54 protein-coding genes (2 of these 54 cut by a window edge) are annotated in these 55,795 nt (G+C 66.0%); 34 read left to right on the plus strand and 20 right to left on the minus strand.

Going from position 1 to position 55,795, the window contains the following annotated elements:
• The 3 genes from ACQR1X_RS08960 to tyrS form a co-directional block, all read right to left on the minus strand.
• On the minus strand, nt 1-62 hold the 5' end (the start) of the coding sequence (locus ACQR1X_RS08960; RefSeq protein ID WP_434883134.1) for a methyl-accepting chemotaxis protein. Its footprint begins 1,636 nt before the window's first position; 62 of the gene's 1,698 nt are visible here — the first part of the coding sequence; the start codon lies at nt 60-62; its stop codon lies off the left edge, out of view.
• Between the two features lie 143 nt (nt 63-205).
• The gene (locus ACQR1X_RS08965) at nt 206-1,465 is read right to left on the minus strand and encodes an MFS transporter (RefSeq protein WP_434898677.1); all 1,260 of its coding nucleotides are present in this window, start codon (nt 1,463-1,465) and stop codon (nt 206-208) included.
• Between the two features lie 56 nt (nt 1,466-1,521).
• Entirely contained in the window at nt 1,522-2,775 is a 1,254-nt protein-coding gene (tyrS, locus tag ACQR1X_RS08970) for a tyrosine--tRNA ligase (protein ID WP_316215725.1), read from the minus strand.
• Between the two features lie 194 nt (nt 2,776-2,969).
• On the opposite strand from tyrS, the gene ACQR1X_RS08975 reads away from it, so the two are divergent.
• Both ACQR1X_RS08975 and ACQR1X_RS08980 read left to right on the plus strand, forming a co-directional pair.
• Nucleotides 2,970-4,073, plus strand: coding sequence for an anhydro-N-acetylmuramic acid kinase (locus ACQR1X_RS08975; protein ID WP_434895171.1), 1,104 nt, complete (start codon nt 2,970-2,972; stop codon nt 4,071-4,073).
• 81 nt (nt 4,074-4,154) lie between these two features.
• A complete protein-coding gene (locus tag ACQR1X_RS08980; RefSeq protein WP_434898678.1) occupies nt 4,155-4,832 on the plus strand; it encodes a glutathione S-transferase family protein in 678 nt (225 codons plus the stop codon).
• A 188-nt stretch (nt 4,833-5,020) separates the two neighbouring features.
• Here the strand turns inward: ACQR1X_RS08980 and ACQR1X_RS08985 are convergent, their stop codons facing one another.
• Nucleotides 5,021-5,668, minus strand: a complete 648-nt coding sequence (locus tag ACQR1X_RS08985) for an alpha/beta hydrolase (RefSeq protein WP_008971476.1) — start codon at nt 5,666-5,668, stop codon at nt 5,021-5,023.
• A gap of 333 nt (nt 5,669-6,001) precedes the next feature.
• Nucleotides 6,002-6,853, minus strand: coding sequence for a LytTR family DNA-binding domain-containing protein (locus tag ACQR1X_RS08990; protein WP_434898679.1), 852 nt, complete (start codon nt 6,851-6,853; stop codon nt 6,002-6,004).
• A 116-nt stretch (nt 6,854-6,969) separates the two neighbouring features.
• Between ACQR1X_RS08990 and ACQR1X_RS08995 the strand changes: the two genes are divergently transcribed.
• The 8 genes from ACQR1X_RS08995 (at nt 6,970) to ACQR1X_RS09030 (ending at nt 14,652) form a co-directional block, all read left to right on the plus strand.
• The gene (locus ACQR1X_RS08995) at nt 6,970-8,133 is read left to right on the plus strand and encodes a cysteine desulfurase family protein (protein WP_434898680.1); all 1,164 of its coding nucleotides are present in this window, start codon (nt 6,970-6,972) and stop codon (nt 8,131-8,133) included.
• A gap of 84 nt (nt 8,134-8,217) precedes the next feature.
• Entirely contained in the window at nt 8,218-9,714 is a 1,497-nt protein-coding gene (gene sufB / locus ACQR1X_RS09000; RefSeq protein ID WP_434898681.1) for a Fe-S cluster assembly protein SufB, read from the plus strand.
• A gap of 114 nt (nt 9,715-9,828) precedes the next feature.
• Complete coding sequence (gene sufC, locus ACQR1X_RS09005) at nt 9,829-10,581, plus strand: Fe-S cluster assembly ATPase SufC (RefSeq protein ID WP_315712154.1); 753 nt, start codon at nt 9,829-9,831, stop codon at nt 10,579-10,581.
• A 19-nt stretch (nt 10,582-10,600) separates the two neighbouring features.
• On the plus strand, nt 10,601-11,914 hold the full coding sequence (sufD, locus tag ACQR1X_RS09010) for a Fe-S cluster assembly protein SufD (protein WP_434885634.1): 1,314 nt from the start codon (nt 10,601-10,603) through the stop codon (nt 11,912-11,914).
• On the plus strand, nt 11,911-13,158 hold the full coding sequence (locus tag ACQR1X_RS09015; RefSeq protein ID WP_434883127.1) for a cysteine desulfurase: 1,248 nt from the start codon (nt 11,911-11,913) through the stop codon (nt 13,156-13,158). The genes sufD and ACQR1X_RS09015 overlap by 4 nt, the downstream gene beginning before the upstream one ends.
• A complete protein-coding gene (locus ACQR1X_RS09020) occupies nt 13,155-13,526 on the plus strand; it encodes an SUF system Fe-S cluster assembly protein (protein ID WP_315800129.1) in 372 nt (123 codons plus the stop codon). The genes ACQR1X_RS09015 and ACQR1X_RS09020 overlap by 4 nt, the downstream gene beginning before the upstream one ends.
• Nucleotides 13,527-13,587: 61 nt before the next feature.
• Nucleotides 13,588-13,977, plus strand: a complete 390-nt coding sequence (locus ACQR1X_RS09025) for a HesB/IscA family protein (protein WP_434845987.1) — start codon at nt 13,588-13,590, stop codon at nt 13,975-13,977.
• Nucleotides 13,978-14,094: 117 nt separating this feature from the next.
• Complete coding sequence (locus tag ACQR1X_RS09030; RefSeq protein WP_434880922.1) at nt 14,095-14,652, plus strand: TfoX/Sxy family protein; 558 nt, start codon at nt 14,095-14,097, stop codon at nt 14,650-14,652.
• Between the two features lie 31 nt (nt 14,653-14,683).
• On the opposite strand, the gene ACQR1X_RS09035 is transcribed toward ACQR1X_RS09030, so the two are convergent.
• Both ACQR1X_RS09035 and ACQR1X_RS09040 read right to left on the minus strand, forming a co-directional pair.
• A complete protein-coding gene (locus tag ACQR1X_RS09035; protein ID WP_434880923.1) occupies nt 14,684-15,751 on the minus strand; it encodes a GGDEF domain-containing protein in 1,068 nt (355 codons plus the stop codon).
• Nucleotides 15,752-16,098: 347 nt separating this feature from the next.
• Nucleotides 16,099-17,565 (minus strand): DEAD/DEAH box helicase, encoded by a 1,467-nt coding sequence (locus ACQR1X_RS09040; RefSeq protein ID WP_315800126.1) that lies wholly within the window; start codon nt 17,563-17,565, stop codon nt 16,099-16,101.
• A gap of 494 nt (nt 17,566-18,059) precedes the next feature.
• Between ACQR1X_RS09040 and ACQR1X_RS09045 the strand changes: the two genes are divergently transcribed.
• Nucleotides 18,060-19,541, plus strand: coding sequence for a caspase family protein (locus tag ACQR1X_RS09045; RefSeq protein WP_434898682.1), 1,482 nt, complete (start codon nt 18,060-18,062; stop codon nt 19,539-19,541).
• 9 nt (nt 19,542-19,550) lie between these two features.
• Here the strand turns inward: ACQR1X_RS09045 and ACQR1X_RS09050 are convergent, their stop codons facing one another.
• From ACQR1X_RS09050 to parE, 4 genes are all read right to left on the minus strand, one after another.
• Nucleotides 19,551-20,330 (minus strand): SDR family NAD(P)-dependent oxidoreductase, encoded by a 780-nt coding sequence (locus ACQR1X_RS09050; protein WP_434880925.1) that lies wholly within the window; start codon nt 20,328-20,330, stop codon nt 19,551-19,553.
• A gap of 14 nt (nt 20,331-20,344) precedes the next feature.
• On the minus strand, nt 20,345-20,530 hold the full coding sequence (locus ACQR1X_RS09055; RefSeq protein ID WP_009027935.1) for a hypothetical protein: 186 nt from the start codon (nt 20,528-20,530) through the stop codon (nt 20,345-20,347).
• A gap of 202 nt (nt 20,531-20,732) precedes the next feature.
• Entirely contained in the window at nt 20,733-21,506 is a 774-nt protein-coding gene (locus tag ACQR1X_RS09060) for an outer membrane protein (protein WP_316236562.1), read from the minus strand.
• A 238-nt stretch (nt 21,507-21,744) separates the two neighbouring features.
• On the minus strand, nt 21,745-23,808 hold the full coding sequence (gene parE, locus ACQR1X_RS09065; protein ID WP_316215734.1) for a DNA topoisomerase IV subunit B: 2,064 nt from the start codon (nt 23,806-23,808) through the stop codon (nt 21,745-21,747).
• Between the two features lie 271 nt (nt 23,809-24,079).
• On the opposite strand from parE, the gene ACQR1X_RS09070 reads away from it, so the two are divergent.
• From ACQR1X_RS09070 to ACQR1X_RS09115, 10 genes are all read left to right on the plus strand, one after another.
• Complete coding sequence (locus tag ACQR1X_RS09070; RefSeq protein WP_315800121.1) at nt 24,080-24,610, plus strand: DedA family protein; 531 nt, start codon at nt 24,080-24,082, stop codon at nt 24,608-24,610.
• Between the two features lie 245 nt (nt 24,611-24,855).
• Nucleotides 24,856-25,506: an FMN-binding negative transcriptional regulator gene (locus ACQR1X_RS09075; protein WP_315800120.1), complete on the plus strand. Its 651-nt coding sequence runs from the start codon at nt 24,856-24,858 to the stop codon at nt 25,504-25,506.
• A 10-nt stretch (nt 25,507-25,516) separates the two neighbouring features.
• Nucleotides 25,517-26,509, plus strand: a complete 993-nt coding sequence (gene argC / locus ACQR1X_RS09080) for an N-acetyl-gamma-glutamyl-phosphate reductase (protein WP_434898683.1) — start codon at nt 25,517-25,519, stop codon at nt 26,507-26,509.
• A 117-nt stretch (nt 26,510-26,626) separates the two neighbouring features.
• The gene (locus ACQR1X_RS09085) at nt 26,627-27,853 is read left to right on the plus strand and encodes a threonine ammonia-lyase (RefSeq protein WP_315800118.1); all 1,227 of its coding nucleotides are present in this window, start codon (nt 26,627-26,629) and stop codon (nt 27,851-27,853) included.
• Nucleotides 27,854-28,074: 221 nt separating this feature from the next.
• Nucleotides 28,075-29,334 carry an extracellular solute-binding protein gene (locus ACQR1X_RS09090; RefSeq protein WP_315800117.1) on the plus strand — a complete coding sequence of 420 codons (1,260 nt, stop codon included), beginning with the start codon at nt 28,075-28,077 and terminating at the stop codon, nt 29,332-29,334.
• Nucleotide 29,335: 1 nt separating this feature from the next.
• Complete coding sequence (locus ACQR1X_RS09095; RefSeq protein ID WP_315800116.1) at nt 29,336-30,274, plus strand: carbohydrate ABC transporter permease; 939 nt, start codon at nt 29,336-29,338, stop codon at nt 30,272-30,274.
• Complete coding sequence (locus ACQR1X_RS09100) at nt 30,267-31,115, plus strand: carbohydrate ABC transporter permease (RefSeq protein ID WP_315800115.1); 849 nt, start codon at nt 30,267-30,269, stop codon at nt 31,113-31,115. Before ACQR1X_RS09095 ends, ACQR1X_RS09100 begins: the two co-directional genes overlap by 8 nt.
• A 22-nt stretch (nt 31,116-31,137) precedes the next feature.
• Nucleotides 31,138-32,235 (plus strand): Gfo/Idh/MocA family protein, encoded by a 1,098-nt coding sequence (locus tag ACQR1X_RS09105; RefSeq protein ID WP_315800114.1) that lies wholly within the window; start codon nt 31,138-31,140, stop codon nt 32,233-32,235.
• 10 nt (nt 32,236-32,245) lie between these two features.
• Nucleotides 32,246-32,890, plus strand: coding sequence for a ThuA domain-containing protein (locus ACQR1X_RS09110; protein WP_315712128.1), 645 nt, complete (start codon nt 32,246-32,248; stop codon nt 32,888-32,890).
• Nucleotides 32,887-33,936, plus strand: a complete 1,050-nt coding sequence (locus tag ACQR1X_RS09115; protein ID WP_315800113.1) for a LacI family DNA-binding transcriptional regulator — start codon at nt 32,887-32,889, stop codon at nt 33,934-33,936. The genes ACQR1X_RS09110 and ACQR1X_RS09115 overlap by 4 nt, the downstream gene beginning before the upstream one ends.
• Before the next feature lie 7 nt (nt 33,937-33,943).
• Here the strand turns inward: ACQR1X_RS09115 and ACQR1X_RS09120 are convergent, their stop codons facing one another.
• Together ACQR1X_RS09120 and ACQR1X_RS09125 are read right to left on the minus strand one after the other, a co-directional pair.
• On the minus strand, nt 33,944-34,342 hold the full coding sequence (locus ACQR1X_RS09120) for an MAPEG family protein (protein ID WP_315800112.1): 399 nt from the start codon (nt 34,340-34,342) through the stop codon (nt 33,944-33,946).
• Between the two features lie 73 nt (nt 34,343-34,415).
• Nucleotides 34,416-36,221, minus strand: coding sequence for a PHA/PHB synthase family protein (locus tag ACQR1X_RS09125; protein WP_315800111.1), 1,806 nt, complete (start codon nt 36,219-36,221; stop codon nt 34,416-34,418).
• Nucleotides 36,222-36,359: 138 nt separating this feature from the next.
• Between ACQR1X_RS09125 and ACQR1X_RS09130 the strand changes: the two genes are divergently transcribed.
• The 5 genes from ACQR1X_RS09130 (at nt 36,360) to ACQR1X_RS09150 (ending at nt 41,674) form a co-directional block, all read left to right on the plus strand.
• Nucleotides 36,360-36,779, plus strand: a complete 420-nt coding sequence (locus tag ACQR1X_RS09130) for a hypothetical protein (RefSeq protein WP_316236556.1) — start codon at nt 36,360-36,362, stop codon at nt 36,777-36,779.
• Between the two features lie 233 nt (nt 36,780-37,012).
• Entirely contained in the window at nt 37,013-38,233 is a 1,221-nt protein-coding gene (locus ACQR1X_RS09135; RefSeq protein ID WP_315800109.1) for an LL-diaminopimelate aminotransferase, read from the plus strand.
• A gap of 39 nt (nt 38,234-38,272) precedes the next feature.
• A complete protein-coding gene (locus ACQR1X_RS09140) occupies nt 38,273-39,592 on the plus strand; it encodes a homoserine dehydrogenase (RefSeq protein ID WP_315800108.1) in 1,320 nt (439 codons plus the stop codon).
• A 204-nt stretch (nt 39,593-39,796) separates the two neighbouring features.
• The gene (gene glpX, locus ACQR1X_RS09145; protein WP_315712118.1) at nt 39,797-40,798 is read left to right on the plus strand and encodes a class II fructose-bisphosphatase; all 1,002 of its coding nucleotides are present in this window, start codon (nt 39,797-39,799) and stop codon (nt 40,796-40,798) included.
• Between the two features lie 156 nt (nt 40,799-40,954).
• Nucleotides 40,955-41,674, plus strand: a complete 720-nt coding sequence (locus ACQR1X_RS09150) for a haloacid dehalogenase type II (RefSeq protein ID WP_434880930.1) — start codon at nt 40,955-40,957, stop codon at nt 41,672-41,674.
• Nucleotides 41,675-41,684: 10 nt separating this feature from the next.
• Here the strand turns inward: ACQR1X_RS09150 and ACQR1X_RS09155 are convergent, their stop codons facing one another.
• Nucleotides 41,685-42,773, minus strand: a complete 1,089-nt coding sequence (locus tag ACQR1X_RS09155; protein WP_434883115.1) for a methyl-accepting chemotaxis protein — start codon at nt 42,771-42,773, stop codon at nt 41,685-41,687.
• A gap of 308 nt (nt 42,774-43,081) precedes the next feature.
• On the opposite strand from ACQR1X_RS09155, the gene recJ reads away from it, so the two are divergent.
• Together recJ and ACQR1X_RS09165 are read left to right on the plus strand one after the other, a co-directional pair.
• Entirely contained in the window at nt 43,082-44,923 is a 1,842-nt protein-coding gene (recJ, locus tag ACQR1X_RS09160) for a single-stranded-DNA-specific exonuclease RecJ (protein ID WP_316178895.1), read from the plus strand.
• 926 nt (nt 44,924-45,849) lie between these two features.
• Nucleotides 45,850-46,236, plus strand: a complete 387-nt coding sequence (locus tag ACQR1X_RS09165) for a hypothetical protein (RefSeq protein ID WP_434892154.1) — start codon at nt 45,850-45,852, stop codon at nt 46,234-46,236.
• A gap of 24 nt (nt 46,237-46,260) precedes the next feature.
• Here ACQR1X_RS09165 and ACQR1X_RS09170 read toward each other — a convergent pair whose 3' ends face one another.
• Nucleotides 46,261-46,662, minus strand: coding sequence for a hypothetical protein (locus ACQR1X_RS09170; protein ID WP_434886077.1), 402 nt, complete (start codon nt 46,660-46,662; stop codon nt 46,261-46,263).
• A gap of 267 nt (nt 46,663-46,929) precedes the next feature.
• On the opposite strand from ACQR1X_RS09170, the gene ACQR1X_RS09175 reads away from it, so the two are divergent.
• Nucleotides 46,930-47,727 carry an NYN domain-containing protein gene (locus ACQR1X_RS09175; protein WP_434880934.1) on the plus strand — a complete coding sequence of 266 codons (798 nt, stop codon included), beginning with the start codon at nt 46,930-46,932 and terminating at the stop codon, nt 47,725-47,727.
• Between the two features lie 229 nt (nt 47,728-47,956).
• Here the strand turns inward: ACQR1X_RS09175 and ACQR1X_RS09180 are convergent, their stop codons facing one another.
• Both ACQR1X_RS09180 and ACQR1X_RS09185 read right to left on the minus strand, forming a co-directional pair.
• Nucleotides 47,957-49,189 carry a lytic murein transglycosylase gene (locus ACQR1X_RS09180; protein WP_434892153.1) on the minus strand — a complete coding sequence of 411 codons (1,233 nt, stop codon included), beginning with the start codon at nt 49,187-49,189 and terminating at the stop codon, nt 47,957-47,959.
• 61 nt (nt 49,190-49,250) lie between these two features.
• Nucleotides 49,251-49,841 carry a MarR family winged helix-turn-helix transcriptional regulator gene (locus tag ACQR1X_RS09185; protein WP_434892152.1) on the minus strand — a complete coding sequence of 197 codons (591 nt, stop codon included), beginning with the start codon at nt 49,839-49,841 and terminating at the stop codon, nt 49,251-49,253.
• Nucleotides 49,842-49,894: 53 nt separating this feature from the next.
• Between ACQR1X_RS09185 and ACQR1X_RS09190 the strand changes: the two genes are divergently transcribed.
• Complete coding sequence (locus ACQR1X_RS09190; protein ID WP_316178886.1) at nt 49,895-50,365, plus strand: carboxymuconolactone decarboxylase family protein; 471 nt, start codon at nt 49,895-49,897, stop codon at nt 50,363-50,365.
• A gap of 59 nt (nt 50,366-50,424) precedes the next feature.
• Complete coding sequence (locus ACQR1X_RS09195) at nt 50,425-50,607, plus strand: hypothetical protein (protein WP_316178884.1); 183 nt, start codon at nt 50,425-50,427, stop codon at nt 50,605-50,607.
• A 273-nt stretch (nt 50,608-50,880) separates the two neighbouring features.
• On the opposite strand, the gene ACQR1X_RS09200 is transcribed toward ACQR1X_RS09195, so the two are convergent.
• Genes ACQR1X_RS09200 through efp form a run of 3 tightly spaced genes read right to left on the minus strand, consistent with a single transcriptional unit; the run spans nt 50,881 to nt 53,430 of the window.
• Entirely contained in the window at nt 50,881-51,144 is a 264-nt protein-coding gene (locus ACQR1X_RS09200) for a hypothetical protein (protein WP_316236549.1), read from the minus strand.
• A 60-nt stretch (nt 51,145-51,204) separates the two neighbouring features.
• A complete protein-coding gene (locus tag ACQR1X_RS09205; protein WP_434892151.1) occupies nt 51,205-52,824 on the minus strand; it encodes a M23 family peptidase in 1,620 nt (539 codons plus the stop codon).
• A gap of 39 nt (nt 52,825-52,863) precedes the next feature.
• The gene (gene efp, locus ACQR1X_RS09210) at nt 52,864-53,430 is read right to left on the minus strand and encodes an elongation factor P (RefSeq protein WP_006614774.1); all 567 of its coding nucleotides are present in this window, start codon (nt 53,428-53,430) and stop codon (nt 52,864-52,866) included.
• 138 nt (nt 53,431-53,568) lie between these two features.
• On the opposite strand from efp, the gene epmA reads away from it, so the two are divergent.
• The 3 genes in view from epmA to ACQR1X_RS09225 are tightly spaced (at most 36 nt apart) and all read left to right on the plus strand, a layout consistent with a single transcriptional unit that may run on beyond the window.
• On the plus strand, nt 53,569-54,618 hold the full coding sequence (gene epmA, locus ACQR1X_RS09215; RefSeq protein ID WP_434892150.1) for an EF-P lysine aminoacylase EpmA: 1,050 nt from the start codon (nt 53,569-53,571) through the stop codon (nt 54,616-54,618).
• The gene (locus tag ACQR1X_RS09220; RefSeq protein WP_434898684.1) at nt 54,615-55,709 is read left to right on the plus strand and encodes a lysine-2,3-aminomutase-like protein; all 1,095 of its coding nucleotides are present in this window, start codon (nt 54,615-54,617) and stop codon (nt 55,707-55,709) included. Before epmA ends, ACQR1X_RS09220 begins: the two co-directional genes overlap by 4 nt.
• Nucleotides 55,710-55,745: 36 nt before the next feature.
• Nucleotides 55,746-55,795, plus strand: the start of a protein-coding gene (locus ACQR1X_RS09225; RefSeq protein WP_315800091.1) for a hypothetical protein. It continues 208 nt past the right edge of the window; the window shows 50 of its 258 coding nt (coding positions 1-50); the start codon lies at nt 55,746-55,748; its stop codon lies beyond the right edge, outside the window.

The following is a 55,795-nucleotide window of genomic DNA, read 5'->3' on the forward strand; positions in this document are numbered from 1 at the left end:
ATCGCAAGGATCACCATGCTCGCGAGCTTGGTGCGGAACTTCATGCGGCTGAGCAGTGTCACGGCGTCCTCGTCGTTCTTGTTGCCGAAACAACTATCATCAAGCTGCTTACTAATCATGAATGCGTGGTCGTTGCGCGCCGTCCACTATGTGGACGGGCGGCACTCGGCGCGCGCAAGCACATCGTATTTGGACCGTGCGCCAACTACGTGCGAAGGGCTGGAACGACCAGGAACGGGACCATGCCGATGACGACGCTGACGAGCGCGAGCAGAATGACGGCATCATAGCCGTGGGTGAGATCGTGGATGACGCCGCCGCTCCATGAGCCCAGCGCCGAGCCGAGCCCGCTGCCGATCGTGATCGTGCCGTAGATGGTGCCGAGCCGCCTGCCGCGGAAGATCTTCATCGCGGTGGCCGACAACAGCGGCCCGCGCGAGCCGATCATGCTGCCGAAGCAGACGACGAAGCCGCCGAGCAGGAAGATGTTCGGCGCAAATTGCAGCGCCCACAGCATCAGGATTCCTGCGATCGATACGGCGTAGGAGAACAGCACCGACGGCCGCCGGCCGATCAGCCCGTCGAGCGCGGAGACGCCGAGCATGCCGAACAGCAGCACTACGCCCGAGAAGCCCCAGGCGGTGGCGGCCTGCAGCGGCGCAAAGCCCGCATCGATCAGATAGGCGACGACCTGCGGCGCGATCGCATACATGCCGATGGCGGTGAAGAAGAAGGTCGAGAACAGCGCCCAGAAGGCGTGGTGGCGCAGCGCGCGCGACAAGGTCCAGGCGTCCTCGGCGAACTCATCGGCGATCGGCCTGGTGATGTGGGGCGCGCCGGCGGCGAACAGCCGCCACGGCAGCAGCGCCAGCGGCACTAGCAGAATGAAGGCTGCAGCGCCGAACGCCTGATAGGTGCTGCGCCAGCCGATCGCGTCGATCAGCAGTTGCGAGCCCGGCAGCAGGATCAGCACGCCGGCTCCGGTCGCCGAATAGATCACCGCCATCGCGGTCGGCAGCTTCTTGCCGAACCAGCGGCCGAGCAGGATCGAGTTGGGGACGTTGCCGATCAGCGCGATGCCGATGCCGACGCACAGGCCGATGCTGATCTGGAACTGCCACAGCGCCCGCGCCTGCGCCGCGGCCGTGAAGGCTGTGCCGAGCAGCAGGAGGCCGAGCGCATAGACGGCGCGTGGTCCGGAGTGGTCGAACAGCCGTCCGATCAGCGGCGCGGCGAGGCCGCCGGCGAGCGCCGTCAGCGAATAGATCGAGACCACCTCGGAGCGGTCCCAGCCAAAGCCGTCGGAGATCGGCTTGAGGAAGACGGTAAAGCTTTCTCCCAGCCCGCGGCCGAGCACCGACAGCGCGAAGCACAGGCCCAGCACCACGAACGCCAGGTGCGTTCGTGGTCGAGCTGTCGGGCTTTCCTCGGCTTGCGCAGGCTCTTGCGGCGCGCTGATCGTCATGCCGTCATGGGAGCGCCTTTCGGCGTTCCCTGACAAGCAGGCAAAAGCGAATGCGGCTATGCAGGCTTCACCAGCACATGGCGCTTCTTGCCCAACGACAGCTTGATCACGCCCTCGCTGGTGAGCTCCGCCTGTGTCAGCGCCATCTTCTCGTCGGTGACCGCGACGTCGTTGACGCGCAGGCCGCCCCCCTTGATCTGCCGCCGCGCCTCGCCATTGGAAGCGACGAGCCCGGCCTTGACGAAGGCGCTGAGCACGCCGAGCCCGGCATCGAGCTCGCTCCTGGCGACCTCGACCGTCGGCAGATTCTCGGCGATCGCACCTTCCTCGAAGGTGCGGCGCGCGGTCTCGGCCGCGGTGTCGGCCGCTTCTTTGCCGTGCAGCAAGGTGGTCGCCGCATCCGCCAGCGCCTTCTTGGCCTCGTTGATCTCGGCGCCCTGGAGCGCGCCGAGCTTTTCGATCTCCGACAGCGGCAGCGTCGTGAACAGCTTGAGGAACTTGACGACGTCGGCGTCCTCGGTGTTGCGCCAGTACTGCCAGAAATCATACGGGCTGCACTGGTCGGCGTTGAGCCAGATCGCACCCTGCGCGGTCTTGCCCATCTTGGCGCCCGAGGCGGTGGTCAGCAGCGGTGTCGTCAGCGCGAAGAGCTGTTCGGTGCCCATGCGGCGGCCGAGCTCGACACCGTTGACGATGTTGCCCCACTGGTCCGAGCCGCCCATCTGCAGCCGGCAGCCGGTGCGGCGCGCCAGCTCGACGAAGTCGTAGGCCTGGCAGACCATGTAGTTGAACTCGATGAAGCTCATCTCCTGCTCGCGCTCGAGCCGCAGCTTCACCGAGTCCATGGTCAGCATGCGGTTGACCGAGAAGTGCCGGCCGATGTCGCGCAGCATCTCGATCCACTTGAGCTGGGTCAGCCATTCGGCGTTGTCGAGCATGATGGCATCTGTCGCGCCGTCGCCGTAGCGCAGCACCTTGGCGAACACGCCGCGGATCGAGGCCTTGTTGGCCTCGATCTCCTCGACGGTGCGCATCGCGCGGGTCTCGTCCTTGCCGGAGGGATCGCCGACCATGGTGGTGCCGCCGCCCATCAGGGTGATCGGCTTGTTTCCGGTCTGCTGCAGCCAGTACAGCATCATCATGGTCAGGAAGTTGCCGATGTGCAGCGAGCGTGCGGTGCAGTCATAGCCGACATAGGCGGTCGCCTGACCCTTGGCGGCGAGCGCATCCAGGCCCTCGAAATCCGAGCACTGATGGATGAATCCGCGGCTCTGCAGCACGTTCAGGAAATCAGACTTGAAGCCAGTCATTGTCGGCGACTCTGAGCATTTGTTTACGGTATTGACCGCTTGTCGCGGCGGGGTGCGGTAGGGCACATGCCGCGGATACGGGCGTTGTGGCATTATAAGATGCGCCGGGCTTGTACAAGCATGGGCGCGGCCCGGGCGGGACCTCAAATCGGCCGTACTTGGCAAGCAGGGCAGGGTTTTCGGGTTCGACTGCAATGATTCTGACCGCACTTGGCCTCATGAGTGGCACCTCGCTCGACGGGGTGGACGTGGCCCTGATCGAGACCGACGGGCGGCAGATCAAGAGGCTCGGCCCCACGGGCTACCGGGCCTATGGCGCCGCCGAGCGCAGCCTGCTGCGCGAGGCGCTCGCCGATGCGGTGCAGATCGAGCGGCGCGAGGCGCGTCCCGGGCGGGTACGCGATGCCGAGCGCGCCGTGACGGTGGCGCACGCCGAGGCGATCGCCGCGTTCCTGGCGCAGCACCGGCTCAAGCCCGAGGATATCGACATCATCGGCTTCCATGGGCAGACCGTGCTGCACCGCCCGGAACGCCGCCTGACGGTGCAGATCGGCGATGCCGCCGCGCTCGCCAAGTCCGTCCATATCCCGGTGATGCACGATTTCCGCGCCGCCGACGTCGATTTCGGCGGGCAGGGCGCGCCGTTCGTGCCGGTCTATCACCGTGCCCTGGCGCAATCGCTGTCACGCCCCGGGCCGATCGCCGTGGTCAATATCGGCGGCGTCTCCAACATCACCTATATCGATGGCGACGACGTGCTGATCGCCTGCGACACCGGTCCGGGCAATGCGCTGCTCGACGACTTCATGCACCGCACGACCGGCCAGGCGTTCGATCAGGATGGCCGCGTGGCGGAGCAGGGCAGGCCGGACGAGGCCTGGATCGCCCGCGCGCTTGACATGCCCTTCTTCGCGCTGCCGCCGCCGAAATCGCTCGACCGCAACGATTTCGCCGCGCTGAAGCTCGGCGATGTGACGCCGGCGGACGGGGCCGCGACCCTGACGGCGTTCACGGCGGCTGCGATCGCCCGCATCGTCCCGCTGCTGCCGAAGCCGCCGGCGAGCTGGATCGTGTGCGGCGGCGGGGCCCGCAACCATACCATGATGCGGATGCTGCGGGAGCGCGTCGCGCCGGCGAGCGTCGAATCGGCCGATGCGCTGGGCTGGTCGGCTGACGCCATCGAGGCCCAGGCATTCGGCTTCCTGGCGGTGCGCGGCATGAAGGGCCTGCCGCTGAGCTATCCCACCACCACCGGGGTGCCGTTTCCGATGACCGGCGGAGTGATCGCGCGTCCGTGATCCATGCAATTGCATGAATCTTGACAGTTCCATGCGTGTGCATCTAGTTTGATGCATCTGCATCAAACTGCCGAGGATGTCATGTCGCCCTCCCTGAAACTGATCAGCCACAAGCTCTGCCCCTATGTGCAACGCGCCGTCATCGCGCTCACCGAGAAGGGTGTCGCGTTCGAGCGGATCGACATCGATCTTGCCGACAAGCCCGACTGGTTCCTGAAGATCGCGCCGCTCGGCAAGGTGCCGGTGCTGGTGGTGCCGACGGCGCAGGGCGAGGTGGCGGTGTTCGAGAGCAACGTGATCTGCGAGTACATCGAGGACGCGCAGCCCGGAGCTAGGCTGCATCCCGATGACGCGCTCCAGCGCGCGCAGCATCGCGCCTGGATGGAGTTCGGCTCGGCGATCCTCGGCGATCTCTGGGGCCTGGAGACGACGCAGGATGCTGCCGTGTTCGGCGCGAAGCGCGAGGCGCTGACGGCGAAGTTCGCCCGCGTCGAGGACGCGCTGGGCGAGGGACCGTATTTCGATGGCGTGCGCTTCAGCCTGGTCGACGCGGTGTTCGCGCCGATCTTTCGCTATTTCGATGTGTTCGATGGTTACGGCGATCTCGGCATCTTTGCGTCAACGCCGAAGGTTCGGGCCTGGCGTGATCAGCTCGCGCAGCGGCCGAGCGTGACGACGGCGGTCAGCGCCGACTATCCGCAACTGCTCCGCGCATTCCTCGCGCGACACCAAGCGTATTTGTTGAAGCAGGCGGCGTGAGGAAGTACGCGAGCGTAGGGTGGGCAAAGCGATCAGATCGGCGCAACGCGCTGATCTGATCGCGTGCCCACCATTGGCTCAGCATGCTCACATGAAGTCGGTGGGCACGGCGCGTTGGCGATCATCCATGTTGACGAAGCGTCGATCGCGCCTTTGCCCACCCTACAGATCGTCGCTTTCAGCCGGCCTCACCTCACATTGGCGAGGCGCATGTCCAGATAGGCCGTGATCGTCTCCATGAGCGGCTCGAGCTTGCCGTCGAAGAAGTGGTTGGCACCGGGGATGACCTGCTGGTCGATCACGATGCCCTTCTGCGTCTTCAGCTTCTCGACCAGCGTGTTGACGTCCTTGGGCGGCACCACCGCATCGCGCTCGCCGTGCACGATCAGGCCGGAGGACGGGCAGGGCGCCAGGAACGAGAAGTCGTAGAGGTTGGCGGGCGGCGCGATCGAGATGAAGCCCTCGACTTCCGGGCGGCGCATCAGGAGCTGCATGCCGATCCAGGCGCCGAACGAGAAGCCGGCAACCCAGCAGGCGCGCGCCTCGGGGTTGATGGTCTGCGCCCAATCGAGCGCGGAGGCCGCATCGGACAGCTCGCCGGTGCCGTGGTCGAACGAGCCTTGGCTGCGGCCGACGCCGCGGAAATTGAAGCGCAGCACCGAGAAGCCGCGATGCGCGAAGGCGTAGTAGCACTGGTACACGATCTGATGGTTCATCGTGCCGTGGAACTGCGGATGCGGATGCAGGATCATCGCGATCGGCGCGTTCTTCTGCTTCGCCGGATGGTAACGGCCTTCGAGGCGGCCGGCCGGACCGTTGAAGATGACTTCAGGCATCAGAGAATCCTTGGCAGAGCGTCGACCGACTTCGTCCATGCTTCATCTGGCGCCTCGCCGACGAGTTCAGCAGGGGACATCAGCAGGAAAAGTGGTGATCGAGCGCCATCCGTTCGCTTGGACGGAGCGGCGCTGGCGTGACTGGAAGTTGGCCTTCTAGCATGGAGCGCAGGGCAAAAAGCAAGGATTTTCAACGCCCGGCAAGGCGGCTGCGGCAGGGATGCCGAGCGCGCCCTCGAAGCGGCTGCGGGCCGAGGCGGCCGCGGAGCGTGCCCCGAATGCGCCTGCAATCTGATGAAAATACAGGCGTTTTCGTCACCAGCCGCGGCCGCTTCAGCGCGCCGCCACCACCGTCTGCTCCCATGGCGCAACCGCGCTGCGATAGCGGCGGCTGCCCTGGACGGATTGGCCGCCGTCGAAGGTCAGGTCGAACTCGCCTGATGGCAGAACCGAAAGCGCGGTGACCCTGGTCATGTTGACGAGCCGGCCGCGATGGATGCGCACCAGCGCGAAGCGGGCGAGTTCGGCCTCGGCGGCCGACAAGGTACCGCGGATCAGATGTCGCCTGCCGTCGGCCATGGCGTATTCCACGTAGTTGCCGGCCGCAGCGACCCACAGGATGTCGGCCGGCGCGACGCGGATGCGGCTCGCGCCGTCGCGCAGCCAGAGCGTGGCAGGGGCAGGAGGCTCGGATCGCCGTGTCGGCTCTTGGAGGGCGCTCGCGCGATAGCCGTCATATAGCCAGAGCGTGGCACCGATGAGCAGCGCCGTCATGACGTCCTTGCGGAACTCGTACACGATGGTGGCGAGCGAGAACTGGAAGTCGTAGGCGCCGCCAGCGCCCCACATCAGCAGCTTGCGCAGCATCACCATGCCGGTGATGTGGAGCAGGGAGAAGACGATGACGGCGGCAACGGCGAGCGCGATGAGACGGACAGGGGCGGCCGGGCCCCGCCGGATCAATCGAACGGTGACGACCAGCAACGGCGCCAGCAGGATGATGACGACGATGCTCGTCATCTCCCACAGCAGCTGCTTTTCCAGATCATAGGCGGCTCCCCGCCTGACGGCATCGTGGGCGGCCGAGAGGGCGTTGACGACGCCGATGCCGAGCGAGAGCCCGGCCATGATGGCGTAGAAGCTCCGATCATTCGGACGCAGCATCGAGCCGACAAGCTTGTTCATGGCACCGGACCCGCTATCTCAATCTCGCGCCCGACGATACCACGCTGGCCGTCGCGCATCATCATGGTGCCGACGAGCCATGGTCGTTCGTGGCCCGAGTTGATATGAACGGACCGATGGCCGACAGGATCTATCTCGACTGGAACGCGACGACGCCGCTTCGACCGCAAGCGCGCGCGGCGGTGATCGCCGCCATGGACCTGGTCGGCAATCCCTCGTCGGTTCACGCCGAAGGCCGCAAGGCACGGCGGCTGATGGAGGAGGCCCGCGAGGTCATCGCCCGCGGGCTCGGTACCGTCGCGCGCCGCGTGGTGTTCACCTCCGGCGGAACCGAGGCCAATGCGCTCGCTTTGAGCCCAGGTCTGCGGGCGCCGGCCGGCCCGGTCGAGCGGCTGCTGGTGTCGGCGGTCGAGCATGCCTCGGTGCTGGCCGGCGGCCGGTTCGCGCCATCTGCGGTGCAGACGATCCCGGTCGATGCCTCCGGCGTGGTCGATCCCGGCCGCCTGGAAGCCCTGCTGGCCGGCGGGCCGCCGGCGCTGGTGTCGGTGATGGCCGCCAACAACGAGACCGGGGTGCTTCAACCGGTTTCGAAAGTTGCTGAGATCGTGTACCAGGCGGGCGGCCTGCTGCATGTCGACGCGGTCCAGGCATTTGGGAAAATACCCCTCGATATCAAACAGATGGGCGCGGACCTTGTGACCATCTCTGCGCACAAGATCGGCGGACCGAAGGGCGTCGGCGCGCTGGTTCTGGGCGCCGGCGTGGAGGAGCCGATTCCGGTTCTCCGCGGTGGCGGCCAGGAGCGCGGTCGCCGGGCTGGAACCGAAAACGTGGCCGGAATTGCCGGATTTGGCGCCGCAGCCGGCGCTGCCCTGGCTGTGCTCGAGGTCGACCTGCCCCGGATCACGGCGCTGCGCGACCGGCTGGAGACGGGCCTTCGTCAGACCGCCGGCGTGACGGTATTTTCCTCCGAAGCGGCGCGGCTTCCGAATACGACGCTGTTCACGGCGCCGGGGCTCAAGGCCGAGACGGCCGTGATCGGGTTCGATCTCGAAGGGATCGCGGTGTCTTCCGGCTCGGCCTGCTCGTCCGGTAAGGTCCAGCCATCCCATGTCCTGGAAGCGATGGGCGTCGGTTCCGCAGCGGCGCAGGGAGCGGTGCGCCTCAGTCTGGGCTGGTCCACGACCGAGGCGGATGTCGACCGGTGCCTGCAGGCTTGGCGAAAGCTGTCATTGACCCTACTTAAAGGTGGCGACGAAACCGTGCTTGAGCGATTCTAAGGGCGTGATTTCGTCCGCGAAACGTCGTAAGACGGTTCCAGAACGTGTCCACCGCGGTCCTTGAAACCGCGAGCGGAGGATGGAATGCCAGCCGTACAAGAGACGGTCGACCGCGTCAGGCGGATCGACGTCGACCAATATCGTTATGGGTTCGAGACACTCATCGAATCCGAGAAGGCTCCCAAGGGGCTTTCCGAAGACACGATCCGCTTCATCTCGGGCAAGAAGAACGAGCCCGCCTGGATGCTCGAATGGCGACTGGAGGCGTATCGCCGCTGGCTGACCATGCAGGAGCCGACCTGGGCGCGCGTCGACTACCCCAAGATCGACTTCCAGGATCTGTATTATTACGCCGCGCCCAAGCCGAAGAAGCAGCTCTCCTCGATCGACGAGATCGATCCGGAGATTCTGAAGACCTACGAGAAGCTCGGCATTCCGCTCCGCGAGGTCGCGATCCTCGAGGGCGTCGAGCCGGTGCTCGGCGCTGGCAGCCCCGAGAGCCGCAAGATCGCAGTCGACGCCGTGTTCGATTCGGTGTCGGTGGCGACGACGTTCAAGGAGGAGCTGAAGAAGGCGGGCGTGATCTTCATGCCGATCTCGGAAGCGATCCGCGAGCATCCCGAGCTGGTGCAGAAATATCTCGGCAGCGTGGTGCCGACCTCCGACAATTTCTACGCGACCTTGAACTCGGCCGTCTTCTCCGACGGCTCGTTCGTCTATATCCCGCCGGGCGTGCGCTGCCCGATGGAGCTGTCGACCTATTTCCGCATCAACGAGCGCAACACCGGCCAGTTCGAGCGCACGCTGATCATCGCCGACAAGGGCGCCTACGTGTCCTATCTCGAGGGCTGCACCGCGCCGCAGCGCGACGAGAACCAGCTGCACGCGGCGGTGGTCGAGCTGGTCGCGCTGGATGATGCCGAGATCAAGTACTCGACGGTGCAGAACTGGTATCCGGGCAATTCGGAAGGCAAGGGCGGCATCTACAACTTCGTCACCAAGCGTGGCGACTGCCGCGGCGATAATTCCAAGATTTCCTGGACCCAGGTCGAGACGGGATCGGCGATCACCTGGAAATATCCGAGCTGCATCCTGCGTGGCGATAACTCTCGCGGTGAATTTTATTCGATCGCGATCTCGAACGGCTTCCAGCAGGTCGACTCGGGCACCAAGATGATCCATCTCGGCAAGAACACGTCGAGCCGCATCATCTCCAAGGGAATCGCTGCCGGCAAATCGCAGAACACCTATCGTGGCCTGGTCACCGCGCATCGCAAGGCGACCGGCGCGCGCAACTTCACTGCCTGCGATTCGCTGCTGATCGGCGACAAATGCGGTGCGCATACCGTGCCGTATATCGAGGCCAAGAACTCCTCGGCCACCTTCGAGCACGAGGCGACCACGTCCAAGATCTCCGAAGACGTGCTGTTCTACTGCATCCAGCGCGGTCTTTCGCAGGAGGAGGCGGTCGGCCTGGTCGTCAACGGCTTCGTCAAGGACGTGCTGCAGCAGCTCCCGATGGAGTTCGCAGTCGAGGCGCAGAAGCTGATCTCGATCAGCCTCGAAGGTTCGGTCGGCTGAGGTCATATTGCAGCAGGGCCGCGGCGCGGCCCGCTCGTGCTGATATCGATATCATACGTCCTTTGGGCCCGATGGATCGGTGGCGCCAGGGCAAGTGTTGAGCGGAAACAGATCATGGCACTACTCGAAATCAACAACCTGCAGGTCCGCGTCGAGGAGCGCGAGATCCTCCACGGGCTGACGCTGTCGATCGACGCCGGCAAGGTGCATGCGATCATGGGGCCGAACGGCTCCGGCAAGTCGACGCTGTCCCACGTCATCGCCGGCAAGCCGGGCTATGAGGTGACCGGCGGCGAGATCCTGTTCAAGGGCGAGGATCTGCTCGCCATGGCACCGGACGAGCGTGCCGCCAAGGGCGTGTTCCTGGCGTTCCAGTACCCGGTGGAGATCCCCGGCGTCGCGACCATGACCTTCCTGCGGACAGCGCTGAACGCGCAGCGCAAGGCGCGCGGCGAGGAGGAATATTCGACGCCGGACTTCCTCAGGAAGGTGCGCGAGATCTCGAAATCGCTCAGCATTCCGCAGGACATGCTCAAGCGCGGCGTCAATGTCGGCTTTTCCGGCGGCGAGAAGAAGCGCAACGAGGTGCTGCAGATGGCGCTGTTCCAGCCGTCGCTCTGCATCCTCGACGAGATGGATTCCGGCCTCGACATCGACGCGCTGCGCATCGCCGCCGACGGCGTCAACGCGCTGCGTTCGCCGGAGCGCTCGATGATCGTGATCACCCACTATCAGCGCCTCCTGAACTACATCGTGCCCGACGTCGTTCACGTGATGTCGAAGGGCCGCGTCGTGAAGAGCGGCGGCAAGGAGCTCGCGCTCGAGCTGGAGGCGTCCGGCTACGCCCAGTTCGAAGACGCGGCCTGAGCTCGCGAATGGATCTGTGATGAACGTAGCTTTGGTCAAGAACGACAGCGGTCCGGCGGCGAGCAGCTTGCTCTCTGCCGCTCTGGGCCGTCTGCCCGGCACCGGCAAGGTGGTCGATATCCGGCGCGAAGCCTTCTCGGCCTTCGAGCGCACCGGCCTGCCGCACCGTCGTATCGAGGAATGGAAGTACACCGATCTGCGTGCGCTGATGCGCGAGGTGCTGCCGCTGGCAGGCGCGCCGGACGCGGCGGCGCTGGCGCGGGCAAAAACCGTGCTGGCTTCTGTTGCCGTCGACGGTGCTCGGAAGCTGGTGCTGGTCGACGGCGTGTTCGTGGCGGAGCTCTCGGACATCTCGGCCTCCGAAGATGGTGTCAAGGTTCACACGCTGCGCGAGGCGCTGCAGAGCGCCGGCAGCGAGCGGCTGCTGGAGACGACCGTCAACGATGCGATGGTGCTGTTGAACGGTGCGCTCGCGACCGACGGAGTCCTGATCTCCGTGGCGGATGGTGCAAAGCTCTCGCATCCGCTGCAGATCATTCACATCGCGACGGCATCGCAGGCATCGCGTGCCAGTCGCTCGCATCTTTCGGTGGGGAACGGCGCGCAGGCCACCTTGATCGAAAGCGCGATCGCCGCCGATGGCGCCTCGGGCTATCAGGCCAATGACGCCGTGGTCGTCTCCCTCGGTGACGACGCTGCGTTGTCCACCATTCGCCTGATGCGCGATGCCAGGGATGCCGTTAACATCACGTCCGCCAAGTACGAGGTCGGTGCGCGGTCGAAACTCAATCTCTTCAACATGACGACCGGCGGCGCCGTCAGTCGTCTGCAGGGCTTCATCACTCTCAAGGGCGAAGGCAGCGAGCTGATCATCAACGGCGTCAACCTGCTGCGCGACAGGCAGCATGGCGACCTGACGCTGGTGGTCGATCACGCGGTGCCCGGCTGCACCAGCCGCGAGAACTTTCGCGCGGTGCTCGACGATCGCGCCCATTCGGTGTTCCAGGGCCGCATCATCGTCCGCCCCGACGCGCAGCAGACCGACGGCAAGATGATGACGCGGGCGCTGCTGTTGTCCGACGAGGCCGAGGCCGACAGCAAGCCCGAACTCGAGATCTTCGCCGACGACGTCTCCTGCGGCCATGGCGCCACCGCCGGCGCGCTCGACGACAGCCTGTTGTTCTATCTGCAGGCCCGCGGCCTGCCGGAGAAGCAGGCCCAGGCGCTGCTGATCCAGGCCTTCGTCGGCGAAGCCATCGAGGCGATCGAGGACGATTCCTTGCGCGAGCGCGTCATCGCTGCCGCCCAGGACTGGATGGAGGCGCGCGCATGAGCACGCATCCCGCCGTCTCCAACGGATCCTACGACGTCGCCCGCATCCGCGAGGATTTTCCGGCGCTGGCGCTGCAGGTCTACGGCAAGCCGCTCGTCTATCTCGACAACGCCGCCTCGGCGCAGAAGCCGCGCGCGGTGCTCGACCGCATGACGCGGGCCTATACCAGCGAATATGCCAACGTGCATCGCGGCCTGCATTATCTCGCCAATGCCGCCACGGAAGCCTATGAGGGCGGCCGGGAGCGGGTCACGCGCTTCCTCAATGCGCGCCGCAGCGAGGAGATCATCTTCACCCGCAACGCGACCGAGGCGATCAATCTGGTCGCGTCGTCGTGGGGCGGGCCGAACATCGGCGAGGGCGACGAGATTGTGCTCTCGATCATGGAGCACCATTCCAACATCGTCCCCTGGCATTTCCTCAGGGAGCGGCAGGGCGCGGTGATCAAGTGGGCCCCGGTCGACGATGACGGCAACTTCCTGATCGACGAGTTCGAGAAGCTGCTGACGCCCAGGACCAAGCTGGTCGCGATCACGCAGATGTCGAACATGCTGGGCACGCTCGTGCCGGTGAAGGAGGTCGTTCGGATTGCGCATGCGCGCGGCATCCCGGTGCTGGTCGACGGCAGCCAGGCCGCCGTGCACCTCGCCATCGACGTCCAGGACATCGACTGCGACTTCTACGTCTTCACCGGCCATAAGCTGTACGGGCCGACCGGGATCGGCGTGCTCTACGCCAAATACGACCACCTCGTTGCCATGCGCCCCTACAATGGCGGCGGCGAGATGATCCGCGAGGTTGCGCGCGACTGGGTCACCTACGGCGATCCGCCGCACAAGTTCGAGGCGGGCACCCCGATGATCGTCGAGGCGGTCGGGCTGGGCGCCGCGATCGATTACGTCAACTCGGTCGGCAAGGAGCGCATCGCCGCGCATGAGCACGACCTGCTCACCTATGCCCAGGATCGACTGCGCGAGATCAACTCGCTGCGGCTGATCGGCACCGCCAAGGGCAAGGGGCCGGTGATCTCGTTCGAGATGAAGGGGGCGCATGCTCATGACATCGCTACCGTGATCGACCGCCAGGGCGTCGCGGTGCGTGCGGGCACGCACTGCGTGATGCCGCTTTTGGAGAGATTCAACGTCACGGCGACCTGCAGGGCCTCGTTTGGCATGTACAATACGAGGGAAGAGGTCGATCAGCTTGCACAGGCATTGATCAAGGCGCGGGAATTGTTTGCATGACCGACACGGCCGACGTCAAAACTCAGACTGTCGAAACCCATTCGGCGCTGCCGCCGGAGGAGACCGAGCGGCTTTCCACCGAGATCATCGCAGCGCTGAAGACGGTGTTCGACCCGGAGATCCCGGCCGACATCTATGAGCTCGGCCTGATCTACAAGGTCGACATCAAGGACGACCGCAGCGTCGACGTGATGATGACCTTGACGACGCCGAACTGTCCGGCGGCCGGCGAGCTGCCGACCATGGTCGAGAACGCGATCGCCAGCGTTCCGGGGGTCGGCGTGGTCAATGTGAGCATTGTCTGGGAGCCGCAATGGACGCCGGACCGGATGAGCGACGAGGCCCGCCTCGTCCTCAACATGTGGTGAGGCACGACGTTTGAATGGCGGTCGGGATTGATCGAACGCCGGGATTGACCAGATGACCGATATGACGAACACGCCAGTTGCCAGCAAGCCCAAGCCGCGGCCCCGTCCGCAGGTGATGCGGCTGACCGATGCGGCAGCCACGCGCATCCGCGAGCTGACCGATCGCGCCGAGTCCGAGATCATCGGCCTTCGGGTCGGTGTCAAGAACGGCGGCTGCGCCGGACAGTCCTATACGGTCGAATATGCCCACGATATCCGGCCGACCGACGAGGTGGTCGAGGACAAGGGCGTCAAGATCCTGGTCGATCCCAAGGCCGTGCTGTTTCTGCTTGGGACCGAGATGGACTATCAGGCCGACAAGATGCAGGCCCAGTTCGTGTTCAACAACCCGAACCAGATCAGCGCCTGCGGCTGCGGCGAGTCGGTGCAGCTGAAGCCAGCAGAGGTCTGATCGTCCGCTTTCCACCGGGACGGCACCGGACCCTGTCGCGTTCCGGACATTGACACACGCCACCTTCCCGACCGAAAACTCCAGGCGAGCAACTGGGTGTTGGCGGGAGCTGGCGCGATGGACCGCGAATTCCTGACCGATCTGTTCGCCGGCTTCGGTCCGGTCACGATCCGGCGGATGTTCTCCGGCTTCGGCATCTCCGCCGACGGCATCAACTTTGCGCTCGCGCTGCGCAGCGGTCTCTATCTGCGCGCCGATGAGGCCACGTTCGCCAGGTTTGAGGAGGCTGGATCCAAGCCGTTCTCCTACGAGACGCGCGCGCGGACCATGACGGTGCGCTCGTATTGGCAGGTGCCGGCGCATCTGTTCGACGACACCGATGAGTTCGCGGCATGGGCGAGAGATGCGTTTGCGGCGGCGCAACGGGCCGCCTTGAGCAAGCGGACCAGCAAGAAGCGGGCTGCGCCGCCCAGCGAGCCGGTGCCGGCGCGTGGCCGGAGCAAATCCGGAGCGACCAAAACAGCAGCGAAAACGACCAAGCCGGTCAAGACGGGGAAGGTGGCCAAGAGCGTTGGCAAGGGCGCGGACAAGGCGCCCGCCGGCCGCAAGACGCGCAGCTCGACGGCCGTGCGGGGCCGGCAGACGTCGCGCTCAGCATCATTGCGGACGCGCTGATGCTCTCGACGCTCGGCCGGCCAGCTTGCCGTCAGGCAACCTGGCCGCGGGTGGCAGCCGCATATTCGGGATCGTTCTCGCACACCACCTTGTTGCGCCCGCTGCGCTTGGCGGCATAGAGGCAGGCGTCGGCGCGTTCGATCAGCGTATCGGTGTCGTCGCCGGCCCGCAGCAGGGACAGGCCGACCGAGATCGTCACACGTCCCAGGATCTCGCCGGTCGATTTCTTCTTCAGCTCCTTTGCCGTCACGGCGCGGCGGATGTGATCGGCCACCGTCAGTGCGTGCTGCAGCGTGGTGTTCGGCAGCACGACGGCGAACTCCTCGCCGCCGTAGCGCGCGGCGATGTCCTGGCCCTTGATGGCATGCTTCAGGGTCATCCCGACCAGCCGCAGCACCTGGTCTCCGGTGAGATGTCCGTAGGAGTCGTTGAAGGACTTGAAATGGTCAATGTCGAACATCAGCAGCGATAGTGGCTGCTGGGTCGCGAGCCCCGATTGCACCGTCGTCTCGATCATCCGGTCGAAATATTTGCGATTGCCGAGCCCGGTGAGCGGATCGGTCAGGCTCTCGGCCCGGATCACCTCCAGACTGTGCTGCAGCCCGCTGATCTCATCCTTCGACAGCGTCAGCCGCTCTTCGAGGATGCGGTTGGTTTCCCGCATCTGCTTGGTCGAATGGGCTAGCGCCTCGATGATGTCGACCAGTTGCTCGCGGCTGGTGGCCGATGCAAGCCGCAGATCGGCGCCCGCGAGGGTCGCATCGTAGCTCGCCGTCCTGCCGAGAGCATCGCTGAGCATGCTCATGAGGTCATCGATCTCGCCGACGACGCGCGCGCCGACCTTGTCGATGCGGTCCGAGGTCTTGAGATGCGCGAGGTAGGAGTCGTAGAGCTGATCGAGATCGGACTGCGACAGCTTGCCGTTGCGGGACAGAGTCTCGTTGATGATCTCGTTCAGCGGTGCGTTGTAGCCCGTCGCGTAGACGTACCAGATCTCGTAGTTGCGCGGATTGGCCGAATGGCGGAGCGTTCTGATCTGGCTGAGCGCGACTTCGGCGAAGCCTATCGTGCGTTCGTGTTCGTCAAGCGCATTGACCACCACAGGTTCCCCCCAAATCGCCCGCGTCGCCGTCGTCGTCACAGCAATGAAATAAACAATGCCGGCCAAGCTAAAGGACGTTTGTGAACCAGGGGTAAATACGGCCGTAGAGTCCCGGATATGCGCACGAGCCGTTCATCTGGGACCGGCACCGCATATGTTCAATGAGCTGCATAGGATGCTGCGGGAACTTGCTGACGCGAGCTGGAACTATTCGCGCACGCGCGCATGCGCCGAGGGCTCGGCGATGTCGACTCCAGTCAAGTACGACGAATGCAGCAACTGATCATCGCGGACGCGACAGTCCGGGCGGCCGCATGTCGCGCAGCCCGGAATCTTGTACTCGCTCAGGGAAGCGGGGCCCGCACCGGGCGAAGCAGGAACGCCGGCAGATGTGAATGATCGGCAGGCTCGTTGTCGTGGTCGCGCCGCGGCCGCCGCGCTTCATTGCGAGGCTGTTCGTTACGCGGTTGTTCCTTGCGGGCGCTCGGCGCAGCAGGCCGGGGAGAAGCTGCCTGGGCGGCGCGCGGCGCTGCTGGCCGCGGCTCACGATCGCGCTCGCGCGGAGCTGCATCACGATCACGCGATCCCGCATCGCGCTCCCGCGCCTTGCCGCGGCTGCCGCGACGCGCGGCGTCGCGCGGACGCCGCTCACGGCTGTCCTCGTCGCCCGAGGATTCCTGCACCTCGTAGTCGCCTTCGATGGTGGGAATGCCTTGTCCGATCAGCTTCTCGATCGCGACCATCGACTTCTGGTCGGCCGGAGCCACGATCGAGATTGCAGTGCCGGTCCGTCCGGCGCGGCCGGTACGGCCGATGCGGTGAACGTAGTCGTCCGAATGATGCGGCACGTCGAAATTGAAGACGTGGCTGACTTCGGGAATGTCGAGGCCGCGTGCGGCGACGTCGGAGGCGACGAGCAATGGCAGTTCGCCCTTGCGGAATTGATCGAGCGCGGCGGTGCGGGCCGACTGGTCCATGTCGCCGTGCAGGGCGCCGACGCTGAAGCCATGCTTCTGCAGCGACTTGTGAACGATGGCGACGTCACGCTTGCGGTTGCAGAAGATGATCGCGTTGTTGAGATCCTTGGCGTCCCGCAACAGCCTGCGCAGCACCTCGCGCTTCTGATGCGCCTCGCGTCCCGACGGCACCTGCAACTGGGTCACCGTGACGGCTGTCGTCGCCGGCTTGGAGACCTCGACCTTCTGCGGATTGTGCAGGAAGGCTTCGGTGATGCGCCGGATTTCCGGCGGCATGGTCGCGGTGAAGAACAGGGTCTGGCGGGTGAAGGGAACGAGCTTGCAGATGCGTTCGATGTCGGGAATGAAGCCCATGTCGAGCATGCGGTCGGCTTCGTCGATGACCAGCAACTCGACGCCAGTGAGGAGAAGGCCGCCGCGCTCGGTATGATCGAGCAGTCGGCCCGGCGTGGCGATCAGCACGTCGACCCCGCGGGTCAGCTTGGCGTCCTGGTCGCCGAAGGAGACGCCGCCGATCAGCAGGGCGACATTGAGCTTCTGTCCGGCGCCGTAGCGATCGAAGTTCTCTTTGACCTGGGCCGCCAGCTCGCGGGTCGGCTCCAGGATCAGGGTGCGTGGCATTCGCGCGCGGGCGCGGCCCTTTTCGAGGATCGTGAGCATCGGCAGGACGAAAGCGGCGGTCTTGCCGGTACCGGTCTGGGCGATGCCGAGCACGTCGCGGCGCGCCAGCACATGAGGAATCGCCTGTTCCTGAATGGGGGTCGGGTTGGTGTAGCCGGTGGCCGCAACTGCAGCCAACACCTTGTCGGACAAGCCGAGATTGGAAAAAGACATCGAGCCTCTATGTCACGCGCCGATAGGCGACGGGGCCTCTATTCGACGCCGCCGTTAGGAATCGAGGGTAAAAGGCTGTGGTCGCGCTCAACCCCGAAACGGCATGCTCTAAGGAAGCTGGGGGTTTTCTGACTAGCGCCGGCCCGCGGTCAATTTCTCAGGAATCGGATGCGATCCGGCCGCGCTGCTGCGGAAGATAGGGGCGAATCCTGCAAAGTCAATGGAAGAGGGGGGCGAAGTACCGAAAAAGCTTAATGTTTTTGCATTATTTGCAGGCAACCTGTCGTCGAGCTGTCGCATTCGGGTGCTCCGAAGCACTGGCGGCCGGTCGCGGAAAGCGCTCCGGTCGAATTGTCGACGGAATTGCGGCGTGTGTTCGGCGGGGGGAGCAGCCGCGTGTGCCCCGGGGATGAACCGGTGGCGGCGTGCCGTCGACTATCCGAGGGCGGCAGCCCACGCGATGAGTGCAGGGACGGACGATGAGATCGATGCGGATGTGGCTGACGTGCGGGCTGGCGATGCTGGCGGTGGTTCTGGCGCCGGCCGCGCATGCCGAGAAGCGCGTCGCGCTCGTGATCGGCAATAACGACTACCGGTTCGTGCCGAAGCTGCAGAAGGCCGTCAACGACGCGCGGATGATGGGCGACACGCTGAAGCAGCTCGGCTTCAACGTCATGGTCGCGGAGAATCTCAATCGCCAGCAGTTCAGCCAGACGCTGCTGGCGTTCGACAACGCCGTCGAGCCGGGCGACACCGCGTTCTTCTTCTATGCCGGTCATGGCTTCGAGATCGCGGGCCAGAACTTCCTGTTGCCGACCGACGTGCCCGCGGCCACCGAAGGCCAGGAAGAGCTGGTGCGCGACGCCTCGATCCTCGCGGACCGCGTCATCGAGCGGCTGCAGAACAAGAAGGCGCGCACCTCGATCCTGGTGTTCGATGCCTGCCGCAACAATCCGTTCGAGCGCTCGGGCACGCGCGCGGTGGCGGGCGGGGGCGGCCTGGCGCCGATGACGCAGTTGCCCGAAGGCGTATTCTCGGTGTTCTCGGCCGGCCCACGCCAGACCGCGCTCGACCGTCTCTCCAACGATGACGCCAATCCGAACTCGGTGTTCACGCGCACCTTCGCCAAGGAGCTGACACAGCCCGGCGTCAATCTGGTGCAGGTCGCGCAGCGCACCCGCCGCGTGGTCAGCGAGCTCGCCGAGACCGTGCGGCACAAGCAGATCCCGGTCTATTTCGACCAGATGGTCGACGATGTCTTTCTCAACGGCATGGCGAAGGGGCCGGCTGCGGCCGACAAGCCGGCCGAGCCGCAGCAGAAGCTTGCGGCGCTGCCTCCCGTCTCCGCGCCGCGCATTCCGCCGGCGAACGAGAGCCTGAACGCACCGATCGCGATGTTCTCGCGCCACAATGGCGGCTGGACCGTCACCTTCTCGATCGCCGATCCGACGCTCGGCATTTCCTGGCGCATGGGCGACGCAGGAGAGTTTCGCGAGACAGGCTTCATGGACGTGCTCGATCCGCGCACGCGCAAGCGCATGCCCAATCCCTCGATCCAGCTGCCGGCGGATGCGCCCGCGGGCACCATCCAGGTCCGCTATGTCGATGCATCCGGCGAGATGCAGGGACCGTTCCCGATCCGCTTCGAGCCGGAGGCCGCGCTGGTGCACGACCAGCGCAAGATCCTCGACATGACCGCGACGAGCTGGCTGTCGTTCCGCGAGTTCAACGGCCTCCTGGTCTACTACACGCACCTGATGTCGTATCGCTGCGCCATCCGCGAGGTCCGCATCGGCATCGACACGGCGGTGCCGGACAAGGTCCTCAACATGCCCGGCTGCGACATGCGCGATCCCATTGCGATTCCCTCCAACGCCACGCCCTATTTGAAGCTGCCGCCGGCGACGAAGTTCGTCTCGGTGGAGCTGACCTATCGCGATGGCAGCGTCTCCGAGATCAAGAGCTTTCGGCGCTGAGGCGCCGGCTCACGCCATGATCGAATAGCCGCCGTCAACGGGGATGGCTGTGCCGGTGACGAAGTCGGAGGACGGCGAACTCAGGAACGTCGCGATGCCGGCGAAGTCGTCGATGTCGCCCCACCGTGCCGCGGGCGTGCGCGCCAGCACGCGGTCGTGCAGGCCGTCGATCTGGCTACGCGCCGCGCGCGTCAGGTCGGTGTCGATCCAGCCCGGCAGAATCGCGTTGACCTGGATGTTATCGGGCGCCCAGGCGCAGGCACAGGCGCGCGTGTACTGCACGATGCCGCCTTTGCTGGCCGCGTAGGCCGGCGCGAAGCTGGCGCCGAAGATCGACAGCATCGAGCCGATGTTGATGATTTTGCCGCCGCCGCTCGCCTTGAGGGCCGGGTAGGCGGCCTTCGAGCACAGGAACGCGCTGGTGAGATTGGTGTCGATCACCTGCTGCCACTCCTCCAGCTCGAGCACGTGCGGCGGCTTGCGAATGCTCATGCCGGCATTGTTGATGAGGATGTCGATACGACCGAGCTCGCTGGCCACGCGCGCGACCATGGCGGCGACGTCGTCCTTGTCGCTGACGTCGGCTGTGACGGCGATGGCACGGCCGCCGCGACCGGCGAGATCAGCCGCCGCCGCCTGTGACTTGGCTTCGTTGCGGCCGACCACGGCAATGTCGGCGCCGGCATCGGCAAGCCCGCGCGCCATCCCCAGGCCGATTCCGCCGTTGCCTCCTGTCACGATCGCAACCTTGCCACTCAGGTCGAAGCGGCCGCCATGTCGTGTCTCCATGTTGTTGTCAGACGTCAGCAGGTGCCCTGCCAGATCATCACCAGGCCGAGTGCACCCATGCCGACGCCGTAGCCGGCCCATTGCAGCTGGTTGATCATGAAGCTCGTCCGCGGCCATGCCACCACCCCGGTGCCCTGGCCGACCCAGAGCAGGCCGACGGCGAGCAGAAGCAGGCCGCCGATCATCAGGAATCTCCGCATGGCCACTTCCTCCCTCATCGACCGCGTCACGGCATCGGAGACGCTGCTGCCGTCTTTTTTGTGAAGTTTTATGACGAGGAGGCTAGCGGCCGCCGCGGCAGATGACCAGCGGCTCCAGCCGCCAATATCCGAGCCGAAAACAAAAAGCCCCGGATCAACCGGGGCTTTTCGCAGAATGATCGAACGACCGCGTGCGGTCTGCTCAGTACTTGACGGCCGGGCCGGTCCAGTTGAAGCGGTAGACCAGCGAGGTGCTGATGGTCTGCACCCACGGCTTGAAGCTGACCGAGTCGGTCGTCACGAGGTTGCCAGCGTCGGTACGGACCGCGATGTCCTTCCGGTCGTAATAAGCCGCGCGATATTCGGTCTTCATGAACCAGCCCGGCGCCGAGATGCCGAAGATGTTCAGGTTGTTCTCGACGCCGCCGCCAACGAACCAGCCGTTGCGGTTGAACGAGTCGGTGTGGAAGCCGGACGCCGCGCCCGTGAGGGTGGTCAGGCCAGTGCCCGACCAGTGCGAACCGGAGTAGCCGGCGTTGACGTAGGACAGCACGTTCGGCGCAACCAGGTAGCCGACGCGGGCGCCCGCGGCCCAGGCGGTCTCCATCTTGATGCGGCCGGTCAGGGCAGCGAACTGATCCTGCAGGGTACCGCGCAGGCTGCCGAACTGACCATCGGCGAACACGCCGAAGACCCAGGTCGGGTTGACCTGCCAGTCATAGCCCGCGCCGACCGTGCCGAGGAAGCCGTCGCCGCCGACGCGCTGATCGATCGTCACCGGCACGCCGTTGAAGTTGGTGTGCGAGTCGGCATCCCAGAGGCCGCCACCAGCGCCACCGAAGATGTAGAACCCGGTCCAGCTCGGCGCCACCGGCATCATCGGCGCCTTCACATAGGGGCGAGCCGCCAGATCAGCAGCCGAAGCGGCACCCGTGATCGCAACCAGCGCAGTGGCAGCAAGCAAAAGCTTTTTCATATTCAATTCCCCAAGATCGTCGTGTCGCAGGTGCCGGGTTGCGGCGGCGATTCCCTCGCCAGATGTGCCCGAACTATAGCCGATTGGTGCCCAAAAGCTGTTGCAGGTTGAGCACACCGGAGGGGAAAGTGCGCTGCGGGATGCGCGCGGCCCTCGTAAGTCTCTGATCAAACTAGGTGATTGCAGGTTCGCGCGAGTGAATGGAACCTGCAATCGAGGCGTGAAATCGGGTCAAAAGCTAGACGTCGAGCAGCTCGTCGCTGGCGAATTCGGCCTTTTCCGAAATGAAGGCGAAGCGGGCCTCCGCCTTGGTCCCCATCAGCCGCTCGACCGAGTCGGCGGTGCCGTCGCGATCTTCGGCGAGCAGCATCACGCGCAGCAGGGTGCGCTTGGCCGGATCCATGGTGGTTTCCTTCAATTGCGCCGGCATCATCTCGCCGAGACCTTTGAAGCGGCCGATCTCGACCTTGGCGTTGGCATTGAACTCGCGCTTCAGGAGCTCGTCCCGATGGGCATCGTCGCGCGCGTAGAACGTCTTGCTGCCATGGGTCAGCCGGTAGAGCGGCGGCACGGCGAGGTAGAGATGCCCCTCGTCGATCAGCGGCCGCATCTGCCGGTAGAAGAAGGTGATCAGCAGCGAGGCGATGTGAGCGCCGTCGACGTCGGCATCGGTCATGATGATGATGCGCTGGTAGCGCAGATCCTCCTCGCGATACGACGTGCCGGTGCCGGCGCCGATCGCCATCACGAGATCGGCGAGCTGGGCATTCGCCGTCAGCTTGTCCTTGCCGGCCGAGGCGACGTTGAGGATCTTGCCGCGCAGCGGCAGCACCGCCTGCTTCTTGCGGTCGCGCGCCTGCTTGGCGCTGCCGCCGGCAGAGTCGCCCTCGACGATGAACAGCTCGGAGCCCTCGGTGCCGGCATCGGTGCAATCGGCAAGCTTGCCCGGCAGGCGCAGCTTCTTGGTCGCGGTCTTGCGCGCCGTCTCCTTCTCCTGGCGACGGCGGATGCGCTCCTCGGCGCGCTCGATGACGAAATCGAGCAGCCGGTTGGCCTGCACCGGATTGCCCGACAGCCAGTGATCGAACGGATCCTTGACGGCTTGCTCGACGATGCGCTGGGCCTCGGCGGTCGCGAGGCGATCCTTGGTCTGGCCCTGGAATTCGGGCTCGCGCACGAACACCGAGAGCATGATGGCGGCGCCCGCCATGATGTCCTCGGAGGTGATGTTGGCCGAGCGCTTGCCTTGGCCGACGCGCTCGGCGTGGTCCTTCAGGCCGCGCAGCAGCGCGCTGCGGATGCCGGATTCGTGCGTGCCGCCGTCGGGCGTCGGAATCGTGTTGCAGTAGGACGACAGGAAGCCGTCGGCATCAGCGGTCCAGGCGACCGCCCATTCGCAGCCGCCATGGCCGCCGGTGCGGCCCGACTTGCCGGCGAAGATATCCGGATGGACCAGCGTGTCGGCATGGATCGCTGCGGCCAGATAGTCCTTCAGGCCGCCGGGGAAGTGGAACGTCGCCTCGGGCTGGACGTCCTCGATGCCCTTCAGCAGCGACGGATCGCATTTCCAGCGGATCTCGACGCCGCCGAACAGATAGGCTTTCGAGCGCGCCATCTTGAACAGGCGCTGCGGCTTGAACGTCGCCTTGGCGCCGAAGATGGTCGGGTCGGGTTGGAAACGTACCCGTGTGCCGCGCCGGTTGGCGACCTTGCCGACCTCCTCGAGCTTGCCCTTCGGGTGGCCGCGCTCGAAGATCATGCGGTAGAGCTTCTGGTTGCGTGCGACCTCGACCTCGAGCCGGGTCGACAGCGCGTTCACCACGGAGATGCCGACGCCGTGCAGACCGCCCGAGGTCTCGTAGACCTTGGAGTCGAACTTGCCGCCCGCGTGCAGGGTGCACATGATGATCTCGAGCGCCGACTTCTTGGGAAACTTCGGATGTGGATCGATCGGAATGCCGCGGCCGTTGTCGGTCACGGTGAGGAAGCCTTCGGCATCGAGCTCGACCTCGATGAAGGTGGCGTGGCCGGCCAGCGCCTCGTCCATCGAGTTGTCGATGACCTCGGCGAACAGGTGGTGCAGCGCCTTTTCGTCGGTGCCGCCGATATACATGCCGGGGCGGCGCCGCACCGGCTCCAGGCCCTCGAGGACCTCGATGTCACGGGCGGTGTAATCGCCCTCGGCGCTGCCTGCGCGGGCGGCTGGCTTGGCCGGAGCCTTGCCCTTGGCGGCGAACGCCGCCAAGGGGTCCGTGACGCCCTTGGCCTTGGCTTTTGCAGCTGATTTCAACGGCTTACCCATGGAATTGGATGTTGCGTGTGCGCAAGATGGAACGAATCGTTGGGCCTGACTATGCCATGGACCGGCATAAAACAATGACCCCGGGAAACAACGACGTTCACCAGCCCGCCATGTTTTGGCCGGTTCCGATCGCCGGATCGCCGCTGTTCACGCGGTTCAGCCGGTTGTTGTGACTTGAAGTGGGCGGGTTCGGTGGCGTACCAGTCTGCGCCATGGAACCGCGAAGGCCTTCAAGCACTTAAGCGCCGCGGAGCAGAAAGGCGTCGAGCAGATGGAAGATTTTGGCCGCGCGGTTGCCGACTTCGTGCGCGACCACCAGGCCTGGGCTGCTCCGATCGTCCTGCTGCTTGCCTTTGGCGAGTCCCTGGCCTTCGTCTCGCTCCTGATTCCCGCCTGGGGCGCCCTGGTCGCGATCGGCGCCCTGATCGGCGCCACCGGGATCAGCTTCTGGCCGATATGGCTGGCCGGTGGAATCGGCGCCGCGCTCGGCGACTGGGTCTCCTACTGGTTCGGCTACCGCTACAAGGACCGCGTCGCCCAGATGTGGCCGCTGTCGCGATACCCGGAGCTGCTGCCGCGCGGCGAGGCCTTCGTGCGCGATTGGGGCGTGCCGAGCATCTTCATCGGCCGGTTCTTCGGCCCGTTGCGCGCGTCGGTGCCGCTGGCGGCGGGCATTTTCGAGATGCCCTACATGGTGTTCCAGATCGCCAACTTCGTGTCGGCGCTGGTGTGGTCGGCGGTGCTGCTGTTGTTCGGCGACATCATCGGGCGCACCATGGAATGGCTGTGGCATGCGGTCTGACGCCAGCCCCGAACGGGCCGGGCCGACGTGCGAGCTTGACGCAGGAACCCTGCGGCCCTATAGGCCTGCCCCCATGATCAACGCAGCGACCAACATGATCGCCGAAATGCGCCGTCGTACCTCCGCGGTACGGGCGATGATCTGCGTCTAGATCACAGCCCCTGCCGCCGGATCCGTCCCGCGGCAAACTTTCTCCTTGCAGCGCGATCGATCAGGCGGCTCCTTCGTCCAGCAGGAGTTTTCCGATGTACACGCCACCGCCCTTCAAGCCCGATCGCGCCGCGAGCCTCGGCTTTGCGGAGGCGCGCGGCTTCGGCACGGTCTGCGCGTGGGACGGCACTAGGCCGATTGCGTCCTCCGTGCCGTTTCACCTGGGGGCGCTGAACGACGGCACGCCGCAGGCGTTCTTCCACGTCGCCCGCGGCAATCCGCTGGCGAAGCTCGCCGACGGCGCGACGCGGTGGCTGCTCGCCGTCAACGGCGCCGATGCCTATGTGTCGGCCGACTGGTACGTCTCGCCCGATCAGGTGCCGACTTGGCTTTATCAGGCGGTGCATCTGACCGGCCCGGCGCGCATCCTGTCGGAGGCGGAGCTTGCAGAGCAGGTGGATGCGGTCAGCGCCAAGTTCGAGCAATGGCTGTTGCCGAAGGCGCCGTGGACCTCGGGCAAGATGAGCGCTGGCCGGCTCGAGGCGATGCGCAAGGCGATCGTCGGCATCGTGATGACGATCGACGAGGTCGAGGGCAGCTTCAAGCTCAACCAGCATAAGTCGGAAGCCGATTATGCGGCGGTCGCGACCCGGCTCGGCGAGCGGCCCGACATCGGCTCGCAACAGATATCGTCTCTCATGCGGCAGGCGCGGCCCCAGGCCTTTGCCGGCGAAACCCAGACCTAAGGAGCGTGCCATGACCGTGATCGACAGCAATTTGCCGAAAGCTCACATCACCTCCGGGACTGCGACACGCGCCGTGTTCGTCGACGGCGGCTCGGGCACGACCGGCCTGGGAATCGCCGAGCGGCTCCGGCACCAGCCGGATATCGTCGTGAAGACGATCGCCGAGGACAAGCGCAAGGATCCGGCAGCCAAGCGGGCGCTGATGGCCGAGGTCGATCTCGTCATCCTTTGCCTGCCCGATGACGCCGCCAAGGAGACGGTGGCGCTGATCGACGGCATGGGCAGCTCTGCGCCGAAGGTGCTGGACGCGTCGACCGCCTATCGCGTCGCGCCGGACTGGGCCTATGGCTTTCCCGAGCTCGCCGCCGATCAGGCCGACAAGATCCGCAATGCACGCAAGGTCTCCAACCCCGGCTGCTATCCCACCGGTGGCATCGCGCTGTTGCGGCCATTGGTCGATGCCGGCCTGCTGCCGCAGGACTATCCGGTGACGGTGAATGCCGTCAGCGGCTATTCCGGCGGCGGCAAGACCATGATCGCGGCCTTCGAGAACGGCACCGCACCGAACTTCGAGCTGTACGGCCTCGGCCTCGAGCACAAGCATCTGCCCGAATTGCAGCTCTATTCGCGGCTGACCCGGCGGCCGATCTTCATTCCCTCGGTCGGCAACTACCGGCAGGGCATGCTGGTCTCCGTGCCGCTGCAGCTCGACACCCTGCCGGGCAGGCCGTCGGGCTCGGACCTGCAGGCGGCCCTGGCGAAGCACTATGCCGGCAGCCAATACGTCTCGGTGATGCCGCTCGACGGCGCGGCGGCCAAGAGCGGCCGGCTCGAGCCGGAGGCGCTGAACGAGACCAACGAGCTCGAGCTCTACGTCTTCGCCAGCGACAAGCATCATCAGGCGCTGCTGGTGGCGCGGCTCGACAATCTCGGCAAGGGCGCATCGGGCGCGGCCGTGCAGAACATGCGGCTGATGCTCGGACTGCCCGATCTCGTGAGCTGAGATCGATCTGGATCATCCGGTCGCGGAAGCGCCGGGCACGATCGGCAACATCATGCGACGGCCTGCGTTCCGCCGGCCGCGCTGTGCAATGACGCACGCTGAGGAATGGGCAGACCCATGACCGCCACCGATTTGAACGCGCTGCCCGTCACCGTCAACGACGTGCGCGCCGCCGCGGAAACCATCGGCGGCGCCGTGCTCGCGACGGCCTGCAACCAGAGCAGGACGCTCGGCGAGATCTGCGGCTGCAACGTCTGGCTCAAATTCGAGAACCTGCAGTTCACCTCCTCGTTCAAGGAGCGCGGCGCGCTGAACCGGCTGAATGCGCTGTCCGCCGGGCAGCGCGAACGCGGCGTGATCGCGATGTCGGCCGGCAACCACGCGCAGGGCGTCGCCTACAATGCGCGGCGTCTCGGTATTCCCGCGACCATCGTGATGCCGGTGGGCACGCCGATGGTGAAGGTGGAGAACACCAAGCGGCACGGCGCCGAGGTCGTGATTTCCGGCGCCACCCTGGAAGAGGCGGGGGCATTTGCCAGGGAGCACGGTGCGGCCAAGGGCATGACCATGATCCACCCGTACGACGATCCGCTGATCATCGCCGGGCAGGGCACGGTGGCGCTGGAGATGCTGGCGGTGGTCCCCGAGCTCGATACGCTCGTGGTGCCGATCGGGGGCGGCGGGCTGATCTCTGGCATGGCGGTCGCGGCGCGCGCCATCAAGCCGGGCCTGCGCATCGTCGGCGTGCAGGCCGAACTCTATCCCTCCATGTACAACGCCGTCCGCAACAGCCAGCTGCCGATGCGCGGTGATACGCTGGCCGAGGGCATCGCGGTGAAGTCGCCGGGCCGGATCACGACCGAGATCATCCGACAGCTCGTCGATGACATATTGCTGGTCACCGAGCCGCAGATCGAGCGTGCGCTGGCGACCTTGATCTCGATCGAGAAGACAGTGGTCGAAGGCGCCGGCGCCGTCGGTCTCGCCGCCGTGCTCGCGCATCCTGCGCAGTTTGCCGGACGCAATGTCGGCCTGGTGCTGAGCGGCGGCAACATCGATACCCGGTTGATCGCCTCGGTCCTGACCCGCGAGCTGGCGCGTGAGGGGCGGCTGACGCAGTTGTCGATCGACATCGTCGACCGCCCGGGACAGCTCGCGGCCGTCTCCACCCTGCTTGCGGATGCGGGCGCCAACATCATCGAGGTCTCGCACCAGCGCACCTTCTCGGACCTGCCGGCGAAGGCGACCCTGCTGGAGCTGGTGATCGAGACGCGCGACCAGGCCCACCTCAACGACGTGATGGCAAAACTCGTCGCCGCCGATTTCAAGGCACGGTGCACCTGAGCGTCATACGGTCCACGGCATATTCTCTTGCGCAGCCGGCGCCAGCTCGCGCCGGTCGGTCCCCGCCTTCCCAGCTCAGCTAGCCGTCTCTCCCGCCTGCAATACGTATCGCAAACGCGAACACCTCATCCTTGAGGTTCTCACTGTCAGAATTTCAGTTGCGCACCTCAGAAAATGAGGACAGGATTACCGCAACAAAGAAGACGGTTGGGAGGATTCCGATGGGACTGCTCGCGAAGCTGGGACTCGCCGCTGCCGCATGCCTGCTTGGTGCGACCGCCGCAAGCGCCGACACCACGGTGAAATGGCTGCATATCGAGGTCAATCCGGCCCAGGTGAAGATCTGGGAGGAGGTGGCCCGCGCCTACGAGGCGTCGCATCCCGGCACCAAGATCGAGATGCAGTTCCTCGAGAACGAGGCCTACAAGGCCAAGCTGCCGACCATCCTGCAATCCAAGGACCGGCCGAACATCATCTACAGCTGGGCCGGCGGCGTGCTGAAGGCGCAGATCGAGGCCGGCGTCCTCGAGGACATCACCGACCAGGTGAAGGGTTACAGCGACAGCGTGACGCCGGCAGCGCTCGCGGCCTTCACCGACAACGGCCATGTCTACGGCCTGCCGATCTCGCTGTCGCAGGTCGGCTTCGTCTGCAACAAGGAGCTGATGGCCAAGGCGAAGGTCGATCCGGCTGCCATCAAGAGCTGGGATGATCTGCTGGCCGCCGTGAAGGCATTGAAGGCCGCGGGGGTGACCCCGATCGTCGTCGGTGGCGCCGACAAATGGCCGCTGCATTTCTACTGGACGCATCTGGCGGTGCGCATCGGCGGCAAGCCGGCATTCGACGCGGCGTTGCGCGGCGAGAATGGCGGCTTTGCCGGCGACACCTTCGTCAAGTCCGGCGAGCTGTTCAAGCAGCTCGTCGATCTCCAGCCGTTCCAGAACGGCTTTCTTGGCTTCAAGAATCCGCAGGCGGTCGGCTATTTCGGCGATGGCAAGGCGGCGATGACGCTCGCGATCAGCTCCGTCTACAACCTGCAGCGGGCGCTCGCCGCCGACAAGGTGGGCCTCAGCGAAGACAAGATCTGCTGGTTCGATTTTCCGGTCGTGCAAGGCGGCAAGGGCGCGCCGACGGATACGCTCGGCGGCATCACCGGCTGGCTGGTCACCAAGGGCTCGCCCAAGGAAGCGGTCGATTTCCTGAAGTACTTCATCTCCAAGGACGTCCAGACCCGGCTGGCGGCAGGGAATTTCATCATCCCGGTGGTGCAGGGCGCCGACGCCGGCCTCAACAATTCCTTCATGAAGCTGATCGCGTCCAATCTGGCAAAATCGAACTATCACCAGAACTTCTATGACCAGAGCCTGGGTCCCTCCGTCGGCCGTGTCGTCAATGACGTCTCCGCGGAGATTGCCGGCGGCAGCATGACCCCGCAGGACGCCGCCCAGGCGATCGAGGCGGCGCGGAAGCAGGGCAACTGACGTGGCGCGGCCGATCGCGGGCTCGCCGGCGATGGTGTCGCCGGCATCGCTCTCCGCGCGCGCGGTGCGCGGCCCGAGCTGGGACGGCCGCTTCACCGTCCTGGTCCTGTTCCTGCCGCCGGCGCTGCTGCTGTTCACGCTGTTCGTGGTGCTGCCGATCGGCGAGGCCGCCTGGTACTCCGGCTTCAACTGGAACGGATTCGGACGGCCGACCCATTGGATCGGCTTCGACAACTACCGCTTCGTGCTGGAGACGCGCGCCTTCTGGCTCGCGCTGCGCAACAACGGCCTGATCATTGCGGTCTCGCTCTGCGTCCAGCTGCCGCTGGCGTTGACACTGGCCCTGATGCTCGCGGAGCGGTTTCGCGGCGCGGTCGCGCTGCGCATGCTGTTCTTCATGCCCTATATCCTCGCCGAGATCGCGACCGGGCTGATCTTCAGCTTCGTCTATGACGGCGATTACGGCCTGGTCGCGTCGATCTGGCGCAGCTTCGGCGCCGAGCCGCCGCATCTGCTGGCCTCGACCGACACGGCGATGCTGGCGGTGCTGATCGTGATCGTCTGGAAGTATTTCGGCTTCCACATGATGCTGTTCATCGCGGCGCTGCAAAGCATCGACAAGAGCCTGATCGAGGCGGCACGGATCGACGGAGCCACCCGGACGCAGAGCCTGCGCCATGTCGTCATCCCCTTGCTCTATCCGACGATCCGGCTGTCGGTGTTCTTCGCCATCGTCGGCTCGCTGCAGCTGTTCGATCTCGTGATGCCGCTGACCCGCGGTGGCCCCGCCGACTCCTCGAACACGATGGTGAGCTTCCTCTACAACAACGGCATCTCCCGCATGCGGGTCGGCTATGGCAGCGCCATCGGTGTCATCCTGTTCGTGATCTGTGTGACATTTGCCTTCACCTACAAGCGATGGTTCATGCGCGATGAATAGTGCCGAGACGAGCCAAGCGCCGTTCGATCCCGCCGTGCTGTTCAAGGCGGTGTTCCTCGCGATCGTCGCCATCTTCGTGCTGGTGCCGCTGCTCGCGACGCTGCTGGGCGGCTTCAAGTCGCTCGGGGAACTGCGCGTCAATCCGTTTGGCCTGCCGCAGCGCTGGGAGTGGCAGAATTATGCCGACATCCTGTTCTCCGGGCGCTACTGGCAGCTGCTGCGCAACTCGCTGATCATCTCCACGCTGACGGTGGTCCTGACTCTCATCGTCGCGTCGATGGCGGCCTTCACCTTTGCTCATGTCCGATTCTACGGCAGCTCGATGCTGTTGAGCTATCTGACGCTCGGCCTGCTGTTTCCGGCGGCGACCGCGGTGTTGCCGCTGTTCATCAAGGTGCGCGATCTCGGGCTGCTGGACACCTATTTCGGCGTCGCGCTGCCGCAGGTTGCCTTCAGCCTTGCGATGAGCGTGCTGCTGCTGCGCCGCTTCTTCAAGGACATCCCCTACGAGCTGCTCGAGGCCGCGCTGGTCGACGGCTGCAGCTACGTCAAATTCTTCCGCTATGTGACGCTGCCATTGTCGCGCCCGATCCTGGCGACCGTGGGCACCATCACTTTCGTGAACAGCTGGAACGCCTATCTGTTGCCGCTCGTGATGCTCAACACCGACGCGCTGTATCCCTGGCCGCTCGGCATCATGGTCTATCAGGGCGAATATTCCTCCGAGTGGCACCTGATCCTCGCCTTCATCACCCTGACCATCCTGCCCACGATCGTCCTTTTCCTCCTGGCGCAGAAGCACATCGTTGCCGGCCTGACATCGGGCGCGGTCAAGGGATGAACGAGACCTCACGGAGACCCCAATGAGAAAAGTCGGCATCGGCATCATCGGCTGCGGCAACATCAGCACGGCGTATCTGAAGGCCGCGCAGCGCTTTCCCGTTCTGGACATCAAGGCGCTCGCCGACATGCGCAGCGACGCCGCCGAGCGGCAGGGCGCGGCCTTCGGCCTGCCGGCGATGCGGGTCGATCAATTGCTGAAGCGCGATGACGTCGAGATCGTCATCAATCTCACCGTGCCGCTCGCCCATACCGACGTCAGTCTCGCCGTGCTGAACGCCGGCAAGCACGTGCATTCCGAGAAGCCGCTGGGCATCGACGTCGCCGAGGCCCGCAAGGTGATCGAGCTTGCCGCGCAGAAGAATCTCCGCGTCGGCTGCGCGCCCGACACCTTCCTGGGCGGCGGACACCAGACCGCACGCAAGCTGATCGACGACGGCGCGATCGGCACACCCGTGGCCGGTAGCGCCTTCTTCGGCTGCCCCGGCCATGAGCGCTGGCATCCCGCGCCGGGCTTCTATTATCTGCGCGGCGGCGGGCCGATGCTCGACATGGGGCCGTACTACATCACCGATCTCGTGCAACTGCTCGGCCCGGTGGCGAGCGTCATGGGCTCGACCGCGCGCCCGCGAGCGGAGCGCCTCGTCACCAGCCAGCCGATGAGCGGCACGCTGATTCCGGTCGAGGTGCAGACGCACGTCGCAGGCACGCTCGAATTCGAAAGCGGTGCGGTGGTCTCGGTCACGATGAGCTTCGACGTCCCGAAGCACCGGCACGCCCCCATCGAGATCTATGGCGACGAGGGCAGCATGCTGGTGCCGGACCCCAACCGCTTCGGCGGCGAGGTCCAGGTCGCCAGGACCGGCGGCGACTGGCAGACGATGCCGTTGACGCATGGTCACATCGACGGCGAGTTCCGCTCTATCGGCGTCGCCGACATGGCGACCGCGATCCTGAACGACCGGCCGCATCGCGCCAGCGGCGCGCTCGCGTTCCACGTGCTGGAGGTCATGGAAGCGTTCCAGACCTCCGCAAACGAAGGCCGGCGGGTCAAGATCGAGAGCCGCGTGGAGCGGCCGGCGATGTTGCCGGTTGGACGCGACACCGGACAGATCGACTGAGGACAGAGACATGCGCAAGGCAATGATTGTGTGGGGCGGCTGGCCGGGACATGACCCCGATCTCTGTGCCTCGATGATCCGCGGCTGGCTCAAGGCGGAAGGCTTCGAGGTGCGGATCGAGACCACGACGGCTGCATTCGCAGATCCTGCGATCCACGATCTGTCGCTGATCATCCCGATCTACACGATGTCCAAGATCGAGAAGGCGGAAGCGCTCAATCTCTGCGCGGCGGTGCGCAGCGGCGTTGGGCTCGCCGGCCATCATGGCGGCATGTGCGATGCCTTCCGCGATTCGGTCGACTACCAGTTCCTGTGCGGCGGGCAATGGGTCGCCCATCCCGGCAATATCATCGACTACCGGGTCGACTTGACCCGGCCGGACGATCCCATCATGAAGGGCCTGACAAGTTTCGAGCACCGTTCCGAGCAGTATTACATGCACGTCGACCCGGCCAACGAGGTGTTGGCGACCACGACCTTCACCGGAGAGCACGCCCCGTGGATCGAGGGGGTGGTGATGCCGGTGGTCTGGAAGAAGCGCTACGGCGCGGGCAGGGTGTTCTATTCCTCGCTCGGCCACCGCGCTTACGAGCTCGACGTGCCGGAGATCCGGACGTTGATGACCCGCGGCATGTTATGGGCGGCGCGCGAGTGACGGCTGACGCGAACCCGTTGCCGGTCCGGGCCACGCTGGAGGACGTCGCGCGGACGGCGGGCGTGTCGCTCGCCACCGTCGACCGCGTCATCAACCGGCGCGAGGGCGTGCGTGCCAAGACCGTTGCCCGGGTGGAGGCCGCTGTTGCCAAGCTGGGTTATCGCGCCGACGTCGCCGCGGCACGGCTCGCGCGCGGCCAGAGCTTCCGCTTTGCCTTCGTGCTGCCGACCGGTGGCAACAGCTTCATGACCGTCCTGACCGAGCAGGTCCAGCGCACGGCGGAGTGGCTGGCCGGCCAGCGCGGCTTCATCGATATCCTCCACGTCGACGTGTTCGATCCTGACGTGCTGGCCGGTGCGCTGGAGAACCTGTCGCCGGCCTATCAGGGCGTTGCGGTCATCGCGCTCGATCACCCCAGAGTGCGCGCCGCGATCGACGAGCTCACCGCGCGCGGTGTCGCGGTGGTGACCCTGGTCTCGGACGCGCCCAGCTCGCGCCGCCTGCATTATGTCGGGATCGACAATCCGGCCGCGGGGCGAACCGCCGCCACCCTGATGGGACGCTATCTCGGCGGTCGCGAGGGAACGGTCGCGGTGATCGCGGGATCTCTGTCGCTGCGCGATCATGCCGAGCGGCAGTTCGGCTTCAACCAGATCCTCTCCAGCGAATATCCGAACCTGCGGGCGCTGCCCGTGATCGAGGGCCGCGACGACAGCGAGCGCACGCGGGAGCTGACCGCGGCGCTGCTCGCGCGCCATGCGGATCTGCTCGGCATCTATTGCTGCGGCGCCGGCAATCGCGGCATCGCCGATGCCCTGGAGGCCTCAGGGCGGGCTCGCGAGGTGGTGTGGATCACGCATGAGCTGACCCAGCACACCAGGAGGTTCCTGGTCCGCGGCACGTGCGACGCCATCATCAACCAGGATCCCGGCCACGAGGCGCGCTCGGCGGCGCGCGTCCTGCTCGCGCACTGCTCGGGGGAGCCGATCAGTCCCGATCAGGAGCGCATCCGCATCGATATCTTCCTGCGGGACAATCTGCCCTAGCGGATCGCTAGAGCCAGCCGAAGATCGCGACCGCGAGCACAGCCTGTGCCGCGAAGCCGACCACGAACGCCAGCGTCCGGAACACCGGCAGGCCGATCGCGTAGACGATGACGTGAGCGACGCGCGACCAGAAATAGACGGCGCAGGCGAGCACGGTCCATTTGGTCGAGTAGTCGATCGCATTGAGGATCAGCACCAGAGGCGCGAAGATCACGAGGTTCTCGACCGCATTGTCGTGCGCGAACATCAGCCGCGTGGCCCACGGTGCGTGCGGCTTGTCGTTGCGGGAGGGATTGGCCATGGCGCCCGTGAGGCCGCGGACCTGGCAGCGGTTCAGGATGTAGGGAACCCACAGCAGGCCGGTCAGAATGACCGTGAGCGTCAGCCAGAACAGTTCGCGCGTCATCGAGATCCCCTCAACTGATTCCCGTCCCGTCCCGGCGGGACGGAGCGGTTATAGTCAATCGCGGCGGATCACGCTATGCGCGGACGCGGACATAGGAGCCCGGCGCATCCTCGAGCGGTGGATAGGCCTCGCTGCCGACGTCGCGTGCGGGAACTTCTTCCGGATCCAGCTGGCTCAGCCATTCGCGCCAGTCCGGCCACCACGAGCCCTTGTGCTCCTGCGCGCCCTTCATCCAGTCCTTCAGCGAGATGTCGTGGATCTGGTCATTGGTCCAGTACTGATACTTGCCGGAGGAGGGCGGGTTGACGACGCCGGCGATGTGGCCCGAGCCCGACAGCACGTACTTTACCGGACCGCCGAAGAATTGCGATCCGTACAGCACGGAGTCGGCCGGCGCGATGTGGTCCTCGCGGGTGGCGAGATTGTAGACCGGCACCTTCACCTTGGAGAGGTCGAGCAGCGTGTTGTCGAGCACCATGGTGCCCTGCGTCAGCCGGTTCTCCAGATAGCAGTTGCGCAGATAGTAGGAATGGTTCGCCGCCGACATCCGCGTGGCGTCCGAATTCCAGTGCAGCAAGTCAAACGCCTGCGGCGCCTGGCCCTTCAGGTAATTGTTGACGACGTAGGACCAGATCAGGTCGTTCGAGCGCAGCATGTTGAAGGCCATCGCCATCTTGCTGCCTTCGAGCACGCCCGAGGCCTGCATGTCGCGTTCCAGCGCCGAGATCTGGGTCTCGTCGACGAACACCAGGAGATCGCCGGCATGGGTGAAGTCGACCTGTGCGGCCAGGAAGGTCGCGGAGGTCACGCGCTGGCGGCGCTTGTCGGCGAGCCAGGCCAGCGTCGTCGCCAGCATGGTGCCGCCGACGCAATAGCCCATCGTGTGCACCTTCATCTCGCCCGTCACCTTCTCGATGACGTCCATCGCGGTGAGCGGACCTTCCTTCATGTAGTCCTCCCAGGTCTTGGTCCCGAGCTTCTTGTCGGGATTGACCCAGGAGATCACGAACACCGTGAGGCCCTGATCGACGCACCATTTGATGAAGGATTTCTCGGGGCGCAGATCGAGGATGTAGAACTTGTTGATCCAGGGCGGCACGATCAGCAGCGGCGTGCGCAGCACGTTCTCCGTCGACGGCGCGTACTGGATCAGTTGCATCATGTCGTTCTGGAAGATGACCTTGCCCGGCGTCGTCGCCATGTTGACGCCGACCTCGAGATTGGCCGGGTCGGACTGGCGAATCTTGAGCGAGCCCTTGCCGGCCTCGATGTCCTCCGCGAGCATCTGCATGCCACGCACCAGGTTATCGCCGCTCGACGCCACCGTCTGCCGCAGCACCTCAGGATTGGTCAGAACGAAATTCGAGGGCGCCAGCGCATTGGTGATCTGGTTGACGTAGAACTCGGCCTTCTTGCGCGTGTGCGGATCGAGGCCTTCGGCATTGTGGACGAGGTCCTGCGCCCATTGCGTCGTCAGCAGATAGGCCTGCATCACGAAATCGAAGAACTGGTTCGACTTCCATTCCGGATCGGCGAAGCGCTTGTCGCGCGGCGAGGGCGAAATGGCCGGGGGCGCGTCTTCGCCGGCGAGACGGCGCGCGGCCGAGCCCCACAAATCGAGATAGCCCTTGGCGATCTTGGTCTGGACGTCGCTGGCGCGATCCTTGTCCGACAGCCAGTAGTCGGCGACCGCGGTGAAGGATTTGACGACCTCGGTCAATTCGGTCGGTGGCCGGTCCTGAACCTCGCCGGTCTCGCGCGGCTTCAGATAGGCGGACAGCGCCTTGCCGCTGCTTTCCATGGCCTTCGCGATGTTCATCGCGAACGCTTCCGCATCGAATGTTTTTTCTGGATTGCTGCTGTTCTGAACGTCGGTCATGGCTCGATCACACTATCGCGTCGGGATCGTTTCGTCACCGCGCGAGATCAATAATCCGCGAGTTTGCGGCAAATTCGATTTCTGATTGTTGCGTTGCGAAAAAATCTCTCGCTTCCGACATCATGATCACGTAGCTGGATGAAATTCCTGTTCAAGCCGGTCACGTTTCGAGTGACAATTGGTTGTGCTGCGGCAAAATGTGCCGCGCTGCGGTCGGGCCGGGGATTGTCGACCGGAAGTTGGGGGCTGAGGGACGTGCGCGTGGGGACGCAGGGGCGAGGCTGGAGGTCGGGACGGCGCGCCCTTGTTGCGGGGCTCGTCGTGTTCGGCGCGCTCGCGCTTGCCGGGTGCTCCAGTCCAATCGCGGACATGCCTTCGCTCGACGCGGATGCCGTCGCCCGACCCAAGGAGCCGGGTGGGTATCTGCCCGTCAACGACGTGCCGCGCGACCGCGATGCGCCGATCATCTCGCCGCAGGAGCGCGACAAGATCGAAAAGGAGCTGCTCGCGGCGCGCGACCGCCAGGCTTCGGCGGGGACCAGCGTCAGGCCCAAATGACCGGCCCGGGACAAAGGCTGGGCGATCGGCCGCGTGGCGCGGCGTAATTGTCTGGCGCGGCGCGGCGGCCATGATAAAACAACCGGAATCAACACCTCCGCGTGTCGTTGCCAGCCAAGCCGCGAGCCCGTGCTAAACTCCTGATCCAGCACCGGTTTCAAGGCATGGCGAACGCCGCCGCAGCGCCAGCCCTGCTGGCGAATCCGCCCCCGGTTGCCGGAGCCGAGAGACCCATGGAAGATTTTTACCGCATCCGCCGTTTGCCGCCTTACGTGTTCGAGCAGGTCAACCGGGCCAAGGCGGCCGCGCGGAATGCCGGGGCCGACATCATCGATCTCGGCATGGGCAATCCGGATCTGCCGGCGCCGCCGCACGTGCTGGAGAAGCTCAAGGAGACCCTGGGCAAGCCGCGGACCGACCGCTATTCGGCCTCGCGCGGCATCGTCGGACTGCGCCGGGCGCAGGCCGGCTATTACGACCGCCGTTTCGGGGTGAAGCTCAATCCCGACACTCAGATCGTGGCGACCTTGGGCTCGAAGGAAGGTTTTGCCAACGTCGCGCAGGCGATCACCGCACCGGGCGATGTCATCCTCTGCCCGAATCCGAGCTATCCGATTCACGCCTTCGGTTTCCTGATGGCGGGCGGCGTGATCCGCTCGGTGCCGTCCGAGCCGACCCCGCAATTCTTCGAGGCGGCCGAGCGCGCGATCATCCATTCCATTCCGAAGCCGCTGGCGCTGATCGTCTGCTATCCGAGCAACCCGACCGCCTATGTCGCGAGCCTCGACTTCTATCGCGACCTCGTCGCATTCGCGAAGAAGCACGAGATCCTGATCCTCTCGGACCTCGCTTATGCCGAGGTGTATTTCGACGACAAGAACCCGCCGCCATCGGTGCTGCAGGTGCCCGGCGCGATGGATGTCGCCGTCGAATTCACCTCGATGTCCAAGACCTATTCGATGGCCGGCTGGCGCATGGGCTTTGCCGTCGGCAACGAGCGCATCATCGCGGCGCTCGCGCGCGTCAAATCGTACCTCGACTACGGCGCGTTCACGCCGGTCCAGGTGGCGGCCACCGCTGCGCTCAACGGCCCCGACGACTGCATCCGCGAGATGCGCGACGTCTATCGCAAGCGCCGCGACACGCTGGTCGAGTCGTTCGGCCGGGCCGGCTGGGAGATCCCGTCGCCCGAGGCCTCGATGTTCGCCTGGGCGCCGCTGCCGGAGAAGTTCAAGAGCCTCGGCAGCATGCAGTTCGCGACGCTCATGGTCGAGAAGTCCGGCGTCGCGGTGTCGCCGGGCGTCGGCTTCGGCGAGCATGGCGAGGGCTATGTCCGCATCGCGATGGTCGAGAACGAGCAGCGCATTCGGCAGGCCGCGCGCGGTGTCCGCCGCTTCCTTGAAAGCGGGATCGAAACGTTGCACAACGTCGTTCCCATCGCCAACCGGCGCTGAGCCCTCCCGTACTTTCCTTTCGACAGGTTCTTTGATTCCATGGTCGCACCCCTGAGAGTGGGCATCGCGGGCCTCGGCACCGTGGGTGTCGAGGTCGTTCGTCTCATCGAGCGTCAGGCGCGCGTGCTGACCGAGCGGACGGGGCGCCCGGTCAAGGTTGTCGCCGTGACGGCGCGGTCGAAGGCCAAGAAGCGCGGCATCGATCTGTCCGGCATCACCTGGGCCAAGGATGCGCTGGCGCTTGCCTCGGATCCGGAGGTCGATTGCCTGGTCGAGCTGATGGGCGGCGCCGGCGATCCTGCGCTGTCGGCGATCGACACCGCGCTGAAGGCCGGCAAGTCGGTGGTGACCGCCAACAAGGCGCTGATCGCAAAGCACGGTCTGAAGCTCGCCAAGGCGGCCGAGAAGCATGGCGGCGCGCTGAATTTCGAGGCGGCCGTCTGCGCCGCCATTCCGGTGATCAAGACCCTGCGCGAGGGTCTCGCCGGCACCGGCATCAGCCGCGTCTATGGCATCCTCAACGGCACCTGCAACTACATCCTGACCCGGATGGAGCAGGAAGGGCTGTCGTTCGACGAGTGCCTGAAGGACGCCCAGCGCCTCGGCTATGCCGAGGCCGATCCGTCGTTCGACATTCATGGCCACGACACCGCGCAGAAGCTCGCGATCCTCGCGAGCCTCGCCTTCGGCACCCAGGTGGCGGAGAAATCCATCTATGTGGAAGGCATCTCCTCGATCGCCCCGGAGGACCTGAAGGCGGCGGCCGAGCTCGGCTACCGCGTCAAGCTGCTCGGCGTCGCCGTGCGGACCGCCAAGGGCATCGAGCAGCGGGTGCATCCGACGATGGTGCCGAAATCCTCCTCGATCGCCCAGGTGATGGGCGTCACCAACGCGGTCACGATCGACGGCGACGGTATCCCGCCGATCACGCTGGTCGGTCCGGGAGCAGGGGGCGCCGCGACGGCCTCCGCGGTCGTGGCCGATATCGCCGATGTCGCGCGCGGCATCCGCGCCGCGCCGTTCGGCCGCCCGGTCGAGAAGCTGCAGGCGACCGAGAAGGCGCCGATGGAGCGGCACGAGGGTGGCTATTACATCCGCCTGATGGCGCGTGACCATGCCGGCACCGCCGCCACCATCGCCACCCGGCTGGCCGAGCAGAAGATCTCGATCGAATCGATCGTGCAGCGCCATCCCAACGGCAGCGAGCCGGCGAAGACGGCCGGCAAGTCGGCGCCGGTGCCGGTCATCCTGATCACCTATGCGACACACGAGGATGCCGTGCATCGCGCGCTCCAGGCGGTGCAGCGCGACAAGGTCATCAGCGGAAAGCCCCAGGTGATCCGGATCGAGAAGAACTAGCGCATGATGCCCAGGGAACCGCTTGTCCCTGCTCAAACAAACGCGTGGCGTTTGGTATAGGTTCATGCTCAAAGCGGGAGAGTAGACAGGCGGGGAGCGGCCGTTCGTGCCGACCGCCTGACCCGGATGCCGCCCAGGGGGGCGGCGTGCGAGCGGTAGATTTTGATGGCGGATGTCCGCCTTGACGTCTTGAGGAGTTGATCGATGTCGACGCAGATTTCTGTCCCGCAACAATTGCTGCTCGAGCGCATCCTGACGCTGGAGCTGGTGCGCGTGACCGAACGGGCGGCGGTGTCGGCGGCGCGGCTGCGCGGCCACGGCCAGGAGAAGCCGGCCGACCAGGCGGCCGTGGATGCGATGCGCCGCGAGCTCAACAAGCTGCCGATCGAAGGCACGGTCGTGATCGGCGAGGGCGAGCGCGACGAAGCGCCGATGCTCTACATCGGCGAGAAGGTCGGCCTCAATGCCGGCCCCAAGGTCGACATCGCGGTCGATCCGCTCGAGGGGACGACCTTGTGCGCCAAGAACATGCCGGGCGCGATCGCAACCATGGCGATGGCCGATGGCGGCACCTTGCTGCACGCCCCCGACGTGTACATGCAGAAGATCGCGGTCGGCCCCGGCTACGCCAAGGGTGTCGTCGACATCGACGCGACGCCGGCCGACAACGTGCGCCGGCTCGCCAAGGCCAAGGGCGTCGAGCCCGGCGCGATCACGGTGCTGGTGCTCGACCGTCCGCGCCACGCCGACATCATCCAGGGCGTCCGCTCGACCGGCGCCGCGGTGCGCCTGATCACCGACGGCGACGTCGCCGGCGTGATCCACTGCGCCGACCCGGACAATACCGGCGTCGACATGTATCTCGGCACCGGCGGCGCGCCTGAGGGCGTGCTGGCCGCAGTGGCGCTGCGCTGCATCGGCGGCCAGATGCAGTGCCGCCTGATCCTCGACACCGAGGAGAAGCGCGAGCGCGCCCACAAGATGGGCGTTGGTGATCCCAAGATGATCTACGGCATCGAGGACATGGCCCGCGGCGACTGCCTGTTCGCGGCGACCGGCGTCACCACCGGCTCGCTGCTCTCCGGCGTCAAGTTCCGCAAGGACGGCGTCATCGAGACCGAGACCGTCGTGATGCGCTCGGTCACTGGCACGGTGCGCTACATCCGCGCCGAGCACCGCCAGTTGGCGAAGTTCCACCTCGACTAATCCAACCCTGTCATTCCGGGGCACGCGACTTGTCCGCCGAAGCTCGTAGAGCGAAGGCGGAAGCGTGAACCCGGAATCCCGAGCGCGCAGATCGAGATTCCGGGTCTGCGCGCTTCGCAGGCATCCCGGAATGACGAAGTCGGGGAGCGATTCAGCATGTCCGATCTGTCCATGGTGAAGGCGCTGGTGTTCGACGTGTTCGGCACCGTCGTCGACTGGCGCACCAGCCTGATCAACGACTTCACCGCGTGGTCGAAGACCCGCGGCATCCAGGGCGACTGGACCGCGCTGGTCGATGGCTGGCGCGGGCTCTATGTCGGCTCGATGGACGAGGTCCGCAAGCACCCCGAGCGCGGCTACGTCATCCTCGACGTCCTGCATCGCCGTTCGCTGGAGACGCTGGTCGCCGAGCTCGGCATCACCGGGCTCACCGAAGCCGATCTCGATCATCTCACCCGCGGCTGGCACCGGCTGCATCCGTGGGCCGACAGTGTCGCCGGCCTGACCCGGCTGAAGTCCAAATACATCATCGCGCCGCTCTCCAACGGCAACGTCGCGCTCCTCACCAACATGGCGAAGTTCGCAGGCCTCCCGTGGGACCTGATCCTCTCCGCCGAGCTGTTCGCGCACTACAAGCCCGACCCCGAGACCTATCTCGGCGCCGCGCGTCTGCTGGGTCTTGCGCCCGGCGAGGTGATGATGGTCGCCGCGCACAACAACGATCTCGAGGCGGCACAACGTTACGGCCTGAAGACCGCCTTCGTCGCCCGTCCCACTGAATACGGCCCGCTGCAGAGCCGCGACTTCGACGCCACCGGGGCCTGGGACATCGTTGCCGATGATTTCAACGGCATCGCCGACCGCTTGGGCTGCTGATCCTCCCGCCTCACGCGCCCGACACGATCACGCCGTACCAGCCGAGCCCCTTGTAGGTCTCGTAGCCGGGCGTGGCGTGGAACGCGACCAATCGCCCGGACGCATCCTGATAGAAGCCGCTGCGCTTGCCATCGAGCTTCAGCGACACCCGCTCGCTGAGGATGCCCTGGCCATCCGAGGACGCGATCACGCGATGGCTGGAATCCACCAGCAGTGCGCGCGCCCTGTCGCTCTCGCTGACGCGCACGCCCTGGACGATCGCGCGCGCCTGCGCCTCCCAGTCGAAATGAATGGCGAGCACGCCGAGCGGCTTGCCATGCGCCTTGCCATCCTCGCGCACGGATGCGCAATAGGTCGCGACCTGGGCGTTGCCGAGCAGCGGCTGGCACTCAACGTCGCCGGCGACGTAGTCGTCGCCCGAGCGCAATCCACGCGCCTCGCGAAACCATCTGGTCTCGGCCACGCTCTGGCCGACGACGTTGAAGCGGTCGGCGCGGCCGTTGGCGATCACCTTGCCGCTGGGATCGCACAGCCACAAATCGAGATAGACCGTGTAGGCCGAGAGAATCACCGCGAGCCGTTCGGAGACATGGGCGACGCGCGCCGCGTCCGGAGCGGCGGCGCAATCGACCACGGCGGAGTCGGTCGCCCACCAGCGCACGTCGCAGGTCCGCTCATAGAGATTGCGGTCGATCAGCTCGATCGCATTCAGCGCCAGATCGACCATGCGCTCGCCGCGGGCCCGTTCGGTCATGCGCTCGATCGAGCTCTTGAGATTGCCGGTGCGCGTCGTGAGCTGGCCTTCGAGCTCGCGCGCGATGGTCTCGACCAATTGGCCGACGGCGCGGACCTCCTGGGCCACCACGGCGAAGCCCGCGCCCTGCGCGCCCACCCGCGAGCTCTCGATCAGCGCGTTCAAGGCCAGCATCTTCATCTGGTTGGTGATCTGCTGGATCGACTTGGTCTTCTCGCAGGCGATCTGATTGACCTCGCCGGTGAGCCGCGCGATCAGCGCCGAGACGTCGGTCTCGTCGTCCTTGGGAGTCGTTTGCGACGGAGCGGCGGAGGAAAGCGTCTTCAACTCGGGCGCGGTCAGCATCGGCAATCAACTCCATGTTGCCGCGCCTCCTCGTCGGCACGAAGAGGGCGAACAAATCGGACGAAATAATTGATTGAAATGTTACGGAATTCGCCTAACGGCTGTTTAATGCACTCCATTGAACGCAGCTCTAATTTTAGGCAACCAGGCGTATATATCAGCAGCCCTCTCATTTCCTGTGAGTTCCGTGGTTCTCCGGCACAAATCCGGTGGGCTCCAGCGAAGGAACCTGCTGATGGATGCCAGTTGCTGTAGATTCGAGGGGTCCGTTTTCGAATCGCTGCGCTGCAAGCGAGGCCCTGCGCATCATGGCACCATCCGCCCTTGCACTGCCCCTGAGCGCTCCGCAGGCGTTCCTCGGCGTGCGGCTGTCGCTGACCAACAAATTGTGGCGCGACCGGCTGGACGCGCGCGGTGCGGCGCGGGCCCTGGCGATGGTGCAACGCTATCAGTTGCCGGAGATGCTGGCGCGCGTCCTCGCCGGCCGCGACGTCGAGCTCGACGCGGTCAACGACTTCCTCGATCCGACCATCCGCAAGCTGATGCCGGACCCGTTCACGGTGACGCAGATGGAAGCGGCGGCGCAGCGCATTGCCGACGCCGCGGTGAGGGGCGAGAAGGTCGCGATCTTCGGCGACTACGATGTCGACGGCGCGACCTCGGCGGCGCTGCTCGCCTGGCATCTGCGCCATTGCGGGCTCGATCCGCTGATCCACATTCCCGACCGCATCTTCGAAGGCTACGGCCCGAACGTCGACGCCATCCGAGCGCTGGCGAACAAGGGCGCGACCTTGCTCGTCACGGTCGATTGCGGCACCACCAGCCTCGAGCCGCTGGCGGAAGCGCGGCGGCTCGGCATGTCCGTGGTGGTGATCGATCACCATCAATGCGGCGACGAGCTGCCGGAGGTCGAGGCGCTGGTCAATCCAAACCGGCCCGACGACCTCTCCGGCCTCGGCTATCTCGCCGCGGTCGGGCTGACCCTGGTGACGCTGGTTGCCGTCAATCGCGAGCTGCGCGGCCGCGGCTTCTGGAGCAGCACGCGCCCGGAGCCGGATCTGCTGTCCATGTTGCATCACGTTGCGCTCGGCACCGTCGCCGACGTCGCGCCGCTGATCGCGCTCAACCGCGCCTTCGTCGCCAAGGGCCTGATCGCGATGCGCCGGCGCGACCATGTCGGTCACACCGCGCTGATGGATGTCGCCCGTCTCAACGGCCCGCCCGAAGCCTGGCATCTCGGCTTCATGCTGGGGCCGCGCATCAATGCGGGCGGGCGCATCGGCCGCGCCGATCTCGGCGTGCGGCTGCTGTTGGAGAGCGACGTCTCGGAAGCCGCGCGCATCGCCGCCGAGCTCGACCGCCTCAACAGCGAGCGCCGCGTCATCGAGCAGCAGGCCGAAGCGCAGGCCGAGGCCGAGGCGCTGGCCTCGCTCGGGCTGGAGGACAAGGGCGCGGTCATCGTCACGGCATCGGAAGGCTGGCATCCCGGCGTGGTCGGGCTGGTCGCATCGCGGCTGAAGGAAAAGTTTGCCCGGCCGGCGTTTGCGATCGCGCTCGAGCCGGGCGGCATCGGCACCGGATCGGGCCGCTCGATTCCGGGTGTCGATCTCGGCAAGGCGGTGCGGCATGCGGTGGAGCAGGGCATCCTGATGAAGGGCGGCGGGCACGCGATGGCCGCCGGCGTCACCTTGCGCAAGGAGCGGCTGGCGGAATTCCGCGCCTATCTGGAAAGCGCGCTGGCGGCCGACGTCGCCGACGCGCGGCACGTCAATGAGATCCTGATCGACGGCGCCATCAGCGCGCGCGCCGCAACGCCCGAGCTGGTGGCGACGCTCAATCGTGCAGGTCCGTTCGGCAGCGGCAATCCCGAGCCGATCGTGGCGCTGCCGTCGCATCAGCTGGTTTATGCCGACGAGGTCGGGCAGGCGCATCTCAAGCTGCGCTTCAAATCCGGCGACGGCGCTACCGTGAATGCGATCGCATTCCGCTCGGTCGGCCAGAAGCTCGGCAACGCCCTGGTTCAGCATCGGGGCCAGATCCTGCACGTCGCCGGCACCCTCACCGTCGACCGCTACCAGGGCATCGAGCGCGTGCAGCTGCGCGTGCTGGATGTGGCCGTGCCGGACCATGGGCCGGCGATGATCAGGTAGCGGTTCCACATTCGGCGTCGTCCCGGACAAGCTTCGACGACGCGCGCGTCGGCGAAGCGCCGATCCGGGACCCATCCGTCGCAGCAGTTGTTGTGAGAACGAAATGCTCACGCTGTTCGTGCCTCACCTTGCTCCCTGTGGGTATGGGTCCCGGCGCGGAGGCTGGGGCGACGACAGCGGGGGATGACGCGGCTGTCGTGCCTCTCATGAATTCGCGTGTCTTTGCATCCCGCCGCGCATTCGCGCCCGAGTGATGCATCGTCAAAGACCCTCTTGATGGGAGAGGGCGCAGGGAATGCCGGGCGAAGGCCTCACCCATGGCCCGCCTGCAAACAAAAAGCAGGCGGCAGTCACCACAGGTAGGCCGATCAACCGGCATTCCCTGCGCGATGGTTTTCACGCTTATACGCGATCTCCCCGGTGTCCGGCTTGTTAGCCACCGTCGCCCTCAGGGCTCATCATCACCCGACGACTTGGCGCCAGCTTCGGGGCGCCAGGACCACGCGATTTCACGTCCGCAACCTGCCGTTCGTCCGCGCGCATGGAGCACGCTGCGACACGATCGCGGCCACCGCATCCCGCCCTCCACGTTCATGACGATCGCGAAGCGCCCCTCTCATGAGGACGAGACCCGGATGTTATTTCCGATTTTCGGAATAAAAGCAAGCGGAAAGTTGGCTCCCGAGAGCTGAAGGAAGCAGGCGGCTGATTGTCCTGCGGAATGGGTTCGATTGGCGCAGCGATGCCGGCATGGCGCCACGTGATTGGAGAACTGAGGCCCCCGGGGCAGCGCGCCAGGTGCAGCACGCTTTGGCGAACGTCGAGGATGCGCACGCGCGAGGCGGTTGCACGCTCTTGACCGGCTCGGCAAGGTGCGCAGGCGGCTGAGGGGGGGCTAGATGAATCGCGTATCGTTCAAGGGCGTCGTGATCGGAAACATCGTCGACATTCTGTCGACGAACCTTGCCATCTATCCCGTGACGATCCTCGTCTTCATCGTGTCGGGATCGGCCGCGGCGGAGCTCGCGGCCTCCGATCCGCGTGCACTGATGGCGAGCAATCTCTTCAAGGCGTTGTCGTTCACGTTCGGAGCCCTCAGCTCCGTGTTGGGCGGCTACGTGTCTGGGCGGCTTGCAAAGCACGACGACATCTTGAACGGAGCTCTCTCGTCGATCCTGTGCATGGGGTTCGGCGTGTACGCGATGTTTGGCGGCCGTGGCGGGCTTGGGACGCAGCTGGCCTTCATCGCCTCGAGCCCGGTGCTGGGCGCTGTTGGCGGATATCTCAGCATGCGCCACACGAAGCCGCAGTGACAGCCGGCGGGCCGCGCCGGAAGCTCAGCGCCAGGATGGCTTCGGGAGTTGATCGGGATTGAATTTCGGCGTTGGCCGGGGAGCTGGGGGAGGCTCGGCGTCGTCGGACGCCGAGAACAGCAGAAGCGCCTCGAACGGCACGTCGGGAGCTTCCGCGGCATAGCCGGAGCAGGTGACGGGCGTGCCCCGGCAGCATCCTTCGAGGCTGAGCGTCAGCTCGTCCGGGCCGAACAGCGACGGCTGTCCCGGGGCATGGCGCTTGGTCTTGATGATGGCGGTGAAACGATCGCCATGGGCCTCGTAGCTGCCGGCATAGCTGAGCACGGTATCGCCGCCGCAGATCCTGCCAGCGACCAGCTCGACAATGCCCGTTCCCTGGCCCTTGGGGGTCCTGAACCAAGCGGAATAGGTGCCTTCTTTCATCATCTGCCGCAGATCCCGTCGTTGGGTCGCGCGCATCGTTGTGCGACGCAAATTAAGAGAAGGTGAAAACGACCGCCAGAACAGGTCGGGAACCCGGAATTTGTTCGTATACGAATGGTGGGGGCGCTGCGGGCCGTCTCCGCTGGCTACGCCCCGGGTCGTGCCAAGTCGTATCCCGTGGTCTTGCCATTCGTCTCAAGAAAATCATCCGGCCGGATATCGGCCCGCGTATAAGGGAATGAGAACAGGGCCTACTTTGGGGACTATCCGATGCCGTCCGAACCTCGCTCGCCGCGTCTTGCCGTTCTGATCGACGCCGACAATGCCTCGGCCAAGATCGCGGACGGGCTGTTCGAGGAGATCGCCAAGATCGGCGAAGCCAGCGTGCGCCGGATCTATGGCGACTTCTCCAGCCCGCGCTCGAAGCCATGGGCCGATACGCTGGCGCGCCACGCGATCGTGCCGCAGCAGCAGTTCGCCTACACCACCGGCAAGAACGCCTCCGACATCACGCTGGTGATCGACGCGATGGACCTGTTGCACAGCGGACGGTTCGACGGCTTCTGCCTGGTGTCGTCGGACAGCGACTTCACCCGGCTCGCCGCGCGCATCCGCGAGCAAGGCACCGACGTGTTCGGCTTCGGCGAGCAGAAGACGCCGGAGAGCTTTCGGCAGGCCTGCCGCAGGTTCATCTACACGGAGAATTTGCGCAGCGACGCTGCGAGCAGCAAGGATGCGGACAGCGCTGCGGCGCCGAAGTCGCTGCTGCCGATCAGCGCGGCGACGCCGATGATCAGGAAGGTCATCACGCAGATGGAGAGCGAGGACGGCTGGGTCGCGCTCGGCGAGGTCGGCAAGCAGCTCTCCAACCTGGTGTCCGACTTCGATCCGCGCACCTATGGCTGTCGCAAGCTCAGCGATCTCGTTCGCAAGACCGGCGCCTTCGAGATCGAGGAGCAGGCCAAGGGCGGCGGCTCGGTGCGCATCCGGGTGAAGGCTGCCAGCGCGTCGCAGCCCAAGGCGCGGGCGTCGAGGTCCGGCCACCGCGAGGCGGCCGCCAAGACGTGATCACTCCGGCGCGAGGCTCGCGATGACCGGAGCGTTGCGCTGCTCGCCATGACGGCGAACTCGTAGGGTGGCCGAAGCAGCCGCCGAAGGAGGCCGCGTGCCCACCGTCGGGCCGCGTGCTCAACCGCGGGATGGTGGGCACGGCGCCACCGCGATTTCGATCGTTGAGAGAGCACGGCAGCGCCTTTGCCCACTCTACTTGTTGGTCACACGGCAGCGACCGTACCGCTCAACCGCCCTGTCTGAGCTTCGCCAGCACCTTCAGCCCACCATAGCCGTCGGCCGGCGTGAGGCCCGCTTTGGCCTGGAAGTCGCGGATCGCCTTCATGGTGTCGTTGCCGACGCGGCCGTCGGTGCCGCCGGTGTCGAAGCCGGCCGCGGTCAGGCGCTTCTGCATCTCCTGCACCTCGGCCAAGGTCAGCGCGCGCTCCGAGCCGGGGAAGGGCTGCAGGAAGGGTGGGCTGCCCAGAATGCGGTCGCCGAGATGGCAGATCGCGAGCGCGTAGCTCATGGCCGGATTGTAGGACTTCACCGAGTAGAAGTTCGGGCCGAGCAGGAAGGCGGGGCCGCCCGCGACCGGAATCCAGAGCTGCGCTGACGCATTGGGCTGCGGGAACGGCTGGCCGTCGGCACGGGTGACGCCGGCCGCCTGCCACGCCGCATAGCTGCGGCTGCCAGACATGTTGCCGGGCGCGCGCACCTCGTAGCCCCAGTGCTCGCCGCGGTGATATTTGCCGCGGTTGACGAGATAGCGGGCGGTCGAGCCGAGCGCGTCGTCGGGGCGGCCGAACGGGTTGATCTTGCCATCGCCGTCATAGTCGAAGCCGACATTGAGCCAGACCTCGGGCATCCATTGCGTATGACCCATGGCGCCGGCCCAGGAGCCGCGCATCTCCTCCGGCGTGCTCCAGCCGCGATCGACGATTTTCAGCGCATTGGTGAGCTCGGTCTCCCAATAGGCCTTGCGGCGCGGCTCGTTCCAGGCGAGCGCGGCGAGCGCCGGAAACACCGGGCGCATGTGGTTCTGCTGCACCAGCGGATCGCCGAACGCGGATTCGACGCCCCACAGCGCGAGAAGCGTGCCGCGCTCGACGCCAAAATCCTTCTCGATGCGCGTGAACAGCGCCTCGTTCTTCTGCAGCGCGATCTTGCCGTTGATGACGCGCCAGTCGGAGACGCGGCGGTTGATGTATTGCCAGAGCTGCTCCTTGAACTCGGGCTGGTTGCGCATCTCTTTGAACACGGTCATGTCCGGCTCGAGCCGTGCCATGACCCGCGTCCAGGTCGCCTGCGAGATGCCCTTGGCGAGCGCGCGGTTGCGGAAGCCGTCGCGCCAGGCCTCGAACTCGGCCGGCGCCGCGGACGCCGGCAGGGCCGGGACGAGCAGCGCGGCGGCGCCGAGGCCGGAGCGGAGCAGGGCGCGGCGGGTCATCGGATGAGGTCGTGAATCGGACTGGGTCATGGCCGCCAGTCTACCCGGTCAGGGCGGTGCGCGGCAAAGCCTTGGCAGCGCCGGGAACCCGCTAGGCGCCGTGGAGATCGGCGGCGATGTGCGCGAGCCAGCGCCGGATGGTCGCGAGCTCACTCCGTTTCAAGCCGCGGGCAAGCCTGCGTTCGATGGCGGTCGCCTGCCGGCGCGCCGTGGCGAGCAGCGCGAGGCCACGGCGCGTCAGGCTCCATTGCAGCATCCGGCCATGGACCGGATGCGGCGTCCGCCGGACGGCGCCGTCCCGCTCCAGATTGCCGATGATGACGTTGACGGTCTGCGGCGTCAGCAGCGCGACGCGGGCGCAGTCGGCGCCGGACAGGCCGGGATAGGCCTTGAGCATCGTCAGCACCACGAATTGCGGATGGGTCAGGCCGGTGGCGACGAGCGCGCGGTCGAGCGAGAGCCGCGCCGCGGCCTGCGCCTGGCGCAGCAGATAGGCGAGGTGGCCGTCCTCGCCGCGCTTGCCCTCGCCGGGCGATGGCGGACGGGCCGCCGTCTTGGGCTGACTCTTGGGTTGAGACTTGGGTTGAGACTTGGGTTGCGTCTTGGATTGCGATTTGGGCCGACGCGCGGGGCCGGCCTTTCGCGAGGCTCGCGAGTTCGTCAACGCCGGTGCCTTGCGCATGTCATCAGAGCCCTGATAAGTTATCAGACATCTGATAACATGAGAGACGGATAATGTCACATGCGCGCAGCGAATACACCGCGTTCCGGAGCCAGGCGCCGGAGCTGTACGAGGCCATCCTGGCGGTGAGCCAGCAGGCGGCCAAGGCCGGCCTCGACAAGCAGTTGCTCGAGCTCGTCAAGATCAGGGCGTCGCAGATCAATGGCTGCGCATTCTGCGTGCAGCATCACGTGCTGCTGGCCGAGAAGCTCGGCGTCTCCGCCGACAAGATCAACCTGGTCGTCGTGTGGCGCGAGGCGCCGCAATTCTCGGCCCGCGAGCGCGCGGCGCTGGCGTTCACCGAGGCGCTGACCACGCTGCACGGCGGCGTCAGCGACGAGGTCTACGCCCAGGCGCGGGCCGAATTTTCCGAAACGGAGCTGGTGTTCCTGACGTCGGCGATCGGCGTGATCAATCTCTGGAATCGCTATGGCGTCGCGTTCCGCTGGACGCCGGCGGAGCGGCCGGCAAGGGCGCCGTCCTGAGCTGCCTGGAACCGCAGCGGGGCCGGGCGGGTTATGCGTGCAACTCAGAGGAGGCGCGCGTGACCGGGACGGACGAACCGCTCAAGCCGGAGGATTTCCCGCTGGAAGCCGATAAGCAGCGCGTTCAGCGCCAGGACGGCAAGCCGATCGCCACGACGAAGAACGAGGCGATGGCGCACGAGATCGCCGAGCGTCTCAATGCCGAGGAGCAACGCCGCGAAGAGGACAAGTGGTCGGCGTGACCGACGACAACGAGCTCATGAGTTGCCTTGCGAGACGGCGAGCCGCGCGATGTGAACGATGATCTCGCGGCTTGCGCCATGCACCTCGCCGGGAGAGGTCGGATCGAGGGTGACAGGTCTACCACTCATACTTCCCGTGCGGCTGCCCCTCACGCCAACCCTCTCCCCGTAAGAACAGGGCGAGGGAGCACACCGGTGATGGCGGGCCAGCTTGTGTCTCTCTGAGAGCCGCGGGAGACAGATACCGGCTGCAAGCTAATAAGTATGTCGCGCTCAGAACGGATTGGCCGGCTGCGCGCGCTTGGGGCCTTCCGGCTTGGGCTCGACCGCGAGGCTGGGGTCGGTCGGCATCACGCGCGCGCCGGCAGCGCGGGCGACCTGGCCGGTGGTCGAATGACGCGCTTCGTCGGCCGACTTGATCTCTGGCGGATGCCAGCGGTCGCGCACCAGCATCGTCAGCGCGCCGACACAGACCAGCGCAATCGCCGCTGAAACGAGCGCCGGGCCGGCTCTGCGATGTGGGTTGGCTGTCACCATCTGCGATCCTCCGCGCAGACAACCCGGAACGGTGGGCCGCGGTTCCAGCCGCGCCGGCGATCAGTTCCGGTCGCGCCCGGCGGCAGCATCGGCCGCAGGTCCGGGCGGCGAGGGTCCGAGCGCGCCGGTGGTCAACGGCGGCTGCGACGCGGTGATCTCCTCCAGCCCGACCTCGCGGCCGCGGCCGCCGATCAGGCGCTCATAGGCCGCGATCAGCGTCATGTAGGGATTGACCCAGATCCAGCCATCGCGCGTGAACAGCTGGACGTCGAAATGCAGATGGCGCGTGGTGCCGTTGGGATGGTCGAGATAGTTCGAGACCACGCCGATCGGCTCGCCCTCGCGCAAGCGCCGGCCGTTGAGCAGGCCGTCGGCATCCATCGCCGAAGGGTTCATGTGCATGTAGCGGAAGCGGATGTGCTCGGTGCCGCTGTTGACCTGCACCGTCACGGCCTGCTGCCGGGTCGAGCGGATCACGACGCCGTCGCGCACGGCGAGCACCCGCTGCCGCCACGGATTGCAGCCCTCAGGGCCGTCGCGGAGCACCGGACAGGCGCCCGGCCTGAGATCCTGACCCTGATGGCCGAAGCCGCTGGCGCACTGGCCGACGTTGAAGCTGCGCGCCTCGCAGAAATTGTCGCGCCAGGGATACTGGCTCCACGGCTGGTCGAATTTGTCGCTCGCGCGCCGGCGGCCGAACGACTGCGAGTGCACATAGGCCGGCGCATCCAGGGGATAGCGGATCTGCGAATAGACGGTGCGGTCGGCCCGCCCGCTCCGGCCGCGTCCGCCGCTGTTGGCGACGATGTCGCCAACAGGCCGATAGGTGAAATCGGCATCGAACGTGACCGGACGCTCGGCTGTGAGCGGCGCGATCTCCGGCGGGATGCGCGACGGCTGCCCGCCGGCGATGCGCAGCGCCTTCAGGAAACGCTCGGCGATGGGATAGGCCTCGCGGCAGGCGAGGCGCCGCGGCCGCGGCGCGCTGTCGAGACACTGGATCGAGACCACGTAGGGCACGCCGAAGCGGGTGAAGGCGTAGCGGACATAGCCCTCGCGAATGAAGCGGCGCAGATCCGGATATTGCGCTGACAGCGCCTTGACGCTTTCGCCCTTGCCGCCGGCGGGATCGGCGACCTCGTAGGTGAGGAGTGAGCCGGTGATCTGGATCTCGACCGGCTTGGCGAAGACGCGCGACGGCAGGCCGGAGGTCACCTCCGGCGGCAGCGAGAACACGGCGTCGTAGCCGGATGGGCCGGCATCGAACAGGTCGGTCTGGAAGTCGGCCTGATAGCGCGACAGGTCACGCGCCGCGATGGCGGCGCTGCGGCGCGCGGCGAGATAGGCGATGGTGTCGAACGGCAGCAAAACGGGGACCGGACTGCGTCCGATCCCCGTGAAGATGGTCGAGGTCACGCCGTTGAGCTGGACCAGTACGGGCCTGCGCCGCGCATCGCCGGCGGAAACACCGCTCCAGCGCGCGGACAGAGCGAAGTCGGCGGCGACCTCGGGCGCCGCGTTGAGCTCGGAGCGGAGCTGATCCAGCGCCGCGCGCCAGTCGGCGCGGTTGATGGTGAGGGCTGGCGGCGCGAAGTCATCGGCCGCGCGCGTCGTGGAGGACGCGGCCAGCGTGATGATCGCCGCCAGGGCGGCGATGAGCGTGATGACCCGTGCCCCCAAATTCCCCCACGCCCCCCGGCGTCAGATCCTCGCGATGCCTCAGTCCTTGGCGCGCTCGCAGTAGGAGCCGTCCTCGGTCATGACGACGATGCGGGTGCCGACCGTGATATGCGCCGGCACGCCGGTGCGGACGCCGTTGGAGAGCACCGCCGGCTTGTAGGACGACGACGCGGTCTGGCCCTTGGTGACCGGCTCGGTCTCGACAACCTCGAGCGTGACCCGCTGCGGCAGGGTGATCGCCACCGGCACCACGTCGTGCATCGACAGCTTGACCGTCATGTTCTCCTGGAGATAGGCGGCCTGGTTGCCGACCACGTCCTTCGGCACCTGGACCTGGTCGTAGGTCTCCGGGTTCATGAAATGAAAGCCGTCGGCATCCTCGTAGAGGAACGTGAAGTTGCGCTCCTCGATCGTCGCCTTCTCGACCTGGTCGGTGGTCTTGAAGCGCTCCGAGATCTTCACGCCATCGCTGATTCGGCGCATTTCGATCTGGCTGACCGGGGTGCCCTTGCCGGGATGGATGTTCTCGGCGGTCACGACGACATAGAGCTTTCCATCTTGCTCAATGACGTTACCCTTGCGAATAGAGCTGGCGATGACTTTCAAAGCTGTTTTCCTGACACTGAAAAGGGGGCGCCGGCCCAAGCCGGGGCGCCACGCGACGCGGAATGCGGTTTCGGGCGGCAACATACTGATTTTGTCCGGGGTTGCCAGTCTTTTGCGGCCCGAACGGACGACCCTCTGATGTCCCGGGAGCCCGCGCCTTCGCCGTGGTGGTCGCCGCAGCGGCACGCCGATGTCAGGCCGTTCCTGCTCGCCCGGGCCGCGATCACCCGGGCGTTGCGAGCCTGGTTCGACGAGCAGGGCTTCACCGAGGTCGAGACCGGCATCCTGCAGGTGTCGCCGGGCAACGAGACCCATCTGCACGCACCACGCACCGACCTGACGAGCCCGGATGGAACCCGCTACCGGCGGTTTTTTCGAACCTCACCGGAATTCGCCTGCAAGAAGCTGCTGGCGGCCGGGGAGCGGCGGATCTTCGAGTTCGCCCGGGTGTTCCGCGACCGCGAGCGCGGCGACCTGCACCTGCCGGAATTCAGCATGCTGGAATGGTATCGGGCGGAGGCGCCTTACGACGCGATCATGGCCGACACCGTCGTGGTAATCGCCCACGCCGCCCGGACCACCGGAATCCGGCAGTTCGCGTTCCGTGGCCGCACCGCGGATCCCTTCGCCGAGCCGGAGCTGCTGACGGTTGCCGGCGCGTTCGCGCGCCATGCCGGGATCGACCTGCTCGCGACCATCCGCGACGGCGCGGGCGACCGTGCGGCGCTGGCCCAGGCCGCCGCCGGCAAGATCCGGATCAGCGACGACGACACCTGGTCGGACCTGTTCAGCAAGGTGCTGGTCGAGCATGTCGAGCCGCATCTCGGGCAGGGTCGGCTCACCGTGCTCTATGAATATCCGGCGCCGGAGGCCGCGCTGGCACGGGTGGCCGCCGACCCCCGCGTCGCCGAGCGGTTCGAGGTCTATGCCTGCGGCGTCGAGCTCGCCAATGGCTTCGGCGAGCTCACCGACGCCGCCGAGCAGCGCCGCCGCTTCGAGCAGGAGATGGCCGAGAAGGAGCGCCGCTATGGCGAGCGCTATCCGCTCGACGACGACTTCCTCGCCGCCGTGACCGAGATGCCGCAGGCGAGCGGCGTTGCGCTCGGCTTCGACCGCCTGGTGATGCTGGCGGCCGGCGCCATCAGGATCGACCAGGTGGTGTGGACGCCGCCGGCAGGTGAGCGATGAACAGGATCGAACGTCCGACGACATTGCGCAGCGCCGAGGATCTCGTCGCGCAGGGACTGGCCGACCCGGCGGAGCAGCCGGCGCTGGCGCGCGTGGCGCAGCGCTACGCCGTGGCGGTGACGACGCATCTCGCCGACCTGATCGACGCCGACGATCCCAACGATCCGATCGCGCGCCAGTTCGTGCCCAGCCCGGACGAGCTGACGGCCGCGCCCGGCGAGCGCGGCGATCCGATCGGGGACGACGCGCATGCGCCGGTGCCCGGCGTCGTGCACCGCTATCCCGATCGGGTGCTGCTCAAGCTGGTGCATGTCTGCGCGGTGTATTGCCGCTTCTGCTTCCGCCGCGAGATGGTCGGGCCCGGCAAGGACAATGCGCTGTCGGAGGAGGCCTATCGCGGCGCGCTCGACTACATCCGCGGCCATCGCGAGATCTGGGAGGTGATCCTCACCGGCGGCGATCCGCTGATGCTGTCACCGCGGCGGCTGAAGGAGATCATGGCCGATCTCGCCGGCATCGAGCACGTCAGGATCATCCGTATCCACACCCGTTTGCCGGTCGCCGATCCCCAGCGCATCACGCCAGCGCTGGTCGACGCGCTGAAGGTGCCGGGCGCAACGACCTGGATCGCGCTGCACGCCAATCATCCGCGCGAGCTCAGTCCTCCAGTTCAGGCGGCCTGCGGGCGGCTGATCGATGCCGGCATTCCCATGGTCAGCCAGTCGGTGCTGCTGCGCGGCGTCAATGATGACGCGGCGACCCTGGAGGCGCTGATGCGCGCCTTCGTGGAGACCCGCATCAAGCCGTATTACCTGCACCATGGCGACCTCGCGCCGGGCACGGCGCATCTGCGGACCACGTTGGCGCAAGGTCAGGCCCTGATTCGAACGCTGCGCGGCCGGGTGTCCGGCCTGTGCCAGCCCGACTACGTGCTCGACATTCCCGGCGGCTACGGCAAGGCGCCGGTGGGGCCGCAATACCTCACTGCCGATGAAACTGTTGAGCAGGATCATGTGGCAGCTGCGCAAACGCGCTATCGTGTGATTGACTATTGCGGTGAGGCGCACCTCTATCCGCCCGCCGCGGGATGAAGTGTCCTGCTGATTCCGCTGACACGGAGGAGCAACATGAAGAGACTTGCGATCGCGATGGGGCTCCTGATGGCCGCGACTGACGG

Source organism: Bradyrhizobium sp. HKCCYLRH3073, assembly GCF_051167995.1.
Lineage (GTDB): Bacteria > Pseudomonadota > Alphaproteobacteria > Rhizobiales > Xanthobacteraceae > Bradyrhizobium.

Excerpts from the sequence above, each read along its gene's own strand:
- ACQR1X_RS08965 (WP_434898677.1), bottom strand. The coding sequence starts at position 1,465 with ATGACGATCAGCGCGCCGCAAGAGCCTGCGCAAGCCGAGGAAAGCCCG.
- tyrS (WP_316215725.1), bottom strand. The coding sequence starts at position 2,775 with ATGACTGGCTTCAAGTCTGATTTCCTGAACGTGCTGCAGAGCCGCGGA.
- ACQR1X_RS08975 (WP_434895171.1), top strand. The coding sequence starts at position 2,970 with ATGATTCTGACCGCACTTGGCCTCATGAGTGGCACCTCGCTCGACGGG.
- ACQR1X_RS08980 (WP_434898678.1), top strand. The coding sequence starts at position 4,155 with ATGTCGCCCTCCCTGAAACTGATCAGCCACAAGCTCTGCCCCTATGTG.
- ACQR1X_RS08985 (WP_008971476.1), bottom strand. The coding sequence starts at position 5,668 with ATGCCTGAAGTCATCTTCAACGGTCCGGCCGGCCGCCTCGAAGGCCGT.
- ACQR1X_RS08990 (WP_434898679.1), bottom strand. The coding sequence starts at position 6,853 with ATGAACAAGCTTGTCGGCTCGATGCTGCGTCCGAATGATCGGAGCTTC.
- ACQR1X_RS08995 (WP_434898680.1), top strand. The coding sequence starts at position 6,970 with ATGGCCGACAGGATCTATCTCGACTGGAACGCGACGACGCCGCTTCGA.
- sufB (WP_434898681.1), top strand. The coding sequence starts at position 8,218 with ATGCCAGCCGTACAAGAGACGGTCGACCGCGTCAGGCGGATCGACGTC.
- sufC (WP_315712154.1), top strand. The coding sequence starts at position 9,829 with ATGGCACTACTCGAAATCAACAACCTGCAGGTCCGCGTCGAGGAGCGC.
- sufD (WP_434885634.1), top strand. The coding sequence starts at position 10,601 with ATGAACGTAGCTTTGGTCAAGAACGACAGCGGTCCGGCGGCGAGCAGC.
- ACQR1X_RS09015 (WP_434883127.1), top strand. The coding sequence starts at position 11,911 with ATGAGCACGCATCCCGCCGTCTCCAACGGATCCTACGACGTCGCCCGC.
- ACQR1X_RS09020 (WP_315800129.1), top strand. The coding sequence starts at position 13,155 with ATGACCGACACGGCCGACGTCAAAACTCAGACTGTCGAAACCCATTCG.
- ACQR1X_RS09025 (WP_434845987.1), top strand. The coding sequence starts at position 13,588 with ATGACGAACACGCCAGTTGCCAGCAAGCCCAAGCCGCGGCCCCGTCCG.
- ACQR1X_RS09030 (WP_434880922.1), top strand. The coding sequence starts at position 14,095 with ATGGACCGCGAATTCCTGACCGATCTGTTCGCCGGCTTCGGTCCGGTC.
- ACQR1X_RS09040 (WP_315800126.1), bottom strand. The coding sequence starts at position 17,565 with ATGTCTTTTTCCAATCTCGGCTTGTCCGACAAGGTGTTGGCTGCAGTT.
- ACQR1X_RS09045 (WP_434898682.1), top strand. The coding sequence starts at position 18,060 with ATGTGGCTGACGTGCGGGCTGGCGATGCTGGCGGTGGTTCTGGCGCCG.
- ACQR1X_RS09050 (WP_434880925.1), bottom strand. The coding sequence starts at position 20,330 with ATGGAGACACGACATGGCGGCCGCTTCGACCTGAGTGGCAAGGTTGCG.
- ACQR1X_RS09055 (WP_009027935.1), bottom strand. The coding sequence starts at position 20,530 with ATGCGGAGATTCCTGATGATCGGCGGCCTGCTTCTGCTCGCCGTCGGC.
- ACQR1X_RS09060 (WP_316236562.1), bottom strand. The coding sequence starts at position 21,506 with ATGAAAAAGCTTTTGCTTGCTGCCACTGCGCTGGTTGCGATCACGGGT.
- parE (WP_316215734.1), bottom strand. The coding sequence starts at position 23,808 with ATGGGTAAGCCGTTGAAATCAGCTGCAAAAGCCAAGGCCAAGGGCGTC.
- ACQR1X_RS09070 (WP_315800121.1), top strand. The coding sequence starts at position 24,080 with ATGGAAGATTTTGGCCGCGCGGTTGCCGACTTCGTGCGCGACCACCAG.
- ACQR1X_RS09075 (WP_315800120.1), top strand. The coding sequence starts at position 24,856 with ATGTACACGCCACCGCCCTTCAAGCCCGATCGCGCCGCGAGCCTCGGC.
- argC (WP_434898683.1), top strand. The coding sequence starts at position 25,517 with ATGACCGTGATCGACAGCAATTTGCCGAAAGCTCACATCACCTCCGGG.
- ACQR1X_RS09085 (WP_315800118.1), top strand. The coding sequence starts at position 26,627 with ATGACCGCCACCGATTTGAACGCGCTGCCCGTCACCGTCAACGACGTG.
- ACQR1X_RS09090 (WP_315800117.1), top strand. The coding sequence starts at position 28,075 with ATGGGACTGCTCGCGAAGCTGGGACTCGCCGCTGCCGCATGCCTGCTT.
- ACQR1X_RS09100 (WP_315800115.1), top strand. The coding sequence starts at position 30,267 with ATGAATAGTGCCGAGACGAGCCAAGCGCCGTTCGATCCCGCCGTGCTG.
- ACQR1X_RS09105 (WP_315800114.1), top strand. The coding sequence starts at position 31,138 with ATGAGAAAAGTCGGCATCGGCATCATCGGCTGCGGCAACATCAGCACG.
- ACQR1X_RS09110 (WP_315712128.1), top strand. The coding sequence starts at position 32,246 with ATGCGCAAGGCAATGATTGTGTGGGGCGGCTGGCCGGGACATGACCCC.
- ACQR1X_RS09120 (WP_315800112.1), bottom strand. The coding sequence starts at position 34,342 with ATGACGCGCGAACTGTTCTGGCTGACGCTCACGGTCATTCTGACCGGC.
- ACQR1X_RS09125 (WP_315800111.1), bottom strand. The coding sequence starts at position 36,221 with ATGACCGACGTTCAGAACAGCAGCAATCCAGAAAAAACATTCGATGCG.
- ACQR1X_RS09130 (WP_316236556.1), top strand. The coding sequence starts at position 36,360 with ATGAAATTCCTGTTCAAGCCGGTCACGTTTCGAGTGACAATTGGTTGT.
- ACQR1X_RS09135 (WP_315800109.1), top strand. The coding sequence starts at position 37,013 with ATGGAAGATTTTTACCGCATCCGCCGTTTGCCGCCTTACGTGTTCGAG.
- ACQR1X_RS09140 (WP_315800108.1), top strand. The coding sequence starts at position 38,273 with ATGGTCGCACCCCTGAGAGTGGGCATCGCGGGCCTCGGCACCGTGGGT.
- glpX (WP_315712118.1), top strand. The coding sequence starts at position 39,797 with ATGTCGACGCAGATTTCTGTCCCGCAACAATTGCTGCTCGAGCGCATC.
- ACQR1X_RS09150 (WP_434880930.1), top strand. The coding sequence starts at position 40,955 with ATGTCCGATCTGTCCATGGTGAAGGCGCTGGTGTTCGACGTGTTCGGC.
- ACQR1X_RS09155 (WP_434883115.1), bottom strand. The coding sequence starts at position 42,773 with ATGCTGACCGCGCCCGAGTTGAAGACGCTTTCCTCCGCCGCTCCGTCG.
- recJ (WP_316178895.1), top strand. The coding sequence starts at position 43,082 with ATGGCACCATCCGCCCTTGCACTGCCCCTGAGCGCTCCGCAGGCGTTC.
- ACQR1X_RS09170 (WP_434886077.1), bottom strand. The coding sequence starts at position 46,662 with ATGATGAAAGAAGGCACCTATTCCGCTTGGTTCAGGACCCCCAAGGGC.
- ACQR1X_RS09175 (WP_434880934.1), top strand. The coding sequence starts at position 46,930 with ATGCCGTCCGAACCTCGCTCGCCGCGTCTTGCCGTTCTGATCGACGCC.
- ACQR1X_RS09180 (WP_434892153.1), bottom strand. The coding sequence starts at position 49,189 with ATGACCCAGTCCGATTCACGACCTCATCCGATGACCCGCCGCGCCCTG.
- ACQR1X_RS09185 (WP_434892152.1), bottom strand. The coding sequence starts at position 49,841 with ATGCGCAAGGCACCGGCGTTGACGAACTCGCGAGCCTCGCGAAAGGCC.
- ACQR1X_RS09190 (WP_316178886.1), top strand. The coding sequence starts at position 49,895 with ATGTCACATGCGCGCAGCGAATACACCGCGTTCCGGAGCCAGGCGCCG.
- ACQR1X_RS09200 (WP_316236549.1), bottom strand. The coding sequence starts at position 51,144 with ATGGTGACAGCCAACCCACATCGCAGAGCCGGCCCGGCGCTCGTTTCA.
- epmA (WP_434892150.1), top strand. The coding sequence starts at position 53,569 with ATGTCCCGGGAGCCCGCGCCTTCGCCGTGGTGGTCGCCGCAGCGGCAC.
- ACQR1X_RS09220 (WP_434898684.1), top strand. The coding sequence starts at position 54,615 with ATGAACAGGATCGAACGTCCGACGACATTGCGCAGCGCCGAGGATCTC.